The sequence below is a fragment of the Pseudoalteromonas sp. McH1-7 genome (assembly GCF_013366255.1).
GTDB lineage: Bacteria > Pseudomonadota > Gammaproteobacteria > Enterobacterales > Alteromonadaceae > Pseudoalteromonas > Pseudoalteromonas peptidolytica.
Genome location: NZ_JABWPQ010000023.1, coordinates 57,672 through 104,029, shown reverse-complemented (window position 1 = coordinate 104,029; position 46,358 = coordinate 57,672). Strand labels below are relative to the sequence as shown.

The following is a 46,358-nucleotide window of genomic DNA, read 5'->3' as shown; positions in this document are numbered from 1 at the left end:
TATTTAGTTGTTCTAAATGAGAAATTTTTAACGCTGTTAGCGTCAGATTTACTCCTTCAAATTGAGCAAGTATTAAGACAAATTGGTATCAGGCTTTTATTAGATTCTTTGTTGTCTACAGCTTCAGCGGTTGCTCCAAAAATGCCAGCACTTTTTGGTAGTACTTCAAGCGATGTTCTGGTTTGTAAAACCCATGACCCTCATCTTCCAGCAAGTAATATTGATGCGGTACTTTCGCTTCTTTTAAAGCATCAATGATAGACTCAGCCTGCTCGATAGGTGCCCGTTGGTCTTCACCACCATGAACAATAAGCACGGGAACTTTTAGCTTATCTGCGTTGTAACTTGGCGAAAACGCCTTTAGCTGTTTTTCATCAGTCCCGAGTACACGCTCTAAATATGCGACCCCTGAGCTGCGCTGAGCTACGTCACCTTCTTCAAACATCAGTGGTAAATCGTATACACCAACAACACCGACTGCGCATTGGAATAAGTCAGGTTCTAATATTGCGCTTTGCAATGCAGAATAACCGCCAAAACTTGCCCCCATAATACAGATCCGTTTGTCGTCTACGATGCCCTTTGCGATTAGATCTTTGGTTCCATCAATGATGTCGTATTGAATTTCTTTACCCCACTTCTGATAACCTAGTCTCTCAAATGCTTCACCATAACCACCCGAGCCTCTAAAATTCACCTGTAACACTGCGATACCGCGACTTGCCAACATTTGCACTTCAGGATCAAATTGCCAGAAGTCCCTTGGGCCATGAGGGCCACCATGCGGCATAACTATCAGAGGCAAGTTCTTTTTCTCTTTTCCAAGTGGTGCAGTCAGATAACCATTAATGGTCAGTCCGTCACGGCTGGTAAATGCGATGGCTTCCATGTTGGACATTTTTGCAGGTGCTATCCATTGCCTAGCAGATGCCAGATAACGCATCTTATTCTCTTTGCTATTATATAAATAATAATCCCCAGGATTGGTATCGCTACTTGCAAATACCACGACTTGCTCGCCATCTCTGGTACTACTAACAATACGAATTTGATTACCTGGGATCGATGCCACCAATGATTTCAAACGCTGACTCCAGTTAGCATTATCATCAATAAATGCGTACGTCGGATAGCCTGGATCTAGTTCTATCGCAAAAGGAGATTTATCAAGCGGGTCAACCCACACCTTAGTTGGGTCAACTTCTTTATCTTGGAAAATATGTGTTAGCGCTTTACTTTCTAAGTTTAACTGATAAAACGCTTTCGGCTCACCATTTTTAGATGCTGATAGATAAACAGATTTACCCGTTTTATCAAACCCATGCATCCAAAAATCGTCTAACTCATCAGCAAGTTTTAGCTCAACCCAATCTGACTGTTTTGCTGTGCGAGTGTACACTGATGAGTACCCATCATCATCTTGTGTCACGACAGCACGAACTTCGCCATGATGATCTGTTAAGAAACTCCCCATTTTTCTTGGTGAGGCCGTAACTTTGCGTCTAACACCGGTATGAACATTCACTTCATACACTCGTGTTACCGGCTCTTTGGAACCACTCCAGGGGTAAGTCACAATCAACATCTTATCTTCGTCATTAACCAATGGGTCAAGAATATAAGATGTCCCGTAAAGGGGGGTTGCTTTACGCAGTCGCGACCCTGTTTGGCCTTCTCCTTGATACCCAACCAAGTATTTACCACGGCTGCCGTCTGCATTCACGCCAAATAATTCACCATGATATTCTGGGTGATCTTTCCAGCCACGGATGTACTGTTTTTCAAGCACCACTCTATTGTCATTAACCCACTCATATCGACCTATTTGCGCGTTGTCGTCAAACCGAACAGCATGGAGCAGCTTAAATTTATCTAGCTGCAAAAAGCCAAGTGTGTTTTTCCCCTCCCGCTTTGTAATGAAGCTCAGATATTCGCCATTGGGCGATATTTGTACATCAGAAAATTCACTGCCTTTACTAAAGTGTTCAAGTGGGACTACTGATTTTGCGAGCGCCTGTGTCGCGAGTAAACCAACAGCCAGTATCAGAAACTTTTTCATCCTAATTCACTACCTCCATTCAAAATTAAACGGGTACAGTGTAGCAATAGAGTGACTTGAATAACAAACACTTACAAGCGTTAACCTAGTGAAAAGACCCCACTTTCAACATCACTAGCAGAATACAGCCCGGTATCTAACACCCAACCGGTAATTAAGCTTGCCGGAGTAACATCAAATGCCGGGTTGTATACCTCAGCATTATCCGGCGCCCATTGGCAGTGACCAAAACTGCCACTTACTCCCGTCACCTCTGCTCTTTCTCGTTGTTCAATTGGGATCTGTCCGCCACTTAAGCATCGGCTGTCTACCGTGGTAACTGGTGCCACAACATAAAAAGGGATCTGATGAAAATGTGCTAATACCGCGAGGTTATATGTACCTACTTTATTAGCAACATCACCATTAGCTGCGATGCGATCCGCACCAACGAAAATCTTATCTACTTTACCCGCAGCCATTAAACTCGCCGCCATATTGTCACAAATGAGTGTATATGGAATTTGCCATGCTTGTAACTCAAATGCCGTTAGCCTACCGCCTTGGAGTAAAGGTCTTGTTTCATCAACCCAGACGTGAATATTGCGATGTTGTTTTGCCGCATGGTGTATCACACCCAGCGCTGTTCCAACACCTGCGGTAGCCAATGCCCCGGTATTGCAATGCGTTAAAATATTATCACCAGCATTCACCAAAGTAGCGCCTATCGTTGCCATCCGATCGCACAGTGCAGCATCTTCTTCAAACAGCTGCTCTGCTGTTGTCACCAATTGTGTTTGCCAGTCAGGTTTATCCAGTACGCTACGTAATTTAGCCATTGCGTGCATTAAATTTACTGCTGTTGGGCGTGTTGCCTCTAGTGTATTAATGGCATGGGCGATCGTAACTTTATCTTCACCTTGCTCACTAAGATATGCAACTAATAGACTTGCCGCTAAGCCTATGAGCGGCGCACCACGAACCTTAAGTGTCAGGATCAAATCGCTCATGGTCGCGACATCTCGACACTCATGCCATACCTGCTGGTGTGGCAGTAAATATTGATCTAGTACTTTTACAACCCCGGCTTCAAATTTAAGGCTGCGTGCAATTAAAGTTTTCATGACATTGCGCTCTGTTAACACTACCCCGAACATTTTACATCAAGATCCAAAGAAGTATAGACATCTAAACATTTAAAAATATAGAATGCTATAAACAAATATTATCAAGGTTCAAAAACATGTCAGGTTATGTTGCGTTTGATGCTGAAAAAGTGATTGATTATGTCACTCACTTGGGACACTTTTTTGCTGAAGGTGAAACCTTATCTTGCTATGAGTTTGGTGATGGTAATTTAAATTTGGTATTTCGCGTCCAAGATACTCAGCGCAATAGCATCATCGTTAAACAAGCCTTACCATATGCTCGCTGTGTAGGAGAAAGCTGGCCATTAACATTGGACAGAGCAAGGATAGAAGCTAGCGTGCTACGCCGCCACGGTGAGATTTGCCCAACTACCACTGCCAAAGTCTTACACCACAATTCAGAGTTAGCCGTAACCATATTAGAAGACTTAGGTCAGTTACACATTTTACGTGGCGAGCTAAATCAAGCGCATACTTTCCCACAGCTTAGCCAAGACATCGCAACATACTTGGCGAAAACCAGCTTCTACTTTTCTAGTTTTTATCTTGAACCTAGCGAGAAAAAAGCCTTAGTCACTGAGTTTACCAACCCAGAGTTATGTGCCATCACTGAAGATTTATTTTTTGATGACCCATACCGTGATACCGAGCGGAACCATTTTCCTAGCGCTTTACAAACCTCAGTTAATGCACTGCGTCATAACAAAGCACTACTGATAGAAATTGCCAAACTCAAAGCACAATTCTTAAACGCCCCGGAAACCTTGCTTCATGGAGATGTTCATACCGGAAGTATCTTTGTAAGTGCTGAGCAAACTAAGCTTATCGATCCAGAATTTGGCTTTTTCGGCCCAATCGGATTTGATTTAGGCTCATTTATTGGAAACCTATTACTGAATTATTGCGCTCAACATGCACGGATTGAAGCACTGCCAAAGCGTCGCAATATGCAGGTATACTTACTGGATTGTATTGCCAGTACCTTATCTGGCTTTTATGCAACTTGGCTAAAGCTGGCAAAAACGCAAACTCGTGATTTATCATTGCAAGCTGAAGGATATGCTGAGTATTTTCTAACAAAAGTACTGCAAGATGCGGTTGGGTATTGTGGCTGTGAGTTGATCCGCCGCACTATCGGCCTTGCTCATGTCACAGATATAGATGACATTGAAGACGATACTGCGCGCCTTGAAGTACAAAAGCGAGCGCTACAGCTAGGCGAACAACTGATATTAAACGCCAATAAGTGTCACACCACTGAAGATGTTTATCAATTAATCATTAGCTTTGTGAATTAATCAAAGATCAGGCAGGGTCTAACGCAAATGGCAGCCCAAAGCGTCTACTTTGGGCTGCTAAACATTTACTGCGCTTGACCCATAGTCGTTTCGATATATTTACCTATTTGCTCTTCTAAAACAAATAACGGAACGGATCCATGACGTAAGATTTGATGGTGAAATTCTCGAATATCGAATTGATCACCCAGTGCCTTTTCCGCCTTTCGGCGTAAACGTTTAATGGTTAGCTCACCTATTTTGTATGACAATGCCTGCCCTGGCCAAGAGATATAACGGTCTGTCTCTGTTTTAACATTATGTAATGATAGAGCCGTGTTGTCTTTCATAAAGTTCATCGCTTTTTCACGACTCCAGCCAAACATGTGCATACCAGTATCAACTACCAAGCGTGCGGCGCGCCACATTTCGTAAGTTAAACGGCCAAAGTCACTGTATGGGTCTTGATAAAAACCGGCTTCAATTCCCAAAAATTCAGCATATAGTCCCCACCCTTCACCAAATGCAGAAATATATTCGTTGCGGCGATATTCGGGAAGATAGTCTAACTCTGCATTTAATGCGATCTGAAGGTGATGCCCCGGCACAGCTTCATGCAGTGTCAGTGCCTCTAGCACATACAAAGGACGCTTATCCAAAGCATAGGTATTTACCCAGTAATAACCCGCATCAGTATCGCTGCGCGCACCTGAGTAACGCCCTGTTGTGTATTTTGGTGCAATACTCGCAGGAACTGGCGCTACGCCATATGGCTTACGTGGCAATGTATGAAAGAGCTTAGGTAACTGCGCATCCATCTTTTTTGCAATATACGCCGCTTCTTTTAATAACGCTTCAGGCGTTTTTGCATAAAATTGCGGATCTGTTCTTAAAAATTGAACAAAATCAGCAAAGCTACCTTTAAAGCCCACCCTGTTGATGATTTTTTCCATTTCAGCACGGATCCGGGCAACTTCTTTTAACCCCAACTCATGTATTTGCTGCGGTGACATATCTGTGGTTGTGTAGTATTTGGCTCGATTGGCATAAAAGGCTTCACCATTTGGAGTGGCTGAAATACCTATTGTTGTTCTAGCAGCAGGCCGATATTCGCTGATAAAAAAGTCAAGGTAGTCTTGATAAGCACTTATCACATCTGCTTTGATGATATGCTTTGCGCGCTGCTGTAACGCACTAAATTCAGAGTCAGACAACCCTGCTTGATTGTGCTTAAAAGGCGCATAGAATTCAGATTTAGTCACTTCATCTACGATATATGCTTCAATAGAGCTTTCATAGCCTTCTAGCACCGCCTTTGGTTGTGTCAGACCAATTGCCATGCCCTGTTTCATCCAATGGATATTTTGCTGAAAATAGCGAGGAACTTGCTGCAAACGAGCAAGATATAGCTCATAACCGGAACGTTTCTTAAAATTATGATTTGAAATCATAAAAGACAGCCCAGAATGGAAACCATATTCAGAAGTTAATGGCATATAGTGACTGTTAAAATGATATTCATCGACACTATTTTGTATTTGATTACGCAATATGGTGATATTTATCTGGTTTTCTTCACTGAGCTGCGTTTTATCAATATCATCTAATTGCGCGAGAAAATCGAGTCGTTGTTGATATTGTGTACTAAGCTGTTGCACGCTTAAGTTTGGCAGCAAAAACTCTGCGTTGACGTCACCACGTCCATAGGCGTTGTTATCACTTCTAAACTTCATCACATCGTCTGCTAACTGAGTAAACTCAGCATTCTTATCAATACCTGTAATGGCACAACCAGACAAAGTAACAGACAGACATATGGCAATGCTTGAACGCTTAGCCCACAGTTTTATTTTTGGTGATAACACGCTAACTTCCTCGATACTTGTTATGTCTCAATACTTGCACTTTCGCTGCTAAAAACTGCTGTTTTGAGTATTTGTTATGGTAGAACGAACTTATGAGCGTTCAAATTAGGAGAGTCAGGCCACAGATGCAACTTAATTCGACAAAACCACGAAGAACTAAGATCGGATACAAATCACTCAACCTAATAAAAATTGCTGATAAAATCAGCAAATCAACAAAAAAATGTAAATTTTCTATTTCGTAGACAAACTTTTTGCTTTTCAATTCGAACGATACAGATTAATGTAGCTCTAGTGCAATTAGGACAAGAGTGATACCGATGGAGTTGGTGGTTGTTCATTAACGTTTGATAATAAATTGTTGTGGTAAATGAAATGATGTTCCATGATCCCATGGCTGTTGCCCAAGAAAAAATGACACAGGTGTGCCTATTTTTAGAGCAGCATCATTTGCCGCCTACTCCTCTGAATTATCAGGTTGCATATACTTATATCAGTGCTACCAATAAGCCTCTTAATGAAACCCTAGCTAAAACCATCAAAAGCAATACTAATATTGACTGTGTACTAATCGAGCAACTTTACTATCAATTTTTAGACCCTGGCCAAAAAGTGCAGTCTGAATTACTTGAAGGCGTAGATTCATTAGTTACTGAGCTCCATGAAAATACCGAGAGCTCACAGAAGCATATTATTCGCTTTGCACAGCAGGTGAGCCAATGTATTCATAATTTAGATGAACACAACATTCAAAAAAGTAAGCGTGCACTTTCTACACTTACTAAGCAAACCGAGCTATTGCTAAAACAACACAAGCTCTTTAAACAAGCGTTAATAAAAGCGCGCCAAGATTACGAACGAAACCAACAATTACTTTTAGACTTGCGCAAGCACCACCTATTAGACCCACAAACAGGGCTATATAAACGTCATTATCTTCATCAAAAAGTGGCACAGTGGCAATCACAGCAAAAGTCTGTGTGCGCGTTATCAATACAAGTTGATAATCTTGATGCGTTTTCTACTCGTTTTGGCGATGTGGTCAGTGAAGTTGTGCTTAATCGGGTTGCGAATAATATTAAGCGTTATGTGGTAGAAAGCGGCCTACCGGGGCGCACTGGTAAAAAAGAATTTACTATCATTCTCGCCGATGTTGACTTAGACACAGCCAGTGTAATCGCGGAAAAAGTACGCAAAGGCGTGGAGCGCCTAAAGTTTGTCAGCACCAAAGGCAAAATGCCATTGCCTAACGTCTCTTTGGCACTGGGAATTGCACAGCTTGCACCTGAACATGACTTCAATATCTTGGCTAAACGCGCCAGTTTTGCCGCGCAAAAAGCTCAATCTCTAGGTCAGCACTGCTATATAAGCCACTAACACGACACAAAGCATGGATAGCAATGCCAAACTCTCGGTTTTTCCGCGATTTTAAAATACTTCTGTATTGAAGCTATAAACCTAGCAAACTCAACACAGGGCGCGCTAATCCTAGTTGCTAGCAAAACATTAATTATCCAAAGCTCAGGTCAAAGTACACTTATCTTTGTTTTTGTGAACATTATCAGCCTGACAAGGTAGATAAGAAATTGCACCTACAGCTACCTATCAAGTACACTAATGACACAGTTACCGTGTATTGATGGAATCCGCATGAAAGAGTCACAAGACAACACCACCCACTTTGGATATAAAACAGTAGAAGCAGACAAAAAAGCTTCTATGGTTGCAGACGTGTTTCATTCTGTCGCAGCAAAATATGACATCATGAACGACCTGATGTCTTTTGGTATTCATCGCTTGTGGAAACGTCAAACCATCGCTTGTTCAGGTGTTCGGGCTGGCCACAAAGTCTTAGACTTAGCTGGCGGAACAGGCGACTTAACTGCCAAGTTTAGTGAGTTAGTTGGTGACAAGGGACAGGTCATCTTAGGTGACATCAATGACTCGATGCTGAAAGTTGGCCGTGAAAAGCTGCGCGATCTCGGGTTGGTCAGTAACATAGAATACGTGCAAATGAATGCCGAAATGCTTCCTTTTGACGACAACACCTTTGATGTCATCACTATCGCATTTGGCTTACGTAATGTCACCGACAAAGATAAAGCGCTACGCTCTATGTATCGCATACTCAAACCAGGTGGACGCTTACTGGTATTAGAGTTTTCCAAAACCGATAACGAAGCGCTGGCAAAACTCTATGATATGTACTCATTCACTCTACTGCCTGCGATGGGTAAGTTAGTAGCAAATGACAGCGAATCATATCGCTACCTTGCAGAGTCTATCCGTATGCACCCAGATCAAGACACGTTAAAGGCTATGATGGATGACGCTGGGTTTGAACAAACGGATTATCAAAACATGACCGGCGGTATTGTCGCGCTTCATCGTGGTTTTAAATTTTAGGAGTCTCCGTGCTTGCATCGCTACTTGGCGCCGTAATTGAGGCGGCGCTAAATAAAGCCCTAACACTCTCATCTGAGTTGCAAGGTGCATTAAGTAAAAGCCGTCACAAAATACTGAGTGTTGAGGTTCGCGATTTGCATCTGCATTTAGCTATCACCAATACCGGTGAATACATTCATGTATTATGCCCTTTTGATGGCAACGCTGATTGCACCATTAGCGCAGACTGCGCCACATTGCTTGAACTCACAGATCCAAGTAAGCTGACCGCACTTATACGTCAAGATAAACTCGATCTAGATGGCGATCTCGCTTTAGCACAATTGTATAGTAACGCTCTTGCGGCTCTGGATATTGATTGGGCGGAGCACCTTGCTCAGTATCTTGGTGATGCCCCCGCACAAGTCATTGTGGATAGTATCAACACTATCCGCAAGCGAGCTCAACAAGATGCACAAGTTGCCAAAGTGACGCTCAGTGAGCTGCTTCAAGATGAGCTCAAGGTATCTCCTCATCCACTCGAATTTGAACAGTTTAAGCAGCAAGTGCGTTCCGTGAATAGCCAGTTAGAGAGCGTCGCGCAACGTATCAATACTTTACTTCAAAAATCCAAAGGAAATTAGCTTGTCTCTCCTTCGCTTGCATCAGATCACAAAAACGTTTTTAGATTATGGCCTAGACGAATTAATTCCTACACACAAACAGCCTTGGTACGGCAAAGCTGCGCGAGCTAGCTTATTCTGGATGCGCAACAAACATAAAGACAAACCTATTGGGACACGCCTTCGCCTTGCCTTACAGACACTTGGGCCGGTGTGGATCAAGTTTGGTCAAATGCTGTCAACTCGCCGCGACTTATTGCCGCCTGAAATAGCCCAAGAGCTGGCATTCCTTCAAGACCAAGTACAGCCTTTTGATCCGAAGCTTGCACAACAGCTAATTGAAGACGCGTTGGAGATCAGCGATATACACGAGCATTTTGTAGAGTTCGAAGCACAACCTCTCGCTTCTGCATCAATTGCACAAGTGCATGCAGCCAAGTTACATCACCAAGGCGACGTCAAAGATGTCGTGATTAAGGTTATTCGTCCCGACATTGAGAAACAGATTCACGCTGACTTATCTCTGATGGAGCGCTTTGCCAAAGTGGTCGTCAATTTACTTAGTGAAGGAAAACGACTTCGTCCAGTAGAGGTGGTACGAGAATATAAAAAAACCTTACTGGACGAGTTAGACTTAATGCGTGAGGGCGCCAACGCCATTCAGCTTAGACGTAACTTCGAAGATTCTGATTCTTTATACATTCCAGAAGTTTACAGCGATTACTCAAGAAAAAATATCCTCGTAATGGAACGTATCTATGGCATTGCGGTTTCAGATACCGAAGCGCTTCTTGCCCAAGGTACAAACATGAAGCTGCTCGCAGAGCGTGGTGTCGAGGTCTTTTTCACTCAGGTATTCCGAGACAGTTTTTTTCACGCAGACATGCACCCAGGGAACATATTTGTCTCTCGCGAAAACCCACACAATCCAAAATATATTGGCATTGATTGCGGGATTGTTGGTACGTTAAATCGTGAAGATAAGCGTTATTTAGCCGAAAACTTTATCGCTTTTTTTAACCGTGATTACCGCCAAGTTGCACAGCTCCATGTAGATTCAGGCTGGGTACCCGCAGACACCTGTGTGGAAGAGTTTGAATTTGCCATTCGCACTGTTTGCGAGCCTATCTTTAATAAGCCACTTGCGGAGATCTCCTTTGGTCATGTACTGGTGAACTTATTTAATACTGCTAGACGCTTTAATATGGAAGTACAACCACAGCTAGTATTACTACAAAAAACGTTGCTTTACGTCGAAGGCCTTGGACGTCAACTTTACCCCCAGCTTGACTTATGGAAGACTGCCAAACCCTTCTTAGAAAACTGGGTTCAGGAACAGGTTGGTCCATTAGCAGTAGCGAAGAAACTCTACGCCAATCTGCCGTTTTGGGCAGAAAAAATGCCAGAACTACCTGATTTAATTTATCAAAGTCTCAAGCGCAGGCCACCTCAAGTTGTCACAAAAACAGCTGATACTGCAACTAAACCGCTATTATTAGGTTTAGTGGCAAGTAGCCTAACAGTGGTATCAGGACTGAGTTATATATCCGATAAGTATTTAGCAAGTGCTATTGTGGCAATAATCGCCTTGTTAGTATTTGTTACCGCTTGGCGTAAAACAGGGTGATTTTTTGCTCGCTAGGCGTATAATCATTATTCTTAAGCTGTAAGTATCAATGGAGTTAGTATGGGATTCGGTGGGATTAGTATTTGGCAATTACTTATTATTTTAGCCATCATTGTTTTGTTATTTGGAACTAAAAAGCTGCGTGGTATCGGCAGTGATTTAGGCGGCGCAATAAAGGGGTTTAAAAAGGCCGTCTCTGATGAAGATTCAGCGACAGAGTCTAAACCAGAGGCTGAACCCGAAAAACTAAATAACACAACAACTCAACAAGCACAGCCTGCCTCAGAGAAAGAAAAGAATAAGGTGTAATTGAAATGGGTATGTGGGAGTTAGTGGTTGTACTTATCGTTGGTCTGATAGTACTTGGCCCTGAACGTCTTCCTGTCGCAATCCGCACTGTAGCTAGGTGGATCAAAACTGTGAAATCTTTCACCAACTCAGTAAAAGCTGAGGTGAGCGAAGAGCTTAGAGTGCACGAGCTACATAATAATTTAAAAAAAGCGGAACAAATGGGAATGCAAGACTTAGCCCCCGAGCTCAAACAGTCCGTTCAAGAGTTACGAGATGCTGCTGAATCAGTTAAGCACTCTTTTAAACCAACTGACAACAACAATAAAAACTAATTCAATCTTACTATTGAGTAGTTGAGTCATTGCAAAGCTTGGGCTACCGCGGCCCAAGTTTCGTCCATCAGCTAGTCTAATTTGCATTTTACTTCTTACGAGTCAAGCTACATGACAGAATCAGCCCAAAGTGGATTTATCGCCCATTTAGTTGAGCTACGAAACCGCTTAATGAAAGCGCTAATGAGCGTTTTTATTATTTTTGTCGCATTGGTGTACTTTGCCAATGACATTTATGCCTTTGTTGCCGCTCCACTGGTGGAGAGTTTACCAAGCAACACTACCATGATTGCCACCGATGTAACTGCACCTTTCTTTGCGCCATTTAAGCTAACATTATTTGTTTCTTTATTTGCTGCAGTGCCATTTATTTTGCACCAAATATGGGGGTTTATTGCACCGGGCTTGTACCAGCACGAAAAGCGTATGCTGATCCCTATTTTGCTATCTAGCGTGCTACTTTTTTATGGTGGTATCGCATTTTGCTACTTCGTCGTCATGCCTATCATTCTAGGCTTTTTTACTAGCGTAGGCCCTGAGATGATGACGCTATCACCGGATATTAGCAGCTATTTGGGGTTTATTCTTAAGCTATTTTTTGCTTTTGGGATCGCCTTTGAAATTCCAGTAGCCATTATGCTTATTTGCTGGAGTGGTATGACAACAACCGCGAGCCTAAAAGCAAAGCGACCCTATGTGGTCGTGGGCGCCTTCGTTATCGCCATGTTTTTAACCCCCCCAGATGTTCTATCTCAAACTTTGTTAGCATTACCCATGTTACTATTGTTTGAGGTCGGATTGATTTTAGCTAGATTTTACAGCACCAAACCACAACAACAGGAGTCAGAAGAATGAAAAAAACCATGATGCTGTTTGCAATGGGATTTTCTTCATTGTGTGCCGCTGAAACAATAAATACTCAAGCACTAAAAGCGTGTACCTTAATTGAAAATGATTTCAACCGCCTGATGTGCTACGACAACGTGATCGCGAATAAGCCCATTAGCAAGCCACAAGTTGCTAAAACATCGGTGCAGCCTACTGTGCAAAAGCAAGTTGAGTCTCTGGCTAATACAGCGCCTACACCACAATCAGTAGAGGAAGGTTTTGGCTTAGAGCGCCGCGTCAAAGCCGCCAGCGAGGACATTGAAGAGATCACAGCCAAAGTCACTGAAATTACCGAAAAAGCGAGAAATAGAATGGTATTCACATTAGACAATGGCCAAGTGTGGAAACAAGTAAAATCAGAAACTTTCTTTGTCGATGCTGGTGACACAGTAATCATTGAGCGCGCATCTTTTGGTTCTTTCTTAATGAAAAAAGCGGGGCTTAATCGCACTACGCGCGTCAAACGAGTTAATTAATGAGCACCATGATTGATGCTGGAGTTAATTTAACCAGCTCACAATTTTCGGCCGATCTACCGTCCGTGATCGCCAGAGCTAAAAGTGCTGGGGTAAGTTCTATGCTGGCTATTGGTTGCGACCTGCAAAGTAGTAAAGAAAGTATAGAACTTGCCGAAAAACACCAACTGTTTTGTACGGTGGGCGTACACCCTCATGATGCCAGACATGCACCAGATAGCCTCTACGATGAACTGAGTGCGTTATTAACCAGTAGTAATCATGTTGTGGCCGTTGGTGAGTGTGGTCTTGATTTTAATCGCGACTTTTCACCCAGACCAATCCAGCAGTCAGTATGCTTAACACAACTGCACCTTGCACAGGCGGCCAACTTTCCCGTTTATCTGCATGAAAGAGAGGCCCACTCAGCGTTGATGCCACTGCTCAACGAAGTTAAGGTTGAAGGTGTATTACACTGTTTTACCGGTGATAAAACCGCGCTGAAAAACTATCTAGATTATGGACTAATGATTGGTATTACAGGCTGGATCTGTGATGAAAGAAGAGGCCAAGACCTGCAACAGTTACTACAATATATTCCTCTAGATAGGCTATTGATAGAAACGGATGCTCCCTATTTACTTCCGAGAACCATTACACCAAAGCCCAAGTCGCGGCGTAATGAGCCGATGTTTCTATCCTATGTGGCTGACCAAATCGCACATCTTAAACAGTGTTCAGCGCAAACTATAATGCAGGCCACGACTCAAAACTTTAAACAACTGTTTGTGAGGTAAAACCATTGCTACGCCTGATGCTGTCTTTACTCTTATTGTTATCAAGTTTTATTGCGTGCTCTGCGGTGACGATATCTGAATCGTTTGATGCCGAACATCGAGTCAAACTAGATTATACGCTGAGTAAATACGCATCATTAAATGAGCTGCTCTCAGAGCCAGTAGAGTGGCACCAAAGCGCCCGCCTGCCAACAGGACTTAGACCTAATAAAAAGTACCTTTGGCTTAAGATAGAGCTGCATAATGCAAGCAGCGCTGTGAAGCCAATACTGGTGAGCATTAACAATAATCTATTAGATGCTGTAACCGCTTATCACGTCAGGCCAAACCACCCTATTTTAACTGTAGACAGTGGCGATGCGCTGCCCTTAATAAAGCGTCCCTTAAAATACGAGGCATTGATTGTACCACTAGAATTACAGCCGCAAACACAGAGTCAATTATATCTACAGCTCAGTGATGAAGGAGTGATAAATGCGCCAATCACAATTTGGGAGCCCAACGCGTATCTCAAACACAAAAGTAAATTTAATTTAATTTTTGGTATTCTAGCAGGCTTCATCTTAGCACTAGCATTAACCAATGTTACTTTGTATAACGTGACCAGAAAGCGTTACTTCTTATACGCCACTGTATTTACTTCGCTAGTATGGCTGCTTAATGCCCACCTTTATGGGTTTGGATATCGATATTTTTATTCTTCTTGGCAATGGTTCCAGCAATACGGTCAAGGCATAATGACTCTGTCACTAAGCCTATTACTATTACCTCAACTGCATTTCTGTTCGGGAAAACAGCTGCTATCTCATCCAACGCTTTCAGATAGCTGGGTGAAGCTTGTGGTTGTATTGTTGTTTATCGGCATAATTACGCTACCTGTTTCATTTTCAATTCTGCTGGCGTTGAGTGTCAGCTTAATAATCACAATCCTACTTACTTATAGTGTTGCGCGCCTTACTCATCCACGCCGAAATGCGCTACTTGCAGTGCTCTTGTGCCACTTTATTTTGGTTAGCTACCCACTCACGGTGGAAGTTGGCATTCAGTCAGGCAGTTTCTTACATCATGTTGGCTACTTCGGTATTTTTACCCTTGAAACAACACTACTTTGCTACCTTGTGGTTCATCTATACATTCATCAAAGAGATGAAAAACTCGCCAGCCAGCAGCGCCGCCTCGCACACACGCAAGCTGAAGATGCACTACTAAAAGAAAAACTAAAACTACAAGAACAAGCACAATATGATTTGGAGTCCAGTATTGAATCACGCACTTTTGAGCTTCAGGTCACGTTACGCGAACTCGAAGATAAAAATCGCGAACTTGAGCGTATGAACATGGAAGATCCCTTAACTAAAGTAAAAAATCGCGGCTATTTTGATAAGCGCCTTCAAATGGAAGCGCGCCGTTCTAGACGAGAACAAACAGTACTGAGTCTGATCATTTTTGATATAGACCACTTTAAAAAAATTAACGACCAATATGGTCATTTAGCAGGTGATCAAGCCATTTGCGAATTCGCTAACTTGATTAAATCACATTTACGCCGACCACATGATGAAGTATTCCGTTATGGTGGAGAAGAGTTTATTTTGCTCCTACCCAACACATCAGAAGCGGGTGCCTGCGAAGTTGCAGAACGTGTAAGAATGGCAACCGCTGAGCTTGTTATTGAAATTGGTGAGCATCAGCTAACGATGACAACAAGTGCTGGTGTTTATAGTGCTATTGTTTCAGATCCACATAACCCACAACTTTATACTGATAATGCGGACAAAGCCTTATATCAAGCTAAACAGCAAGGCCGAAATCGTGTTATTACTTTTCAAACCAATCAGGAGAATTAACGTGGCTCAATCAGGACTTGATCTTTTCCCCCTTACTCGCATGCGCAGAATGCGTCGCGATGACTTTTCAAGACGTCTAATGAGCGAAAACACGCTGACAGTCAATGACTTGATTTATCCAGTTTTCGTATTGGATGGAGAATCAAAGCGCGAAGCTATTCCCTCTATGCCAGGTATCGAACGTTTATCAATTGACTTACTTGTTGAAGAAGCTAAACAACTCGTGGCGCTTGGTGTACCTGCCATTGCACTATTTCCTGTGACGCCAGCTGAACATAAATCTCTGCTTGCAGAGGAAGCTTATAACCCTGAAGGGATAGCGCAACGGGCAGTAAGAGCTATAAAGGCTGAATGTCCAGAGCTTGGTGTGATTACCGATGTTGCACTAGATCCGTTCACCGTCCACGGTCAAGATGGCATTTTAGATGACGATGGCTATGTAATGAACGAGGAGACCATTGAAGTACTGGTCAAACAGGCCTTATCCCATGCTGAAGCCGGCGCAGATGTGGTTGCCCCCTCCGATATGATGGATGGCCGAATTAGTGCTGTAAGAGAGGCGCTTGAGGAATGTGGTTTTATCCATACGCGTATTATGGCTTATTCAGCTAAATATGCTTCAAGTTATTACGGCCCCTTCCGCGATGCGATTGGATCAGCTGGTAATCTTAAAGGTGCCGACAAGAAAACCTATCAAATGGATCCTGCAAATTCAGACGAAGCACTCAGGGAAGTTGCCCTTGACCTACAAGAAGGTGCGGACATGGTTATGGTCAAACCAGGTATGCCATATCTTGATGTTGTTAGACGTGTAAAAGATGAATTTGGAGTACCTACATTTGCTTACCAAGTCAGTGGCGAATATGCAATGCACAAAGCTGCAATTGATAACGGCTGGCTGGCAGAAAAACCAGTGGTGCTTGAGTCCCTTTTAGCATTTAAACGTGCAGGCGCAGATGGCATTTTAACTTACTTCGCAAAGCAAGCAGCTATTTGGTTAAACGAAAAATAATCTGCAATAAATAGGTGAGCACGTATCCCAACTAGCTTGGATAAGTGCTCATTTTGAACTTTGGAGTTTTATCAAGCATATCGCTGCCGCCAAAGTACCTATGTCCATATAGATAAGGCAAAGATTTGGTTACTTAGCTAACCTGAACTTCGGATAATGAATGCCGTTCTGAGTAGCCAATTGTAGCACCTGATTTACTCTCTAGATGAGCAAGAATTACGCTGAAGTGGTGTTACCTAGCGTAATTTTATATGTTGAGAATAGCAACACTCTTTGTAGATTATCAGTGTAATATTGTATCTGCTTTATTCAGCTCTTCGCGGGTCATCTTCCAGCTTAAAAAGCGTTTAACAGTACCGTTATCTAGGTAAACTTCAGGGATGCTCAACACTCCAAAAGAGCGTAATTTAATAGACTTGATATGCTCAGCATGGATATAGTGTGTTTTACCAAAGCAGCTATAACTAACACCTACTTTGTCAATATGTAAAAAGCGCTTTCCCGTTAGTGAGAAGGCAAGTGTTGTTAGCACAGACAGTAATAGTAACATGGTAACAATTTGAAGCATTGATGCAGGAATGCTAAATGTTGAAAAGACTACGTGACCTAGCCATATCAGTGATAATGAAATTACGTAAAAAAGCCAGTTAATTTCCAAATCTATGGTTCTCATTGAGTATCTCCTTTATTTACCCAACCAAACATTCCCACAGACAATGTCAATGCCATTATGGGGCTATGTTTATTCGACAAACCGTAATGATAAAGTGGCAATGTTCCTAAAGCAAGAACTTTAGAATTAATAAAATATGAATTAAAAGTGACGAGTTGTAGAGGGAATATTCCTAGTTTAACCTATTGAATTTAATAAATAAAAAAGGCCGCAGAAGGCGGCCTTTTCTGACAGAATAAGTAATTTATTACTTAGCTGCTTTTTTCTCTTTCTCAGCTGCGATTACCGCTTCAGCAACATTTGCTGGACACGGAGCGTAGTGTGAGAATTCCATAGAGAACTGACCACGACCAGACGTGATAGTACGTAGGTGACCGATATATCCGAACATTTCAGATAGTGGTACTTCACCCTTGATACGAACGCCCATTGCGCCAGCTTCTTGGTCTTTGATCATACCGCGACGACGGTTAAGGTCACCAATTACGTCACCTACGTTGTCTTCTGGCGTGAATACATCAACTTTCATGATTGGCTCAAGAAGTTGTGCACCCGCTTTAGGGATAGACTGACGGAATGCGCCTTTAGCAGCGATTTCGAACGCGATAGCTGATGAGTCAACTGCGTGGAAACCACCGTCGAATAGCTCGACTTCAACGTCTAGTACTGGGAAGCCAGCTAGAACACCTTCTTCCATCATTGACTTGAAGCCTTTTTCAACTGCTGGCCAGAATTCCTTAGGAACGTTACCACCAACAACTGAAGAAGAGAACGTGAAGCCTGAACCAACTTCACCTGGCTTGATACGGTAGTCGATTTTACCAAACTGACCAGAACCACCTGACTGCTTCTTGTGCGTGTAGCTATCTTCAACTTCTTGTGTGATAGTTTCACGGTAAGCAACCTGAGGCTGACCAACAATTAGCTCAACGCCGTAAGTACGCTTAAGGATGTCTACCTTGATGTCTAGGTGAAGCTCACCCATGCCTTTAAGGATAGTTTCACCTGAATCTTCGTCAGTCTCAACTTGGAATGACGGATCTTCTGCAACCATCTTACCGATAGCGATACCCATCTTCTCGTTACCACCTTTATCTTTAGGTGCAACGGCGATAGAGATTACTGGATCAGGGAAGATCATCGCTTCTAGAGTACATTCGTGCTTAGGATCACATAGCGTGTGACCAGTTTGAACGTTCTTCATACCTACAACAGCGATGATGTCACCCGCTTGTGCTTCAGTAAGTTCGTTACGCTCGTCTGCTTGCATCTCAACCATACGGCCGATACGCTCTGTTTTACCAGTTGCAGAGTTAAGGATAGTGTCACCTTTCTTCATGCGACCAGCGTAGATACGGATGAACGTAAGTGCACCGAAACGGTCGTCCATGATTTTGAACGCAAGCGCTTTAAGTGGCTCTTCTGCGTCAACTGTCGCAACGTCACCAGTAGGCTCACCTGTTTCAGGATCAGTTAGAGGCTGTGGATCAACTTCTGTTGGAGAAGGTAGGTAATCAACAACTGCGTCTAGTACTAGCTGCATACCTTTGTTCTTAAACGCAGAACCACAGTATGTAGGGAAGAATGCAAGATCGCGAGTACCTTTACGGATACATGCTTTGATTTGCTCAAGAGAAGGCATTTCACCTTCCATGTACGCTTCCATTAGGTCGTCATCTTGCTCAACAGCAGACTCAACTAGCATCTCATGGTACTCTTCAACTTTGTCTACCATGTCTGCTGGAACGTCTTGTACTTCGTAGTTCTCAGGAAGACCAGTTTCATCCCAAACGTATGCTTTCTTCTCAAGTACATCAACAACACCAGTAAATTGGTCTTCGATACCAATTGGTAGCGTCATTACTAGAGGGTTAGCGCCAAGTACTTTTTCAACCTGACCAACTACACGGTAAAAGTCTGCACCCATACGGTCTAGTTTGTTTACGAAGATTACACGTGCAACTTCTGATTCGTTCGCATAACGCCAGTTAGTTTCTGATTGCGGCTCAACACCACCAGAACCACAGAATACACCGATACCACCGTCAAGTACTTTAAGTGAACGGTATACTTCTACTGTGAAGTCAACGTGTCCAGGAGTATCGATAACGTTTAAACGGTGGCCTTTCCACTCACAAGTTACCGCTGCTGATTGGATAGTAATACCACGCTCAGCTTCCTGCTCCATGAAGTCGGTAGTAGACTCACCGTCGTGTACTTCACCAGTTTTGTGGATTTTACCAGTAAGCTTTAGAATACGCTCAGTGGTGGTAGTTTTACCCGCATCAACGTGCGCGAAAATACCAATGTTTCTGTATTTCGATAAATCTGCCATTGTTTTACTCTATTTAAAGTAGAAAAATTATTCGGCGGGAGTATATCACCTCTTGTAGCGAACATCATCCTTGAAGTCGTTTAAAATGCAATCAATTCGCGAAAAAGTTTCTAATGCGAAATTTTCGAGGATGATTTAACTGTACTCACTTCTTAGAGCAGCATTTTTGGCGATGACATGACATATTGACACCTATGTTTTACATCGCTTAGCTTGAGGATCAGAGAAAGAATAAGCTAGTTTATACCAATTAGGCTTAATCCTTGCTCAATGTGAAGGCGTAAATCTGACGCTAACTGCGTTAAGAATTTCGATTTAGAACAGCTAAATAGCAAAATTTTTGCCTTGCCTAAATGGCGGGGAGGTACCTTAGCGATAGCAGGAGGCGGTAGCGGAGTTATCGACAAGATTTTCTTGCCTCAAAATAAACCACTTAATTAAGAAAATTGGTATTATCGTTTTATCAATTATTGCCTTATTAAACCAGAATGCTTTGAAAGTAGCTCAACTCTCATATCCGGCTAATTTGTATCCGATAGGTTACGTGAATTTACACATAAACTTATTGGCTGTTGGAAGTGATTCCGACGCTGTTAGCACGAAACACTAAAAAGACATTGGTTATTCAAAGCCTAAGTTAACTTGCCAGTCTGAAAATATAACCACTCTCCACTTTATATCCGCACGCTAATGACAACTAATAATAGCCATAAAAGAATGCAGGAGTTGAACAGAAATACAACGATATCTAGCAGCATGTGGTTTGTTTTTGAGTCTCGTATAGGAGAGCAAAAGTAAACATCAGGAAAAAAGAATAACCAAATCGGCACAATAAAAAAACATACACCTCTAAAAGTTTATATTTGATTGATTTACATACACTTAGATCTAAATAAGAATTATTTTCAAAAAGAGTGTTGACAGCAACCTAGATCTAATTGATAATCAATATCAACAAGAAGGGAGTGACGGCTCAACTTGTTAATACACTAGTTTCTTGACCCGAAACATGGCTGGTAACCATAACTACCTAGGATGTTAGCAGGCACTTGCATTGCTCCTCGTATTTAGACGCTAACTCCACTTTTTACTTGCTACATTGCTCATATCGGTGACGGTAGATATGAAATCAAAAAGCCCTTTTCAGGGCTTTTTTTATTTTAAGGCTATTTAAATGTAAGCTAATACCAATTATCTTTATTAAGTAGCCTATGTTGAGGCGAGAAAATCTTGTCGATAACCCGCTGCCGCCTCCAATTCTCGCCAAGGTACCTCCCCGCCATGTAGGCAAGGCAAAAATTTTGCTATTTAGCTGTTCTAAATCGAAATTCTTAACGCGGTTAGCGTCAGATTTACACCTTCAAATTGAGCAAGGATTAAGTCTAATTGGTATAACAACCTGTCATGACATAAAAGACCGCCTAAAACAGCGACGACATCTGTAGTAGACCCCCAACAGTATTAAATGCACACTCTACACATCACAAAGATATTAATGAGAATTATTTTCAAAAAACTATTGACTCACCACCAAATCTAACTGATAATCAATATCAACAAGACGGAAGCGTGTTGTTTAGCCAACTTAGTTAGATGTGTTGATGGTATCAATTAACCATCCACCCGATGTACTCCTAATTTGGCAATAGTACTCTAGTTTGTTTCTCGACCCTGAAACACGGATTGCCAACGTTAATGGCTTGAATGAACTTAACTCGGTCGCCCCTAAAGCTGACTAAGTCCATTCTCACAATTTACTTGCTACATTGCTCATATCGGTGACGGTAGATATGAACTTAAAAAGCCCTGCTCAGGGCTTTTTTTATGCCCTAAATCCAAGATATTATAACCCTTCACTCTAGCTAACCTAATCCGCAGATAATTAATACCTGTATAGCAGCGCTAGCTGGGTTAAGTTCACTTTTAAGCAAGGCAAAAATTTTGCTATTTAGTTGTCATAAATAAAAAACTTTTAGCACAGTTAGCGTCAGATTTACGTCTTCAAAATGAGCAAATATCAAGACTGATTAATATAAGAGGATGCCTTATCCGAACCTCAGGTTTGTCACTCACTCCCCCAAAAAATCGATAATGAGAATTATTTGCAAAAAGATATTGACGTTTGAGTAAATCTAATTGATAATCAATCTCAACAAGAGCTCATACTCTTGCTGATTCGACCCTGAATCGTGTTGTCGGTGATGCGCTACAACGCCCCTTGATGTGTGTCACTGGCAACCATTACTTGCTACATTGCTCATATCGGTGACGGTAGATATGAACTTAAAAAGCCCTGCTCAGGGCTTTTTTATTTCTCACTCACGCTTAATCCCTCGACTTCAAATTAAGCTGTAATAGCGTGTAATCGCTTTCTGTTAGCCAAACTCGTATCATGCTACTTTTCCAAAAATAACAATAATATGAACGCGAGACGCTATCGTTACAATATGTTGTTAAGTTTGCTACTGTTGGTAGGCTTCATCTTTACAAGCTGGATCAGTATTGAGCATGCAAAACAGTCTCTTTATCACGGGATTAGCGATGACGCTCTACCACTTACCAGTCACCTCGTCGATTTAGATTTACAAAAACGTTTGCAAGCACCAATCATTGTATCTCAGCAAATGGCGAACAATGTATTTATTAGACAGTGGCTGCAATCTGAGCGACGTAACTCAGATCTCATCTTCACTTACCTTGCTGACACCCGCGCACTGCACCAAGCCAGAACCAGTTTTTTAGTCGATGATAAACGCCTTACTTACTATCATGCGAATGGCTCAACAGAGCAATTAGATATTCGTGAAAAACAAAATGACTGGTACCGCGAGAGTCTTCACAGTGACTCCCCCTATTCTCTCAATGTAGACATTGACCCAAGGGATAATAGTGAAGCTATCGTCTACGTTAATCACAAAATAGAACTTGACGATGAGGTGCTAGGTATTGTCGGAGTGGGTGTGTTGTTGGCTGATTTACATCACTTAATCACGCAGTATGAAAATACTTATGAGCGTAAGTTCTACTTTATCGATCATAAAGGTAGAGTACTATTTTTTAATGATACTGTGTTGTCTGGCACCACCATTCATGACCATTTCCCATCACAAGCAACAACATTACTTAAACAATCTGAATATCAATTTATCATTGAGTCGCAAAGCCATACAAAATTTGTCCATTCGCGTTACTTGGATTCTATTGGATGGCATTTAATTGTTGAGCAGAAAGTTGATAAGTCCAACGGTATAGATGACATTCTTACTACGAATTTATGGGTCGGTAGTTTTGTTACGATATTTATACTGGTCGTTGCACACTTAACATTTAACCATTACCAAAAGCGCTTAGAGAAAATGGCTAAATACGACAAACTCACAGACACCTTTAATCGCCAAGCTTTCGAGCCACAGCTACAGCATCACCTTGCGAAATCCAGAAACCAATCAACCCCCGTTGTTATGCTGATGATGGATATTGACCATTTTAAGCAAGTTAACGACCAGCATGGTCATGTTGTCGGTGATAGAGTACTGCAATGTTTCGCAACAGCGTGTAAACGCCAAATAGAAAACAACGGCTTATTGTGTCGCTGGGGTGGTGAAGAGTTTATGGTTTTGCTGCCAAAAACGACGTTAGATGAAGGAATTGCGGTAGCTGAGAAAATTCATATCGCTCTGGAGAGAGCTGAGTGTGAGGTAAAAGTCACTGTCAGTATTGGCGTTGCACAATATCACATTGATGAATCGGAAGATGGTTTTATAAAGCGCGCTGATGCCGCGCTTTATCAAGCTAAGCAAGGTCGAAATCAAACCAAATTCGCCGCTTAGCGGCGATTTTTTCGAGCCCTCGCGCGGCGCTGACGCTTCTCTTCTTCGCGAGCAGCCTTTTTGGCCTCTGCTTGAGCTCTCAATTCAGCGACCATTTGTTCTTCTGACTCACGCATTTCTGGTGTTTCCATGGTGATCCTGCCGATAACGGCATCGCGCAACTCATTAATGAGGATCTCTGACATTTTGTGAGTATCTACCTGATTTCCGCCCTTAACACAGCCTCGCTTACGACCCGCCATCTCGATAAATGTCCAATCACAATCAGGCAATTCATCTAGTTTGTAGCGCAGCTTCAATAGCTCAGGGTATGCAGTTAATAAGTACTCAGCAGTGTAACTTGCCACCTCTTCATAATTAATCGCGGTATCACGAATAGCGCCTGTCGCTGCCAGACGATAGCCTGAATTTTCATTTTCCACTTTTGGCCATAGCATCCCAGGCGTATCGTACAGCATAATACCGTCTTCAAGTTTAATTCGCTGTTGCGCTTTGGTTACTGCAGGTTCATTACCCGTTTTTGCAACAATTCGACCGGCAAGGGTATTGATAAGCGTTGACTTACCCACATTTGGAATACCCATTATCATCGCTTTTAGCTGCTTGTCTTGACCGACTTTATGGGGCGCAAGCTTTTTGCAAAGCGCATTAATGCGCTGCACTTCATTCGCCTTGTCATGACCAAACGCCAGCGCTTTTACGCCACTCTCACGCTCAAAGTACTCCATCCACTGCTTGGTTAATTCAGGGTCGGCCAGATCTGCTTTATTCATGATTTTGATAACAGGCTTATCACCACGTAACTGGCTCACCATCGGGTTTTCACTGCTATATGGAATACGGGCATCCAGCACTTCAATAATGACGTCCATCTGCGGCATGATTTCTTTGATCTCATTGCGCGCTTTATTCATATGTCCTGGGAACCACTGTATTGCCATTTTAACCACCTGTATTAATTAACTTTAAAAGCTCATATATTGAATACGTTGCGCTCAACTCACTGCCTTGATGTGCTATTTGCATCTGACAGCCGCAGCACTTCGGATCAACATAGGGTACTAAACGCTTTTAATACAGCAGCAGTACCTCATCACTAAAGCTCCTATTCTACTATAAAGTAGAAGAATTGGGGTAATGACGAGTTAATTCTGTATAACTCGTGATGTATACCAAAAGTGTTTATCAAAAAATGGTAATTACGAAGACGCGAGTGCAACTAAACTAAAGTAAAGCTCACTAGCTTTGATGGATTATTTCACTGGGTGTAATTATATACATTCATTATATGCTCCCTAGCACTAATTGAACATATATCGCGCTATAGTGCAGGTTTTAAGCATGTTAGTTTTATATACGATAATTATGAAGCGCTTATTTATCTACCTTGGGCGGTTGTCTGGAGATTAATACTCACGATGATTATTTGCTCTTCGAACACGACTCCCATGCAAGAAACCAAAGCCTCCTACCAGCTAGACACATTGCGTTCGAGTCGGCGACCTTTTTTACCGATTGACCAAGTAAGAAAAACTCAAGCATCGTAGGGATGATCGACTTACAAACGCTTTACGCTATGTTGTAATGATAAAATCACAACGTGAACTTCGACAGTAACGTTTCTTGCTCATGGGCATTTTTAGCAAGCTCTTCGCTGGCGCTGTACTGCTTGTCTGCAAAGCTACCAACTTCAACACTAATATCGTTGATATGTATTGTGTTTTTATTTATTTCTTCTATCACTACGCTTTGCTCTTCAATGGCGGTGGCGATTTGAATATTACGATCCATCAATTCTTTCACGGCTTCTGAGATTTCTTCCAGCATGTGCGTGGCTTGCTCTGTTTGCGACACACATTGCTGAGTTTTATCACGACTACTACCCATTGACTGCTGCACTTGTGTTGATGACACTTGGATTTGATCTATCATCGACTTAATTTCAGTCGTTGATTCCTGAGTCTTTGATGCTAAAGAGCGTACCTCATCTGCGACTACCGCAAACCCTCGCCCTTGCTCACCTGCCCGTGCAGCCTCAATTGCAGCATTTAATGCCAGCAAATTAGTCTGCTCTGCGATCCCGTTGATAACTGACAAAATATTTTCAATACTCTGGCTATACTCAGCAAGTTGAGTACTGAGCTCATAAGATGCAGTGATATCATCTGCTAGCGTATTAATTTGACCGCGAGCTTGGAAGAAAATCTCTCGACCCTCAGAAGTCTTTTCATTAACCGAAGTAATAGAACTTGCTGCCTGTTGTGCATTACCTGCTATCTCCGTTGAAGTAGTGCTCATTTCGTTCATTGCTGTTGCTAGATTTTCAATTAGGCTCACTTGTTTATCCAGCCGACTCGATGAATGTGTCGCCAGCTCTTTTGCTGCATCGCTACTTAGTACAACATCATCAGCACGTTCTTTGACCCGGCCCACTAACCCATGTAAAAAACCTAAAAACACATTAAACTGCTGTGCTACCACACCACATTCGTCTTCATTAACTATTCTCAAGCGCTGGGTTAAATCGCCTCCCCCACTTGCCATACCAGTGATTGCGGTTTCTAAATCATGAAGTGGCTTCAGTAGATGTATTGCCAGTGTTCTAACGCATACCACACCAATAAATACTGCCAAAACAGCAATAATCAATGAGTTCAGAGTAATTTCCGTTAATGTTTTATATGCTTTTGCTTTGTCGATAAGTACCGCAAGATACCAATCTGTTCCGTAGGTATTATCTAATGGATGTAAATAAAAAAGCCGGCTACCATCTTTTGTATCCACTTCTTGCAACTCACCGACGCCGGATAGACGCAAGTTTGAATACACCTGCTCCATCTTTTTCCCATTAAAATCAACATCATGATGTGAAATTACTCGACCTGCACGATCAACCAAAAAGGCATACCCAGTGTCGTCAAAGTTCACCAGATTGACACTACTTGCAATCGTTTTAAGACTTAGATCTCCACCTATCACTCCTTTGAAGCGGCCGGCAGCCATGATGGGCGATACCACAGACAGCAACAGCTCTCCCGTTGCCGCGTCAGTGTAAGGGCTGGTGTAGACTGTTTTATTTTGGTTTTTACCCAGCTGATACCAAGCGCGTTCTCTGAAGTCAACGCCTGGAGGGTTTTTGCGCGCAGGATTGTTAGACCTTAATCCCTCTTCGGTTGCTAACGTCCCAAAAGCAAGTAAAAATTCGCTTTTGAATACGGGGGTGTTCAAGGCTTGCTGGAAGTGCTCTTCACTAAAATTTTGTTCTATTTGGCTCTTTACCACATTAATCTGGTTAGCTTTGCCCGCGAGCCAGTTTTCAATACTAATTGCCAACAGTTTCGTACTGTCAGTTACGTAAGCATGCGTTTTAGCTTTTACTGATTCACTGACAAACCAATAAGTAGAGAGGGTCGTTACAGATATTATTAACAAGATCACAACGGCGGAAGCCACAGAAAACTTAGTCCGGATCTTCATATTTCAACAACCTGAATAAAAAGTACTCGAATATCGAAAGTGTTGTCTATAATTCGGTTATTAGCAACTGAGAGATGTAAAAACGATGAATTTTACTTTAGCAACCTCAACCGCACTAATAAGTATTGCTTGTTTGTTGACTCCGACAAAATTACAGGCTTCTGAGCAACCCGTCACTATGGCCGATATTCAAAACTTAGAGCGCCAGCTTGCTGATTTGAAAGCACGGTTTATGATACAAAAAAAAGTTACTCCGCCCGAACCTGCAGTAAAGCCACCTCCGGCACAACAGTCTTCCCAAGCGACTACGACTTTGCCAAAAACCACACTCCGTACCTACGCCACAATAAGACCAACATTTGGGTTGCTTAATGAAAATGACGAGAGCAATTGGGATGTTCGCGACGCACTGTCTCACGCAGGGGTTAAGGTCACCCATGAATTTATGCCTGGCTGGCAAGCTGAGCTTCATGGTGAATGGGGAATAGATCTGGCAAATGAAGGAAACTTCGGTAAATCTAGACGTGCCTATACCGCATTGGGTACGCCATTTGGACGCTTTGGAATTGGTAAACAACGACCTGCGCAGTATTTATTTATCGCTGAGTATGTTGATATTTTTAATCACGCAAGCAGTCCCTTTGCCTACGACCCTGAGAGTATTTTTTTCGTCGACAACCTTGTAACCTATCGCTATCACTTTGGCCCAGTGACGTTCATTGCGGCAGGGCAATTTAACGGCGACAAGGGCGACAACCAAAGCGACTTATTTAATACCGGATTAAGTTACGACCAAGCAGGGCTACATGCTGCTATTACCTATCAGCATAATGATGTATATGACAACGAACTGCATATCGGTGAAAACCGGTTGTGGTCTGGTGCACTTGCTTATCAATTCACGCCTGATTTATACGCTGCAGTGGCTTATCAAGATAAAGAGTATGAGCGCAATAGTTCTCTTGCTTCAAGGCAAGGGCATACCTTTGATGTTTCCTTAGCGTATCAACTATCAAAGCATTACAAGCTAAAAACTGGTTACTTTAATTTTGATGATGGTTACTACCAATTCGATCCGCTCAATCAAAGTTTTGACGGTTACAACATCACATTGGAGTGGCTTCCCACAGCACCACTCAGAGTTCACCTTGAATATTTGAATAAGTCTTATGATAATCAAGAAGATATGGATTCAATCTCTATTGGCTTTCGGTATGATTACAAACAAGAGTGGCAATTTGAATAACCAAGTCATCAAGTATTCAAGTGAGAGTGATACACTTAAGCCAAACCTCGGGGTATTCACGTTCTCAGGAGCAACATGCGTCACTCTCCCATTCCTTTAGAAAACGTCGTAACACAACAAATACAATGTGTTGTTGTGTTACACGGATTGTATATGTCAGGCTTTGTAATGAAGCCCCTTAGCGCACGTTTGGAAAGATCTGGCTATCGTATCTTAAACTTGAGTTACAACACCTTAACCCCCAATCTCGACAAGATTTGCAAGGCGATAGACGACTTTATTGGTAACCACCCAGCTGCGTTAGTTTGTCACTCGATGGGAGGCTTGGTCGCGCGTGCTTATTTAGAGCGCAATTCAGTGGCAAGTACACAGGTAAAAAAAGTGGTGACGTTGGGGACACCACACAAGGGTAGTGCCATTGCCAAACATATGCACGACAAAGGCCTAGAGTTACTGTTAAAAAACAGTGTGGAGTTTTTGTTGTCTCGTAACCAAGATTGGCCATTTAACGCCAAGCTTTACAGTATTGCCGGAGACTTGCCCATCGGGCTAATGCCATTGCTACAAAAAGGCAGTCAATCAGACGGCACTGTGCTGCTAGAAGAAACTAAACTCAATGGTATGGCTGAACATAAAGTATTTCACCTCAGCCACACCAGCCTAATTTATTCTCGCGCAGTCATGGATTATATATGCGATTTATTGAAAACCCCCTAGTGCTCTGCGCTTGCTGCCACTTTATATGCAATAAATGCAATCAACCCAACGACTAATGGAACCGGCGCAGCGATGTAACCAAAGGTATCAGAATTCGCAATACTTGCACCTGCCAAGTGACCAACCAGACCAACTACAAAAGCCACTAAAGCGATAACGACGACGACGATTTCCATTTTGTGTTCGGATGTTGTTTTGCCTTTCATACTCATTTCCTCAAGTAGTTAGACACGCTACTTTGTGTGCCTTGATGACCTGATTATGCGCTTCTACTTCGTTGATATTTTGACCTAAATCAATTTTAAAACCGCCAAAAGACCTAGCGGCTTTACGTTTTGTTTTGGATCAAATTTTATTCAACCTTGTCGATTTCAGGAAAAAGTTGGCAAACTTTATTCCCCAACGGTGGCGTCACTTTTTCGCTATTTGCTAACGATCTGATACAGGTCATCTTGTATTAATATTTGATGTGTTTTCATGATAACGATTGATTTTTTAGATTAAATGGTTTGATTTTAATCATTGGGCAATTCATCACGGTTGCGCCATACTGACTGTAAATCAACAAGGAGCATCGCATGACAAACATTAATTCTATCGGTTTAGACAAAGACAAAAGCCAAGCTTTAGTTACTGCTTTGAATACACTACTGAGTAGCTATCAAATTCAATACATGAATGCGCGAGGCTTTCATTGGAACATCAAAGGTCGTGAGTTCTTTGAACTACACCTAAAATTCGAAGAAATCTATACATTACTTCTGGAAAAAGTAGATGAAATTGCTGAACGTATTTTAACGATTGAAGGAAATCCACTACATGCGTTCTCAGATTACTTAGAAACCAGCAAAATTAGCGAAGCTAAAGGGATCAGCGACGGTACACAAGCGCTTGAGACTCTACTTAAAGGTTACACAACACTCATCGCCATGCAGCGTGAGATCTTAGCCCAAGCAGGTGATGCTGAAGACGAAGGAACCGCAGCACTCATGAGCGACTATATCAAAGAGCAAGAAAAGTTGGTTTGGATGCTAAAAGCGTATTTAAACTAGCCCATTTGCTTGAAAGAGCATTCATTCTTTAAATACGCCATTACCTAGCGGTATAACTGACTGCGACCAAACTCGCTTAGCCTTTGGGTAAAAGCGAGTTTGGCCGTGATACTATATGAGCAATTAAGCTTGGCTATGTGTGTCCAGCAAACTTATAAAAAATGCCATTTCTAAAGCACGTTCATGCAAGCTTTTAAATCGCCCAGAAGCTCCGCCATGCCCTGCTTCCATATCCGTTTTAAACAATAGCAAGTTACCGTCCGTTTTATATTCCCTAAGCTTGGCTACCCACTTCATCGGCTCCCAATACTGTACTTGTGAATCATGAAGGCCTGTAGTAACCAGAATATGAGGATAAGCTTTTGCCTCGATGTTGTCATAGGGTGAGTAAGCCAATATCGTCTGATAATCCGCTTGGAAGTTCGGGTTACCCCATTCGTCATATTCATTCGTGGTCAGGGGAATAGATTCATCCAACATGGTAGTTAACACATCTAAAAACGGCACATGACAGCCTAAGCCGAGATAGAGTTCTGGCGCTTGATTTGCAATTGCCCCCATCAATAAACCACCAGCGCTACCACCCGATGCAAATACCTTGTCTTTATCACCATAACCTTGCTCAACCAATGCCTTAGTTACGTCAATAAAGTCGTTGAAGGTATTTTGTTTATGCGCTTTTTTGCCTTGCTCATACCACTGGCGACCTAGCATTTCAGAGCCACGTATATGTGCAATCGCATAAACAAAACCTCTGTCTAACAAACTTAAAATCTGACTTGAAAAGTTCGGGTCTATCGTGATCCCATAAGAACCGTAGCCATATTGCAGCAAAGGGTTACTGCCATCTTGTTGAAACTTATCTTTACGATAAACCAAGGATACCGGGACTTTTACACCATCTCTAGCAGTAATATGTAGGCGCTCAGAGTGATAATACTCTGGTTTAAAATCACCTAGCACCTGTTGTTGTTTTTTTAATGTTTTTTTACCGCTTGTTAGGTTGCAATCATACACAGAGCTAGGCGTTGTCATGCTTGAGTAATGGATACGAACGCTGGTTGCACTGGGTTCAGGGTTACTTCCAATCGTTGCGTAATAACAAGCATCATCAAAGCTAAGATGATAACTCTGCCCCTGATAGTCATGTACAACAAAGCGAATTTGCCCTTGCTCGCGCTCGGTCAGAACAAAGTGGCTATTAAATAACTCCAGTCCCTCTAATAAGACATGCTCTCGATGTGCTACCACCTCTTCCCACTGCTCAATATCAACGATAGTTTGCTCGGTGGCACGCATTAAGCGAAAGTTTTTAGCCGCTTTATTTGTCAGGATATAATAAAACTCTCCCATCTTTTCAAGGCCATACTCATGACCCTCCACTCTTGGGAGTAGCGTTTTAAACTCTCCCATTGGGTCATTCGCGTCTAATATAAGCTGATCGCTGGTTTCTGTAGCAGCAAGATAAATGAAGATCGCACTGTCATCTCGGCTTTTACCTAGCCCCATATAAAATTGGCGGTCTTGCTCTTCAAATACTAAAATATCATCGCTTTGCGGTGTGCCCAGTACGTGACGATATACTTGGAATCCCAGTAATGTTTGCTCATCTTTTCTAACGTAAAACAGTGTCTTATTATCGTTAGCCCATACTACCTGACCTTCTGTGTTATGCAGTACATCAGGAAGTAGTGTATTGGTAGTAAGATCCAAAAACTTAATTGTATAGATGCGGCGACCATCAGTGTCTTCACTATAGGCTAGCAGCTGTTCATGTGGGCTTACGGTAATATCTCCGACATCATAAAACTCGTTGCCTTGCGCTAGTTGGTTGACATCAAGCAATAAGGTTTTGTCTGACAGATCTTCTTGCGACGCGCGATAGTGCTTGGCATATTCCTCATCACCATTCACTTCACTGACATACCAGTAACTGCCATCTTTTGAGGGCACTGAGCTATCATCTTTTACTATACGTCCTTTCATTTCTTCAAATAGCTGTGACTGTAATGTTTGGTGCGGTGCCATTAGTGCATCACAGTGGGCATTTTCCGCATTTAAATGCGCCAACACTTCGTCATTTTTACGCTCATCATCCCGCATCCAATAGTAGTTATCGATACGTTCATGATCATGATGTAGCAAAGATTTTGGTAACTTTTTGGCTAGAGGTTGTGTTTTATCCATCACCTAGTGTTCATCCTAAATTTCTATCATTTTTTGCCAGTGTAATATCAATCAGCTTAATTCTCCATGCAATTCCAAGGCAGACATAAGGCGTAAACAAAAAGGCCGAGCTATATGGCTCGGCCTGTTGAATGACTAATAATGATACTAAATTACTGGATCTCAGCTTCGTCTAGTGGTTCATCATCTGTCAGTGGCTTACGTCTGATTTTTCCTTTTAGACGAGCACCCGCAGCTTGTACATCGGCCAAGATAAGATATAAAGCAGGTACTAACACCAGTGTTATCAGCGTTGCAAATAACACCGCGAACCCTAGTGAAACAGCCATTGGGATCACAAAACGCGCCTGCAAGCTTGTTTCAAAGATGATGGGCATCACACCAGCAAAGGTCGTGATGGATGTTAGGGTGATAGCCCTAAAGCGAGCACAGCCGGCCTCAACTACCGCCTCTTTGATCCGCACGCCTTCTGCACGAGCTTGGTTAATATAATCTGTCATTACCAAGGAGTCGTTAATAACAACCCCTGCGGCTGCAACCAAGCCAAACATCGACATGGTACTCATATCTAAGCCAAAGATTAAATGCCCCCACAGCGCACCGACTAAACTAAATGGGATAACCGACATTACGATCAGTGGCTGTGCGTAACTTTTCAGCGGCACAGCTAAGAGGATATATACCATCAGCATACCCGCGGCGAAGAAGAGGATTTGCTCACTGGTTTGCGCTTGGCGCTCTTCAACAGAGCCACCCAATTTGGTTTTAACACCAGGGAACTGTTTGAGCAGATCAGGTAAAATGTTGTCTTCAATATTCTTCACCACAGCATCAGGCTCGATCAGCTCTTCATCAATACTGCCGTAAACATAAACGGTTCTAAACCCATCTTCACGACGAATATAGTTGATCCCTGGCTTTTCAATAAATTCGACTACGTCACCAAGCATGACTTCTTTACCTTGTGCGGTGGTAATGATAGTGCGCTTGAGTGAAGCAAGTGCCCTACGGTCAAGCTCTGGGTAACGTACCATCACTTTAATTTCTTCACCGTCACGGATCACGCGCTGCGCCTCACCACCATAGAAGCTATTGCCTACTTGAATGGCAACATCTGAAAGTTGTAAGCCTAATTCATAGGCAACTGGCTTCAATGCTATTTGCACTTCCTTGCTTGCAGGGTCAATACTTGAGCTAATATCAAATAGCCCAGGCTGTTGTTGCAGCATGGCTATAAGCTGCCTGCCAGCCGCATTAAGCGTGTCTATATCAGAGCCGAGTAGGCGATAACCAAATTCGCCTTCGCCACCGCTTTGCTCACCAACACTATCGTATACAATGATTGATTTTACTGCGGTAATTTCTGGCATCGCCTCACGCCAACGACGTGCCAACTCAAAGGCTGTAAATGGTCTAAGATCCTCTTCAACTAATGTCGCAAGTACCGAGCCCTTAGTTCGACTTTGGTTCCAAGCGTATACGTCTTTGATAATGCCTTGGCCAAACTCTTGAACAATCTCTTTATCCACGTTACGTACCATCAACTCAATTGCCTGCATTGCTGCAATCGTTTGTTCATCCGATACATTATCGTTCATGGTGATTTCTATTTTCGGATAGTCTTCAGGCACTTTCGGGAACGGAATAAAGCGCACAAGGTTTGAAGTCACCAAACTTAAGCTGAACACCAACATCGCAACAAAGCTCAGCAGTACAGTCCAGCGCCACTCAACACAACGCTCAATAAAACGTTTATAAGGCCCATTTACAAAGGCAAAAAACTTTTTGTTAAACGCAGCGCGGCGGCTGTTGGCACGCATTGGCTTAATCTTAGTGTGGGCGATATGCGCAGGTAAGATCCACTTAGATTCTATTAAACTGAATATCAAACATAATATAATCACCCCTGAAATTGATTTAAAAAATGCGCTTTCAGGGCCTGAAGAAAACAGCATAGGCGCAAACACCGCAATCGTCGTCAATACGCCGAACGTTGCTGGAGTCGCTACGCGCTTAGCACCAATCACCACATTCTTTACACTGTGACCTTTGCGCTCGATCTCTGAATAGGCGGATTCTCCTATGACAATAGCATCGTCCACCACAATACCCAGTACCATAATAAAGGCAAACAAAGAGATAATATTGATACTGATCCCAAGGGCTGGCATAAACAAAAACGCCCCTAAGAAACACACAGGTAAACCAATCATCACCCAAAGGGCCAACTTGAAGCGCAAGAAAAGTGTCAACATGATGGCAACCAGCAGGGCACCTTGCAGCATATTGCTCTTCATCATTTCTAATCGTGCGTTAAGGTAGTACGTCATATCCACAATAGGTTCAAGACGTAGACCTGAAGGTAAGGTTTGGTTTTTTTCTTCTATGTATTTATGTACCGCTTGCGCGATTGGGATCATATTTTGGTCTTTAGTCGCTTTTACCGACAAGAACACGGCATTCTCACCATTTAATCGAAAGTAGTACTCGCCTTCGGTAAGACCATCTTTGATTTCTGCAATGTCTTGCAGGTAAATCTTCGCGCCATTATCGCCAACTTTAACGGGGATATTTCTAAATTCATTTCCACGGTACATTTGGTTTTCCACACGCACCGCAATAATGCCGGAGTCTGTTCTAATTTGCCCAGCCGAAATGTTAGTTGAGTAACGACGTATAGCATTGCTCACATCACTGATAGTTAAGTTATAACGACGCAGCGCATCAGGGTCCACTTCGATGCCAATCTCGTAGTTAGGTGTTGAGCGGTCAACTAGGGAAATAGTTGGGATCTCTAATAGCTCGTCCTCAATCTCTTTCGCTATTGGCTTAAGCGCATTTAATGGCAAATTACCAGCAAGGGCAACATTCACAACATCTTGACGAAACTCCACCAACTGTACTTGAGCGGGCTCCATAGATGCAGGGAACGTCGCAATACTGTTGACTCTAGAGCGAATTTTATCTTCAACCTCGGTGAGGTCTTCATCTTTATAGATCTCTAGCTGCGCACTACCGCTACCACGAGCAGCACGGTACACCCCTTTTTTAATTTCGGTAACGTCTTTTAATGCTTCCTCAATCTTAACTAGGATACCTTCCTCAATTTCTTGAGGAGAAGCGCCTGGATAAACAGCTGACACTGTCACATAGTTAATTTCGAAGTTGGGAAACATTTGCCTTTGAATAGTCATGTAACTGATAAAGCCCATTATCAGTATAAAAACCATCAACAAATTCGCTGCTACAGGGTTATTCGCAAAGTAAGCAATAATCCCGCGCTGCGGTGCTTTTTCTATATCACTCATGGTCGCTCCTTGCTGTTACAGCTTTTCCGGCTGACTACTACTTGGCTTTGCTGACTGATCCGTGCCTGCTACTTTTACTTCCATGCCCTTTTGCGGGTACTCTGGTGGTGTCATAACTACTTTGTCGCGACTCGTAATGCCATCACCAATCAAGAAAAACTTACCCTCTTCGCGGATCACCTGCACCTTTCGAGGCTCAAGTTGGTTGTCTTGATTAAGCAACCAAACGGATTGATTATTCACGATTTCTTGAGGTAGACGGTAGATTTGCTTTAATGTTTTACCTGCAAAGCTAACCTGTACATAAGTGCCGTACTTCACTGCTGGCTGACCAGTTGTTAGCCCATAAGGGTCTTCAATACGCACCACTAAGTTATTCATCCGTGTCTGCTGATCAACCGTGCCCAAGTCTCTGTCTATAACAGCTTCACGGCTAAAAGCATTAGCACCTCGCTGATAAACTGTTGCTGCCAGTCCAGATACACGCTCAGGTAAAAATACGGAATCAAACCCCGCGATCGGAATAATAACTTCCGCTGTTTCAATATTATTTAAAATGCCAACCGAGCTGCCCATAGAAACAAACTGGCCAAGGCCCACCTGCTTATTCACCACCAACGCATTATAAGGGGCAATAACTTCGCAATTTTCAAGATCTCTTCTAGCGCGTTGTAGTGCTGCTTTGGCTGATTTAACTGACGCCTTTGCACTCATCACTTGGGGCTTGCGTAAGAATAGGTCGGTATGTTTTTTGGTTGGAAATCGTCTCGCTTCATCTGCGGCAACATCCGCTTGCGCTTGCTCTTCAATTAACTGCGCTTCTGCTCGTGCCAATTCAGCTTCCGCTTGGAGTACCGCAGCCTCATAATTATCTTGCTCAATTCGCAATAGCACTTCGCCCTTTTGCACTATACCACCCTCGACAAAGCTCGGATGCCAGTATTCTACTTCTCCCGATACTTGGATAGACAGTTGAGTGCTTTCAAGCGGTTTGACTTCCCCATAGCTCTGTATCACCACTTGATGATCTTGCGCGGCTAAGGTTTCCACTTCAACAACAGGACGAGAATCAACTTCTTGTTTCTCAGGCTCACTTTTAGCAACCGCATTGACGACATTAAAGCCGACAACACCGGCTATAAGCACGGTAAAGGGTAGAATCCATTTTAGAGTTTTAGCTTGCATGACAGTACCTATTGATAATTTCCTGACCGTATAGTAACAAGTTTAGCGCGTTCTCGGATGTGACATTTGTAAGAATCTGTTACACCTTCCCCACACCTCCTATCAATGCGCCTGAAACCTGGAGTATTGTTTATTTATTTCAAACAATTAGCGCCAAGCTACAAGTTACCTACAGCGCCAACATTTCGTATCACTATTGCAGATTTCATAACAAAAAGTTTCTGTTCTAGTTACAAACTACTGGGGTTCTTTGGGGTTTGCTTGTTGAGAAACATGATAAAGTTCAAGTATAAAAATAATACAACTGGTAAATACGCACGCAACTATCATATAGATCCATAACTGCGCAGTTAAAATACCAAACGCGCGACCTATAGCTAAAGACAGTATGTATGCGCAGATCATCACTGGTATTATCAAATATGCGCGCACTTTACATTGCTCGACTAAAATATCCCTGACTTTGGCTCCGACTAAACATTTAATCGAAAAAACAGGCGCACTAAGAATAGCTAAATACCCAATTAAGCCATACATACCCGCAACGACTTGAAACAGCATTACCACAGCTATCGCTAACCCTGCCCAAAAACTCAACATAGCGGATTTGTTCAGTTGCTGCATGCGCGCCTTTATGTCTACGAGTCTCAAGATAGACTGGCTTGGGTTATGTGCCTTATAAAGCTCAGTTATCGTGTTTAATTCCAGCGAAGCATTCGCTTTTGCGCGCACGATAATATTGCCGTTGATAAAGTTAAATGGCAGGTAGGCAAGTGGTTGCACTTGTAAACTATGACTGAAGGTATTCTCAACGATGCCGACTAGTTTTATCGGACGCTGATGCCTGTCGTATAGCGTCGTGCCAACATCATTGCTATTGAGCTCCAACATCTGTGCTAGCTTTTGGTTGATGATCACCTTTTGTCCAGTATCTGTTGTACTCAAGTCATCTTGATTAAACCCACCACCGGCAATAAAACGTTGACCCGTAGTGACAAAATAGTTTTCACCAATAAGCTGTAAATAAGCCGTTATCATATTAGTACCATCGTCACCGCGACTTAATGGCTCTAAAAATACAAATTCATGAGGAATGACTGCTGCTAGCGCTGCACTGTCTATATCTGGGTGATTATTTAACGCTGCTAAATTGATCTTTGCTTGGTTATATCTCGCTTGTATAGCGTCATCGCTCCGAGCATAGTCACTTTGCTGTAGCTCAACAAAATAAAGTGATTCAGCGTTAAAACCACTATGGGTAAGTAATTGACCACCAAAATAACTCAGCAGCCAAAATGCTAGCCCCATCGTAATGGCGCCAATGCCCATTTGTGTACCAAGTAAACTCTGGCCAACCCAGTTTGGTAATTGCTTGGTTTGTCCTTTGCCCGAGCCACTGAGTTGACTACGAATATCTCGAAATGAAACTTGCGATAATGCTAATAACACAAATACCCATGCACATAGCTGACTAAAAGCGATAACACTCAGAATGCTCCACCATGGTACAGATAACCATGTAACATGAGCCAAGCTCGCTTGTGTCCAAACGCGAAATAGTCCAAGTCCCCCTTGCGCTATCACCGCTGCAATCGCTGATGACAGTAAAAATATGAACGCGATATAACACCATTGTGCTCGCTTTAAGTCAGCGCGCTTGGCACCCATTGTGATCGCTAGCGCCAGTTGTGTTTGCTTTGATTTAAAATCTAAAAGGTATAGCGAAAAAGTATTCACTAACGTAATCAACAATAACGCGACACTAGCAAAAGTCAGCCAGTGCATTGTCGTTTTTAACTGGCCTTTGAGTTTATTCACCAATGGCTGTAAGGCAAATACAAGCTCAACCCGTCCAGGTAGTCCTTGCTGAATTTGCGCCTGCTTAAATGCGCTTTGTAGGTTTGCCTGTTGCACAGCAAGGTGTAGCTCAACGTCCTTACTCTTTGGTACTCGACCAACAAGAAACACATCACTTCTTACTGCTAAATGATCCAGATCAGAGATACCTTCCCCTATGGCCAAAGCAAAAGGCAGAAAAACATCACTACCTTGATTAGACTGAAATAACTGAGGCTCTTGGTCATCACACGCGGCAACGCCTACAATAGTGAAATATCGCTCATCTAGTTGTAGTGTTTGACCAATCAGCGCATCACCGGATAAATGCTGCTGAGCAAAGCATTCGCTAACCACAGCTTCATTCAACGTTTCGCCTAATGTATCTGATTGAGAAAACCACCGCCCTCGTTTAAGCGACATGTCAAATAAGGAGAAAAACTCTTGATGCACATAAGTGGTCGATACTTTGGGCTCAACGAGCGCTCCTCGAAGTAGCCCTTGGCTGTAAAATACCGCAGAGGCCTGTTCAAAAACCTGTTTATCCTGTGCTAATTGCCATGCGACAGGCGTAGACATCGCTTGCGCCATGACCACTTTTTGTTCGTCATCTACCATGTCTGAACGCAACCACATCAGCTTGTCACTTTGCGGGTAGGGCAAAGGCTGATATGCGTGCCACGATAGCGCAACGCTCATCATTAACGCAGCAAAAGATAAGCTCAATAAGATGACCAAAACCACGTTAAGTTTGGCTCGACTGAGTTGTGCATGCCAATATTTCATTACACCTCCTTGGTCGCGGTAGACTGATCTATGAGCACACTCAAAGGCATGCGCAGCAAACGTTGCAACGAGGTAAGTAAGCACACACTAGATGTAATAACGATGCCAATCGAAGCGAGTATGAAGTCGACAACAGAAAAGGGCTGTTGAAAATACCAAGACAACAAAAAAACCCCAGCTAACGCGATACAAATTGCAACGCCAAGATGTTGTACATGGGTATACAGCACTTCTATTCGTAAATCTTGAAATTTAGCCCCTACTACCATCTTTGTAGCGTAATAAGTAGACCTGAGCGACTGCCCATAGCGATAGACACCAGCTAAACCGACCACAACCAAAAGCAATACCAACGAAAATAGAAACAGTGCACCATAGGTTACTAATGTGTCAGTTAATAAATATTGCTCTCGCTGCTTAGCCAAAGACTTAAAGCTAAATATTTTTAAAGCTGGGTGTACTTGCGCTAGCAATGCTGAAAAGTGTGCTTTGTTCACCGGGATAGTAGTCTGTAATAGTATATTATTTTGGCCAAGTACCGCGTTGTAGACATGTGGTTGCAGTGGCTTTCCGGGTTCGACTAAATCGGCGACGATGCCAATAATTTCAAAAGCGGCGCTGTCATCTGTAATATTGAAACTGAGAAACTTTCCAAGTGCCTGCTCTTGTCCACCAAGTTGCTCTGCAAAGGTTTTATTAATGATGAGTTGTTGCTCACCGCTGCGCACCTCTTCACTATCAAAAAACCGCCCTTCTAATAATTCTAACGAGAAAAATTCGAAGTATTGGCTATCAATAACTCGCCCAACAGGGTGCACGCGTTCAAGCGTAGTCACTTCTTGGAGTGACCAAGTTCCTGAACCTAACTCTATAGGTGAGCGACTACGACTGACAGCTGTAACTTCAGGTGAATTGGCTAATACCTCACTGGCTTGGTGCATTACCTGTTGGTATTCAGATGCGGACATACTGTCTGGCGCATACAATACCATTTCATACTTATTTTCTAAGTCCACCGCGTAGGACTGCTGTAAGTGACTCAATGCGGACAGCCCCACTTGCAAACAAAAGAAAATCAACATGACAGAAAGGCTGAGCTGGCTGATGGCCATTAATGTTTGTACGCGCTTGCTGACTACCACAGCGCTTCCTTTACCACTTTGCTTTAGTACTTTCGCCAACCGCTGATAACGTATCGCAGACATACCACCACCTAGCAGCAAACCACTTGTTAGTAACGCAACCATGCACAGCGCCGCAACGCTTTGCCATGTTAGTGTTATCAGTTGTGCTTGTGGTAACAGACCAAGTAATTGTTGCTGTAGCAACTCACACAGAAAATAGCCCACAATTATGGCTATCACCACAGAGCCAAAACACAGCTTTAATAATGGCAGCCATTGTGACCATGCAATGTCTTTTACCTTGGCCCCAACAACAGCTTGAATAGCTAATTTTCGCTGGATCTGGCTGAGTCTAGCCAAATACAAATTACAAATATTCAGCAGTGCAATGGCGAGTAGACCGAGCGATGCGGCAAATATACCAACCAACAAAATAGGAGATTTACCAAGCATTATGGTTTTCAATGGAACCGCCCTGACTCCGATACTCCACCCCGCAAAGTATTCACTTTCACTCACCTTGCTTTGCCATAACGTATTCATTTCATTAGAAAGAGAAAGTGAAACCTCTTGGTGTGTTGTCGTGGGTGCCAACTTTCCCACCATCAAATTTAATGGGTAACGATTCCACCAATAAGGCTTAGCCTCTTCTGAGGTTAAATTGTATTGCCAAGGTAGCCATACTGCTGTTCGGTGGGACAACATTTTTAAGTTAGGTTCTGTAAAATCCTGTGCCACCACACCTACAATGGTAAATTGTTGTTCATCAAGCTTGACGGTTGTATTGAGAATATTAGGGTCGCCGTTAAAGTGTGTCTGCCATGCTTCAAAACTCAACACCGCAACTGGATTGCTTTGGGTTGCAGGCTCCGTTATCGCGCGTCCTAATGCCAATGGCATATCAAAAATGTTAAACCACTCTGGTGATACATAAGCAGTTTCTACACGTGGCATGTGTGCATGCGAAGTTAATAACTGCTCACCGTAGTGTACCAATGCAAGTTGCTCAATTGACTCTGGTTTATGCTCGTATAAGTGCATCAAAGAGGGGTAGTTAAAAGCTTCGCTGCTTTCATCACCTTTTTCATCAAACATCGGATATTCCAGCTTAACGATGCGTTCAGAGTCTGGGTATGGCAACGCAGACAAGTACAAACTATGTAACATCGCCATTGCCACTAACATAACCATAAACACACAGCTCAACGTGGTTATCACCCCAACATGATATACCCCTAACTGAGATAAATTTTTTAGTTTCATATCACCCTCGCTAGGCACTCTGATCTAAGGGCTGTGTTGATGCGACGGTACCTAACAGTTCACCGTCAAACAACTTCACCTGCTTAGGGGCCATATCGGCATAACGGGGATCGTGAGTCACCATGCATATTGTGGTGCCCTGCTGGTGTAACTCAGCAATTAACTGCATCACTTGGTCGCCACTTTTTGAGTCCAAGTTACCTGTGGGTTCATCGACAAGTAAAATCGTTGGCTCAGTTACCAGCGCACGCGCTATCGCTACACGTTGTTGCTGGCCACCTGAAAGCTGATTTGGGGTATGCTGCGCTCGGTGTGACAAGCCAACTTTTTGCAAACAAGACTCAACGCTTTGTTTTATTTCTGACTTAGTGAGTTTCTTGCTCCGATACTTTAGTGGCAATGCCACATTGTCGAACACCGATATTTCATCAATGAGATTAAAAGACTGAAATACAAAGCCAATATGCTCATTACGTAGTTCAGCAGCCTGATCGAGTGTTAATGACGTCACATCGTGACCGCCGATGGAATATACTCCGCTGGTTGCGCGCTCAATTAACCCCATAATTGAAAGTAGCGTCGATTTGCCACATCCAGAAGGGCCAGAAATCGAAATAAAATCACCTTGGTCAACGACCAGTGAGATGTTTCTCAGTGCATGTGTTTGAAGTTCTTCAGTTTCGAATACTTTATTTATATTTTTTAGCACTATCATCATGATATTCCTAATTTAATGAGATCGTTTCACCTAAGCTAGCAAGGTGTGCTAGGTCAGAAATGATAAGTTCGCTTCCAGCTGAGACGCCAGAATCTATAACAATATATTTTCCTGTTGAAGTACCAAATTGGACTGGCACTGGGTGAGCGGTGTGTTTACCGTTTAGCTTGAACAGCGTGTGAGTTTGATTGTCTTTGGCATTAGCTGGTCGCTGCACATAAATTGCGTCTTTGATGTGCTTAATGGCAATGCTCGCTGAAATACTCAGCTGCGCACGCGCTTGTTTTGGCAAATTATTGGGCAAACTTACTTCGACTTCCACTGTGTTATCTGTCACCACAGGGTCAATGCGAATAACATTGCCCTTTACCCTATCGTTTTGCATTTTTACCGTGACGACTTGACCTGTTTCAATCCAGCGTACTTGCGATTGCGGGACAGATAACACAGCGACAAGCGATTGATTTGACCCGATAAGCGCCACCATATCACCAACATTGACTCGCTGCCCTAGCGCCAAAGGCATCCGCTCTATCATGCCAGAAGTACTTGCTCGAATAACAAGCTGCTTCTGTTTGTCCAATAGGTTTTGTAATTCCTGCTCACGAATGGCAATTTCTTCATTCGCTAAAGCAAGCGCTGAAGTATGTAGCGCTTCCAGTTGCTGTGAACGCTTTTCTAGCATGGTGATCTCATGCTCTAAGGTGCTCAAGCTGGTTTGTGTTTGGGCAAACGTCAGTGCCGAAATAACCCCCTGCTGGGCCAAGTCTCGCTCCGCTCGGTGACGTAGTATCAAAGTTTTTAACGCTCCTTGTTTTTGCGTCAACAGAGTTTGTTCATTGAGCAATTCTCTTTGTTGTGAGAGCGCTAGCTGCTCATACCCTGTCTTTGATTGACGCAATGCTTGCATCGCTTGCTGTACTTGCAAATCAAGGTCTGGACTAGTTAATTCAACAATGGCTTCGCCCGCCTCCACAACCGCACCAGCTTTATGGTAGAGCGCTTTTACAATGGCGGCAGTTTGTGCATTTAGTAAGTGCTGCTGCGCACTACGTAACTTCCCAAAGCTATCCACCGATAAATTCAGTGGCCCTTGTTGCACCTGTGCAATAAGCACCTCACTGCGCGCTATGCGATGTTTAGAGTCAAGCAACTGCCACACAACAAGACACATGATGATGCTCACCACAACGCTCGCGATGACATAAAATTTGGTTTTCTTAGGCTTTGCTGGTTTAACTAAATCCATTTTCCCTCCTTACAGACCATCTGTTAGGAGCGAAAACTGTGCCAAAAAATAATACCCATATATATCAAAAACTTAAATTAAAACTATAACTCAAGGCCTAGTGTAATCTCCGATATCGTATCACCTATTTCGGAATCGGAGCGGATTTGTTGTGTTGATTACAGGGCGATTTATCTTTTGTTACATTCATTTGGACTAGAGTTTCTGACATCACAAAATGTTTTAGGTACACTCAAATTTTTATAATTTTTGGTCTAACAACATGAGAAAAACAGCATTGAGTATTGCGCTCGCTCTGACATTTGCCAGCGCGCCTAGCTTCGCTAAAAAAGACAAAAAAGAAGAAGAGAAAACCATCGCCTCGCTGATTGAAAATAAAACCAGTATCGATGCGTTATTTCCACTTTATCAAGACAACAAAACAGGTGAATACCTGATGCAGCTGAATGCGTCTCAGCTCAATACCCCATTTCTATATTTTGCACATACCGTTGATGGCGTCACAGATGCCGGTCACTACCGTGGTGGTTACCGCGAAACTAAGCTGATTGAGTTTAGAAGACATTTTGATCGCATTGATATCATCAGTAAAACTCCTCGTTTTGTCTTTGATCATAACTCAGCCATTGCTAATGCTAGTGATGCGAATATCAGTGAAGCAGTATTGGCGAGCATTAAGATTGAAAAAGCAGAAGACGATAAAATTTTATTTAAAGCTGACAAGCTATTTTTAAGCGAGTCTCTTCATAAAGTTTCTCCGTGGAAACGTGCTAACGATAAAAATGCCAGTAAACGGTTCGCACTAGGAAAGCTAGATGCGAAGAAATCACGGATCGTAAAACACCGTCCTTACAGTAATAATCTAGATATCGTCGTCGACTATGTATTTAGCAACCCAGAGCCTAAAGTCAGAGGCTCAAATGCCATTACTGACCCTCGTTTTGTGACATTAAAAGTTCAGCACAGTTTTGTTGCATTGCCAGAGAATGACTATCAACCGCGTTACGATGATGCCCGTATCGGATATTTCACCAATCAATTTGATGTGCAAACATCTCCAGATTGGACGCCTTACAAAGATGTGATCAAACGTTGGGATCTCGTGAAAAAAGACCCAAATGCAGCGCTTTCAGAACCAGTAGAGCCGATTGTATGGTGGATAGAAAATACCACACCACTTGAGTGGCGAGATACTGTTCGAGAAGGGGTATTGGCTTGGAATAGTGCGTTTGAAAAAGTTGGTTTTAAAAATGCTATTGTCGTAAAAGTACAACCTGATGACGCTGACTGGGATGCAGGAGACATCAATTATAATGTGTTGCGCTGGACTTCCTCTCCTCGCCCACCATTTGGCGGTTATGGACCTGCTACTGCACACCCACTAACAGGTCAAATTCTTGGTTCAGACATCATGTTAGAGTATGTATTCATGCGTAACCGCTGGATCTACGATTCTCTGTACTCACAGGGGCAAGCAAGCCAAAGCGAAGATCCCGAGCATCATGCCCTGCACTGCTCTTTGGGACATGAGATGCAAGGCCAATTAATGACAGCCAGCCTAGCAACAGGCGCAGACATTGAGCGTAAAGAAATGTTACGTCAAGGTCTAGTGCAACTGATCCTACATGAAGTTGGCCACACCTTAGGACTCAATCACAATATGAAGTCTTCGATTTTGTGGGGACCAAAAGAGATCCATGACGCATCAAAAACACAAGGGGTGTTAACGGGCTCGGTGATGGACTATGCACCAGCAAACATCGCGCCTGTGGGAATGAAACAAGGTGATATTTTCCAAACGAAACCAGGTCCATATGATAATTGGGCGATAGAGTTTGGTTATAGCCCTGCACTACAAGATGAAGCGCAAGAACAACTACGACTTGAAAAGATTCTATCTCGCTCTGGTGAACATGCCCTCGCTTTTGGTAATGATGCTGACGATATGCGTGCACCTGGACGTCATATAGACCCTCGAGTCATGATTGGGGATCTATCATCAGACCCAGTGACGTATGGTGTAGATCGTATGACACTGATCAACCAACTATTCACTGAGCTAAAAGATAAAGCGAGAGTCTCAGGCCAGTCACATCAGCAACTATTAACCTCAGCTAACATCTTGTTTAGCCAGTACAGCGGCCAAGCTCGAGTTATCTCTCGTCAAATTGGTGGGGTATATGTTGAACGTCAAGTAGTTGGTACTGAGAATGACACTAAGCCATTCATGCCAGTGCCACAAGCGCGTCAAAAAGCAGCAATGGCGGCGTTAAAAGACATGGTGTTTGCACCTAACGTGCTAAAAAACATGCAGCCATTATACAACTATATGCAGGCTCAGCGTCGCGGTTTTAATCACTACGGTAAGAACGAAGATCCAAAAGTGCATAAAATGGTACTAGGTATGCAAAAGTCAGTGCTTGATCAAGTGCTCCACGCAAACGTGTTACAGCGTATCAGTGACTCTGCCTACTACGGTAACCAGTATAGCCTTAACGAGTTTTTAAATGATCTTAGTGCTGCTATTTTTGTTGATGACAAGCATGCAACAACACTAAGCCGCAACCTACAAATTGAGTATGTAAATCGACTTATTAAAGTTGCAGGTCTCACGAAAGCGAGTAAGTACGACAATTTGGCAAAATCAGCTGCGCTGTATCAGTTGCAACTTATTTTGGACAAGGACACCTCATGGGGCGCTGATCAAGCGACGAAAGCACACAAAGCGTATCTTGATCGCTTAATCACTAAAGCGTTAGAAGTGTAATAGCGATTTAGAACGAAATG

Annotated in this window: 32 protein-coding genes; 17 read left to right on the top strand and 15 right to left on the bottom strand. The window is 42.8% G+C overall.

The annotated features are described in order from the left end of the window. Positions 1 to 115: 115 nt before the first annotated feature. Both HUZ36_RS16370 and mtnA read right to left on the bottom strand, forming a co-directional pair. Complete coding sequence (locus HUZ36_RS16370) at positions 116 to 2,059, bottom strand: alpha/beta hydrolase family protein (protein ID WP_176033425.1); 1,944 nt, start codon at positions 2,057 to 2,059, stop codon at positions 116 to 118. An 80-nt stretch (positions 2,060 to 2,139) separates the two neighbouring features. Continuing rightward, positions 2,140 to 3,162, bottom strand: a complete 1,023-nt coding sequence (mtnA, locus tag HUZ36_RS16365) for an S-methyl-5-thioribose-1-phosphate isomerase (protein ID WP_176033424.1) — start codon at positions 3,160 to 3,162, stop codon at positions 2,140 to 2,142. A gap of 119 nt (positions 3,163 to 3,281) precedes the next feature. Between mtnA and mtnK the strand changes: the two genes are divergently transcribed. Then, a complete protein-coding gene (gene mtnK, locus HUZ36_RS16360) occupies positions 3,282 to 4,484 on the top strand; it encodes an S-methyl-5-thioribose kinase (RefSeq protein WP_176033423.1) in 1,203 nt (400 codons plus the stop codon). Between the two features lie 65 nt (positions 4,485 to 4,549). Here mtnK and HUZ36_RS16355 read toward each other — a convergent pair whose 3' ends face one another. Next, a complete protein-coding gene (locus HUZ36_RS16355; protein WP_176033422.1) occupies positions 4,550 to 6,328 on the bottom strand; it encodes a DUF885 domain-containing protein in 1,779 nt (592 codons plus the stop codon). Between the two features lie 375 nt (positions 6,329 to 6,703). Between HUZ36_RS16355 and HUZ36_RS16350 the strand changes: the two genes are divergently transcribed. The 11 genes from HUZ36_RS16350 to hemB all read left to right on the top strand — a co-directional run bounded on the left by HUZ36_RS16350 (position 6,704) and on the right by hemB (position 16,585). Continuing rightward, complete coding sequence (locus tag HUZ36_RS16350; protein WP_176033421.1) at positions 6,704 to 7,705, top strand: GGDEF domain-containing protein; 1,002 nt, start codon at positions 6,704 to 6,706, stop codon at positions 7,703 to 7,705. Positions 7,706 to 7,978: 273 nt separating this feature from the next. Next, entirely contained in the window at positions 7,979 to 8,734 is a 756-nt protein-coding gene (ubiE, locus tag HUZ36_RS16345) for a bifunctional demethylmenaquinone methyltransferase/2-methoxy-6-polyprenyl-1,4-benzoquinol methylase UbiE (RefSeq protein ID WP_125250707.1), read from the top strand. Between the two features lie 8 nt (positions 8,735 to 8,742). Then, positions 8,743 to 9,357 carry a ubiquinone biosynthesis accessory factor UbiJ gene (locus HUZ36_RS16340; protein ID WP_176033420.1) on the top strand — a complete coding sequence of 205 codons (615 nt, stop codon included), beginning with the start codon at positions 8,743 to 8,745 and terminating at the stop codon, positions 9,355 to 9,357. A gap of 1 nt (position 9,358) precedes the next feature. Beyond that, positions 9,359 to 10,963: a ubiquinone biosynthesis regulatory protein kinase UbiB gene (ubiB, locus tag HUZ36_RS16335; protein WP_176033419.1), complete on the top strand. Its 1,605-nt coding sequence runs from the start codon at positions 9,359 to 9,361 to the stop codon at positions 10,961 to 10,963. Between the two features lie 60 nt (positions 10,964 to 11,023). Then, positions 11,024 to 11,272 carry a Sec-independent protein translocase subunit TatA gene (gene tatA / locus HUZ36_RS16330; protein WP_125250710.1) on the top strand — a complete coding sequence of 83 codons (249 nt, stop codon included), beginning with the start codon at positions 11,024 to 11,026 and terminating at the stop codon, positions 11,270 to 11,272. A 5-nt stretch (positions 11,273 to 11,277) separates the two neighbouring features. Beyond that, entirely contained in the window at positions 11,278 to 11,586 is a 309-nt protein-coding gene (tatB, locus tag HUZ36_RS16325) for a Sec-independent protein translocase protein TatB (RefSeq protein WP_125250711.1), read from the top strand. Positions 11,587 to 11,697: 111 nt separating this feature from the next. Next, positions 11,698 to 12,441: a twin-arginine translocase subunit TatC gene (tatC, locus tag HUZ36_RS16320; protein WP_125250712.1), complete on the top strand. Its 744-nt coding sequence runs from the start codon at positions 11,698 to 11,700 to the stop codon at positions 12,439 to 12,441. Then, positions 12,438 to 12,950, top strand: a complete 513-nt coding sequence (locus tag HUZ36_RS16315) for a hypothetical protein (protein ID WP_125250713.1) — start codon at positions 12,438 to 12,440, stop codon at positions 12,948 to 12,950. The genes tatC and HUZ36_RS16315 overlap by 4 nt, the downstream gene beginning before the upstream one ends. Further along, a complete protein-coding gene (locus HUZ36_RS16310; RefSeq protein WP_176033418.1) occupies positions 12,950 to 13,726 on the top strand; it encodes a TatD family hydrolase in 777 nt (258 codons plus the stop codon). Before HUZ36_RS16315 ends, HUZ36_RS16310 begins: the two co-directional genes overlap by 1 nt. 17 nt (positions 13,727 to 13,743) lie before the next feature. Then, a complete protein-coding gene (locus HUZ36_RS16305; RefSeq protein ID WP_128731417.1) occupies positions 13,744 to 15,573 on the top strand; it encodes a sensor domain-containing diguanylate cyclase in 1,830 nt (609 codons plus the stop codon). A gap of 1 nt (position 15,574) precedes the next feature. Continuing rightward, entirely contained in the window at positions 15,575 to 16,585 is a 1,011-nt protein-coding gene (gene hemB, locus HUZ36_RS16300) for a porphobilinogen synthase (RefSeq protein ID WP_176033417.1), read from the top strand. 283 nt (positions 16,586 to 16,868) lie between these two features. Here the strand turns inward: hemB and HUZ36_RS16295 are convergent, their stop codons facing one another. Both HUZ36_RS16295 and fusA read right to left on the bottom strand, forming a co-directional pair. After that, a complete protein-coding gene (locus tag HUZ36_RS16295) occupies positions 16,869 to 17,258 on the bottom strand; it encodes a hypothetical protein (RefSeq protein WP_176033416.1) in 390 nt (129 codons plus the stop codon). A 247-nt stretch (positions 17,259 to 17,505) separates the two neighbouring features. After that, positions 17,506 to 19,593, bottom strand: a complete 2,088-nt coding sequence (gene fusA, locus HUZ36_RS16290) for an elongation factor G (RefSeq protein ID WP_176033415.1) — start codon at positions 19,591 to 19,593, stop codon at positions 17,506 to 17,508. A 2,420-nt stretch (positions 19,594 to 22,013) separates the two neighbouring features. On the opposite strand from fusA, the gene HUZ36_RS16285 reads away from it, so the two are divergent. Beyond that, positions 22,014 to 23,423: a sensor domain-containing diguanylate cyclase gene (locus tag HUZ36_RS16285; RefSeq protein WP_176033414.1), complete on the top strand. Its 1,410-nt coding sequence runs from the start codon at positions 22,014 to 22,016 to the stop codon at positions 23,421 to 23,423. Here HUZ36_RS16285 and ylqF read toward each other — a convergent pair. Together ylqF and HUZ36_RS16275 are read right to left on the bottom strand one after the other, a co-directional pair. Beyond that, positions 23,420 to 24,364: a ribosome biogenesis GTPase YlqF gene (gene ylqF / locus HUZ36_RS16280; protein ID WP_128731421.1), complete on the bottom strand. Its 945-nt coding sequence runs from the start codon at positions 24,362 to 24,364 to the stop codon at positions 23,420 to 23,422. The genes HUZ36_RS16285 and ylqF overlap by 4 nt on opposite strands. A gap of 652 nt (positions 24,365 to 25,016) precedes the next feature. Then, positions 25,017 to 26,900, bottom strand: a complete 1,884-nt coding sequence (locus HUZ36_RS16275) for a methyl-accepting chemotaxis protein (RefSeq protein ID WP_176033413.1) — start codon at positions 26,898 to 26,900, stop codon at positions 25,017 to 25,019. 85 nt (positions 26,901 to 26,985) lie between these two features. Between HUZ36_RS16275 and HUZ36_RS16270 the strand changes: the two genes are divergently transcribed. Together HUZ36_RS16270 and HUZ36_RS16265 are read left to right on the top strand one after the other, a co-directional pair. Beyond that, complete coding sequence (locus HUZ36_RS16270; RefSeq protein ID WP_176033412.1) at positions 26,986 to 28,146, top strand: porin; 1,161 nt, start codon at positions 26,986 to 26,988, stop codon at positions 28,144 to 28,146. Positions 28,147 to 28,221: 75 nt separating this feature from the next. After that, the gene (locus tag HUZ36_RS16265; RefSeq protein ID WP_176033411.1) at positions 28,222 to 28,863 is read left to right on the top strand and encodes an alpha/beta fold hydrolase; all 642 of its coding nucleotides are present in this window, start codon (positions 28,222 to 28,224) and stop codon (positions 28,861 to 28,863) included. Here HUZ36_RS16265 and HUZ36_RS16260 read toward each other — a convergent pair. Next, the gene (locus tag HUZ36_RS16260; RefSeq protein WP_125250724.1) at positions 28,860 to 29,069 is read right to left on the bottom strand and encodes a hypothetical protein; all 210 of its coding nucleotides are present in this window, start codon (positions 29,067 to 29,069) and stop codon (positions 28,860 to 28,862) included. The two genes, HUZ36_RS16265 and HUZ36_RS16260, sit on opposite strands and share 4 nt — an antisense overlap. A gap of 372 nt (positions 29,070 to 29,441) precedes the next feature. On the opposite strand from HUZ36_RS16260, the gene HUZ36_RS16255 reads away from it, so the two are divergent. Then, positions 29,442 to 29,915, top strand: a complete 474-nt coding sequence (locus tag HUZ36_RS16255) for a Dps family protein (RefSeq protein ID WP_125250725.1) — start codon at positions 29,442 to 29,444, stop codon at positions 29,913 to 29,915. Between the two features lie 123 nt (positions 29,916 to 30,038). Here HUZ36_RS16255 and HUZ36_RS16250 read toward each other — a convergent pair whose 3' ends face one another. From HUZ36_RS16250 to HUZ36_RS16220, 7 genes are all read right to left on the bottom strand, one after another. After that, positions 30,039 to 32,102 carry a S9 family peptidase gene (locus HUZ36_RS16250; protein ID WP_176033410.1) on the bottom strand — a complete coding sequence of 688 codons (2,064 nt, stop codon included), beginning with the start codon at positions 32,100 to 32,102 and terminating at the stop codon, positions 30,039 to 30,041. Positions 32,103 to 32,254: 152 nt separating this feature from the next. Next, positions 32,255 to 35,410 carry an efflux RND transporter permease subunit gene (locus tag HUZ36_RS16245; RefSeq protein ID WP_176033409.1) on the bottom strand — a complete coding sequence of 1,052 codons (3,156 nt, stop codon included), beginning with the start codon at positions 35,408 to 35,410 and terminating at the stop codon, positions 32,255 to 32,257. 15 nt (positions 35,411 to 35,425) lie between these two features. Then, the gene (locus HUZ36_RS16240) at positions 35,426 to 36,595 is read right to left on the bottom strand and encodes an efflux RND transporter periplasmic adaptor subunit (RefSeq protein WP_125250728.1); all 1,170 of its coding nucleotides are present in this window, start codon (positions 36,593 to 36,595) and stop codon (positions 35,426 to 35,428) included. A 237-nt stretch (positions 36,596 to 36,832) separates the two neighbouring features. Next, a complete protein-coding gene (locus tag HUZ36_RS16235) occupies positions 36,833 to 39,217 on the bottom strand; it encodes an ABC transporter permease (protein ID WP_176033408.1) in 2,385 nt (794 codons plus the stop codon). Further along, complete coding sequence (locus HUZ36_RS16230) at positions 39,217 to 41,604, bottom strand: ABC transporter permease (RefSeq protein WP_176033407.1); 2,388 nt, start codon at positions 41,602 to 41,604, stop codon at positions 39,217 to 39,219. Before HUZ36_RS16230 ends, HUZ36_RS16235 begins: the two co-directional genes overlap by 1 nt. A 10-nt stretch (positions 41,605 to 41,614) precedes the next feature. Next, positions 41,615 to 42,319, bottom strand: a complete 705-nt coding sequence (locus HUZ36_RS16225) for an ABC transporter ATP-binding protein (RefSeq protein WP_125250832.1) — start codon at positions 42,317 to 42,319, stop codon at positions 41,615 to 41,617. Positions 42,320 to 42,329: 10 nt separating this feature from the next. Next, on the bottom strand, positions 42,330 to 43,571 hold the full coding sequence (locus HUZ36_RS16220) for an efflux RND transporter periplasmic adaptor subunit (RefSeq protein ID WP_176033406.1): 1,242 nt from the start codon (positions 43,569 to 43,571) through the stop codon (positions 42,330 to 42,332). 262 nt (positions 43,572 to 43,833) lie between these two features. Here HUZ36_RS16220 and HUZ36_RS16215 point away from each other — a divergent pair, with 262 nt between their 5' ends. Continuing rightward, positions 43,834 to 46,338 (top strand): zinc-dependent metalloprotease, encoded by a 2,505-nt coding sequence (locus HUZ36_RS16215; RefSeq protein ID WP_176033405.1) that lies wholly within the window; start codon positions 43,834 to 43,836, stop codon positions 46,336 to 46,338. The last annotated feature ends 20 nt before the right edge of the window (positions 46,339 to 46,358 follow it).

Bases quoted from the DNA above. Each gene is read 5' to 3' on its own strand.
- HUZ36_RS16235 (WP_176033408.1), bottom strand. From the start codon at position 39,217: ATGAAATATTGGCATGCACAACTCAGTCGAGCCAAACTTAACGTGGTT.
- HUZ36_RS16220 (WP_176033406.1), bottom strand. From the start codon at position 43,571: ATGGATTTAGTTAAACCAGCAAAGCCTAAGAAAACCAAATTTTATGTC.
- HUZ36_RS16295 (WP_176033416.1), bottom strand. From the start codon at position 17,258: ATGAGAACCATAGATTTGGAAATTAACTGGCTTTTTTACGTAATTTCA.
- HUZ36_RS16230 (WP_176033407.1), bottom strand. From the start codon at position 41,604: ATGAAACTAAAAAATTTATCTCAGTTAGGGGTATATCATGTTGGGGTG.
- tatB (WP_125250711.1), top strand. From the start codon at position 11,278: ATGGGTATGTGGGAGTTAGTGGTTGTACTTATCGTTGGTCTGATAGTA.
- HUZ36_RS16315 (WP_125250713.1), top strand. From the start codon at position 12,438: ATGAAAAAAACCATGATGCTGTTTGCAATGGGATTTTCTTCATTGTGT.
- HUZ36_RS16370 (WP_176033425.1), bottom strand. From the start codon at position 2,059: ATGAAAAAGTTTCTGATACTGGCTGTTGGTTTACTCGCGACACAGGCG.
- fusA (WP_176033415.1), bottom strand. From the start codon at position 19,593: ATGGCAGATTTATCGAAATACAGAAACATTGGTATTTTCGCGCACGTT.
- HUZ36_RS16350 (WP_176033421.1), top strand. From the start codon at position 6,704: ATGATGTTCCATGATCCCATGGCTGTTGCCCAAGAAAAAATGACACAG.
- HUZ36_RS16305 (WP_128731417.1), top strand. From the start codon at position 13,744: ATGCTGTCTTTACTCTTATTGTTATCAAGTTTTATTGCGTGCTCTGCG.
- HUZ36_RS16270 (WP_176033412.1), top strand. From the start codon at position 26,986: ATGAATTTTACTTTAGCAACCTCAACCGCACTAATAAGTATTGCTTGT.
- HUZ36_RS16260 (WP_125250724.1), bottom strand. From the start codon at position 29,069: ATGAAAGGCAAAACAACATCCGAACACAAAATGGAAATCGTCGTCGTC.
- HUZ36_RS16285 (WP_176033414.1), top strand. From the start codon at position 22,014: ATGAACGCGAGACGCTATCGTTACAATATGTTGTTAAGTTTGCTACTG.
- mtnK (WP_176033423.1), top strand. From the start codon at position 3,282: ATGTCAGGTTATGTTGCGTTTGATGCTGAAAAAGTGATTGATTATGTC.
- tatC (WP_125250712.1), top strand. From the start codon at position 11,698: ATGACAGAATCAGCCCAAAGTGGATTTATCGCCCATTTAGTTGAGCTA.
- HUZ36_RS16250 (WP_176033410.1), bottom strand. From the start codon at position 32,102: ATGGATAAAACACAACCTCTAGCCAAAAAGTTACCAAAATCTTTGCTA.
- HUZ36_RS16240 (WP_125250728.1), bottom strand. From the start codon at position 36,595: ATGCAAGCTAAAACTCTAAAATGGATTCTACCCTTTACCGTGCTTATA.
- HUZ36_RS16310 (WP_176033418.1), top strand. From the start codon at position 12,950: ATGAGCACCATGATTGATGCTGGAGTTAATTTAACCAGCTCACAATTT.
- HUZ36_RS16245 (WP_176033409.1), bottom strand. From the start codon at position 35,410: ATGAGTGATATAGAAAAAGCACCGCAGCGCGGGATTATTGCTTACTTT.
- HUZ36_RS16215 (WP_176033405.1), top strand. From the start codon at position 43,834: ATGAGAAAAACAGCATTGAGTATTGCGCTCGCTCTGACATTTGCCAGC.
- HUZ36_RS16275 (WP_176033413.1), bottom strand. From the start codon at position 26,900: ATGAAGATCCGGACTAAGTTTTCTGTGGCTTCCGCCGTTGTGATCTTG.
- ylqF (WP_128731421.1), bottom strand. From the start codon at position 24,364: ATGGCAATACAGTGGTTCCCAGGACATATGAATAAAGCGCGCAATGAG.
- tatA (WP_125250710.1), top strand. From the start codon at position 11,024: ATGGGATTCGGTGGGATTAGTATTTGGCAATTACTTATTATTTTAGCC.
- HUZ36_RS16225 (WP_125250832.1), bottom strand. From the start codon at position 42,319: ATGATAGTGCTAAAAAATATAAATAAAGTATTCGAAACTGAAGAACTT.
- HUZ36_RS16265 (WP_176033411.1), top strand. From the start codon at position 28,222: ATGCGTCACTCTCCCATTCCTTTAGAAAACGTCGTAACACAACAAATA.
- HUZ36_RS16255 (WP_125250725.1), top strand. From the start codon at position 29,442: ATGACAAACATTAATTCTATCGGTTTAGACAAAGACAAAAGCCAAGCT.
- mtnA (WP_176033424.1), bottom strand. From the start codon at position 3,162: ATGAAAACTTTAATTGCACGCAGCCTTAAATTTGAAGCCGGGGTTGTA.
- ubiE (WP_125250707.1), top strand. From the start codon at position 7,979: ATGAAAGAGTCACAAGACAACACCACCCACTTTGGATATAAAACAGTA.